This window comes from Halostella sp. PRR32 (assembly GCF_034808085.1).
Taxonomy (GTDB): domain Archaea; phylum Halobacteriota; class Halobacteria; order Halobacteriales; family Natronoarchaeaceae; genus Halostella; species Halostella pelagica.
Window position 1 is genome coordinate 56,894 of record NZ_JAXHGL010000004.1, and the last position, 57,671, is coordinate 114,564.

A 57,671-nucleotide genomic window follows, 5' to 3' on the forward strand; every position below is an offset into this window, starting at 1 on the left:
CCTGGACGGTGAGCGACGACCTGTTCGGTGACTTAGAGGGGATCCATATTCTGCACGGCCCCGGGGAGTCGTACGCGCATCTGGAACACCTGGAACGGGCGGATGCGGTCGTTCGGACTGGGACCGAATATCGACTGGCAGACGGAATTGGCGAGCAGGTAGAGGAAGCGGACGAGGAGCGGTGGAAACTGGCGTACTGACTCGCCTGCTTTCGGTCCCAGCTAACGGCGACGGTGAGCGTCGGCGTGAGCCAGGCGGACACCGACGTTGAAACCCCAGTTCTTTCGATCTCTAAACGGGACGCAGTACGTGATGGAGCGCGACGTTACCGACCTCACACCGTTGCTTTCTTTACTGCCGGAGGAATCTTTTGGCCTGCCTAAATCAAAACAATTTTGTATATTTAGGTAAGCCTAAAAATCATGGGTCGAGATTCCATAGGATCGACGACACCGACACGGCGAGACTGCCTCAAATACACAGGAACAGCCGTCGGCTGCGGTTTGCTCGCCGGGTGTACAAGCACCGGTAGCTCCCAATCAGCAGAGGCAGACGACGACTCGTCGTATTCTGTCACGATAGAGCCGACCGGTGAAGTGACGTTCAACTCGGTTCCTGAGACGTGGGTCGCTGAGAACGCGAGTTGGGCCGACATGGGCGTCGCTCTCGGGATGGACAAGCCCAGTGCTGTCGTTCTTACTGACGAGTACCGAACCTGGCACTACGATGATATCCCAGGACTGTCGACGAGCAAGGACGACATGGTTTCTCTCTGGCAAGACGGAGTCGACAACGAACTCTTCATAGAGCTAGACGCCGGGGTCCACTTCATCGATCCGAACTACATGATCAACCTCATCCCGAACTGGGAGGAATCCGACGTCGAAGAGGTGAGCGAGCAGGTCGCTCCGTTCTGCGGCAATACGAGCTTCTCTACCTATCCCTGGCACGAGGACTATCCGTATTACGACCTGTACGAAGCCACCGAGAAGGTCGCAGAGGTATTCCAGCGAACGGATCGATATGAGGCGCTCGAAGACCTCCATAGCGAATTTCTCGACCGGGTTCAACAGCGGCTCCCGCCGGAGAGCGAACGACCAGAGATCGCGCTCCTCTCTCCGGCCTCCAGGGAACCCGAGAAGTTCTATCTGTATCGGCTCGGCAACAGAACCGCGTACAAGCATTGGCACGATCTCGGTATAAGCGACGCGCTCGACGATACAGATATACCGAGCTTTACCTCCGATCGCGGCACGATCGATTACGAGCCGCTGTTAGAGTACGATCCTGAGATACTGATGTTCTACACCGACAAACACTGGACGCGTTCGGACTTCCAGGACACGTTCCACACGTTTTTGGAGGATCACAGCGCGGCCAGTCGACTCACCGCGGTCCAGAACGGCGATGTGTATCCGGCCGGAGGGATGTATCAAGGGCCGATCATCAATCTCTCGAAGACCGAGCGCGCTGCGAAGCAACTGTTCCCCGACGAGTTTTCGCGGGACGAACAGCTCTACGACCGGCAACGCATCGCGGATATTCGAAGCGGAGATATCTAATATGGAGTACACCTCGCTCGGAGATACCGGGCTTTCCGTGAGCCGGATCTGTCTTGGGTGTCTCGGGTTCGGCGACGGCAAGGAGTGGATGCTCGACGCTGACGAGAGCCAGGCGCTCATCGACAGGGCGATCGATCTCGGGATCAACTTCTTCGACACTGCGAACGTCTACTCTGACGGCCGGAGCGAGGAGATATTGGGCGAGGCGATCAGCGGCTACAACCGCGATAGCCTCGTGCTCGCGACGAAAGTGTTCGGCGAGATGGACGAGTCGAACCCGAACGCCTGCGGGCTCTCTCGAAAAGCCATCGAACAGGAACTCGAACACAGTTTGGACCGGCTCGGCGTCGACACTATCGACCTGTACCAGACCCACCGCTGGGACGACGAGACGCCGGTCGAGGAGACGCTCCGAACGCTTGACGACGCCGTCCGTCGCGGGTCCGTCCGGTACGTCGGCGCTAGCACGACGCTTGCCTACCAACTCGCAGAAGCCCGTCGGGTGAGCGATGACCGCAGGCTTCAGCCGTTCGTCTCGATGCAGAACCATTACAACCTGCTGTATCGGGAAGAGGAGCGGGAGATGCTCCCCTACTGTCGCGAGAACGGCGTGGGAGTACTGCCGTGGAGCCCGCTAGCGAAGGGCTATCTCGCGCGACCGCATGAGGCGTTGGACGACACCGCGAGAGGGAAGCGCAACGATTACACGGACCTGTACCCGTACCTCGAGGGCAACGGCCGCGAAATCAACGAACGGGTCGAGGAGGTGGCGGCCGAGAAGGGCGTGACGATGGCACAGATCGCACTCGCGTGGCTACTGGAGAAAGACGTCGTCGACGCGCCGGTCGTCGGCATCACCAGCGTCGAGCACTTAGAGGAGGCCGTCGAGGCCGTGGATATCTCGCTCTCGGACTCGAAGGTCGAATACCTCGAAGAACCGTACGAAGCGGTCCGGCATACGCTCTGACGCCGAACCGGGGACTGTCTTTTACACCCAGTCAGAGACACAGGGTCCGGAGACCCCGCAGTCGTGTCAGTCGTCCGGGGTCGGATGCCCGGGCCTATCCGACTCCGCCACCGCTCCGCCAGGTGCGTCTCGAACGAACGCCGCCGGCGAGAAGTCCTGATAAACCGTGTCTTCGTCGACCGGATACGGCGAATCATCCAGTATCCGGTTCAGGATGACGGCGTTTCGGTGCGTGCCGAGGCCGAGGTCGGGCGTTCCGACCCCGTGGGTGTGGATCTCGGCGTTCTGGACAAACACGTCCCCGTCGAGATCTGTGTCGAGCGCGTACTCCCGGGTTATCTCCAGTCGGCCGCGGTCGTCGCGTTCGATGTCGTCTTCGATACCCGAGAGAAAGGCCGGTGTCGGCCGGTGATACCCCGTCCCGAGAACGACGGCGGACGACTCGAAACTGAAGACGGTCTCCTCCTGCCACTGCCGGCAGTCGAGCCGATACCGGCCGCCGTCGGTCCGTTCGATGCCCTCCACTTCGGTCATGGCGATCAGGCTCACGTCGGGGTCGGTAGTTCCGATCGAGTGCTCGTACAGCGTGTCGTAGATCGCGTCGCTCGTATCGGGATCGATCCCCCTGTACAGCAGGTCCTGCTCCGGGAGCAGGTCGTCGCGGACAGGCTGTGGAAGGTCGTACACGTAGTCGACGTACTCCGGCGTGAAGTGCTGGAGTCCCAGCTTGGAGTACTCCATCGGGAAGAACCCGTCCGAGCGCGTCACCCAGTCGAGGCGGTAGTCCGCCTCGGGCTGGCGGTCGAGCAGGTCCTGAAACACCTCGGCCGCGCTCTGCCCGGATCCGACCACCGCGATTGAATCGGCCGCCAGTACAGCCTCCCGGTTGAACCGGTAGCTGGCGGTGTGGAACACCTCGTCGTCCGGGAAGTCCCGAAACTCCTCGGGGACGTAAGGTCTGGAGCCGACACCGACGACCAGGTCCCGCGCGAGATACGTGAACCGATCCCCGCCGTCGGTTCCGGCCGTCGCGTCGCTCGCTTGTTCGTCGCTGTCGCCGGGGCGGACCGCGGTCACTCGGAAGTTCGCAGTCGGGTGGTCGACGGGTTCGACGGAGACCACGCGGCGCGAGAAGCGGGTGATATCGAGCCGTTCGGCCACCCACCGGCAGTACTCGTCGTACTCCCGGCGAGGGATCTGGAACGTCTCGTAGAAGTAGAACTCGTAGATCCGGTCCGTCTCGCGAAGGTAGTTCAGGTAACTGTAGGGGTTGGTCGGATCCGCGAGGGTCACAACGTCCGCGAGGAACGGGACTTCCAGCGTCGTTCCTTCGATGAGCATCCCCTCGTGCCAGGAGAACTCGGACCGCTGTTCGAGCACGACAGCGTCGAGGTCGATATCGTCGCTACCGTCCACGAGCGCACCGAATCCGAGATTAAACGGCCCGAGACCGATCCCGACAACGTCGTGGACTGACTCGGGTTCGGGGTTCCGTCCCGCGGCGGCGTCTGTCGCGTCCGCGTCCCGTTCGCCGGTCGGGAACTCGTCAGCGTCGGCCGTCACGAGTTGGTCACCTCGGTCGCGTCGGTAGTCCGTCCGGGCGCGTACGCCCGCTCGAATCGCTCGCGCTCGCACACCATCAGCGCCGCCTCCTTCCCCTCGGCGGGGAAGTAGAACGTGTCGCGGCGCTCGAAGCCGGCCGACTGGAAGGTCGCGAGCGCAGCGTCGTTATGCACGTCAGGCTCCGCGACGACGCGGTCGGTCTCGTCGTGACGGAACGCCATATCGACGATCCCCCGGAGGAGAGCGCTGGCATAGCCGTTCCCGAGATACTCGTCCGGGCCGATCAGCAAGTGGATCCCCTGGTCGCTTTCACTGGCCTCGTACTGGTCCGCGAGCGGGTCGTCTGCCGGCCAGTAGCGTTCCCAGTAACTCATCGGGACGCCGTCGAGGCGGCCGACGTAGGGGGTCATGTGCTCGTCCGCCAACTTCTCTACGAGCGTCCGCCGAAACACAGGGAGCGGAGCGGCGAGTTCCCAGTATGGCTGCACGTGGTCGCTTCCGAGCCACGCGTGTAGCCGTTCTAGATCCCGGCCAATCTCGACGGGCCGGAACGAGACTGTCCGGTCGATGCTCTCGACGCGGCGTCTGTACGAGCAGTCGTCGGCGACGATGCTGAGCGCGTCAGTCATGTTCTGGTCACTATCGGGTTCTCGATCTCGACGTAGACGGACTGGTTCTCGAGCGACCCCTCCAGTTCGTCTAACCCCTCGAAACGGGTCAGCAGGTTCCCCTTACAGGGGATTCGCTCGTCTGTCAGGAGAGCAGAGACGAGCTCCGAGGCGGGCGATTCGAACTCCCGAAGCGCTTCGAGTTCCGACCGGAGATCGGCGAGGAGCGCCGACTCGTCGACGAGCCCGGCGACGCCCAGCGCGTTCACGACCCCGAAGGCGTTGTTACAGACGGTGTAGTACCGGAGTCGCTCGTCGGCGACGGGATCGGGACAGATCGTGTCCGCCCGCTCGCCGACACCGGGGAGCCACTCGTCGACCGCATCGTAGCGCGACTCGGGGAAGTAGTAGCCCTGGTTGTCGCGGTAGTACCCCTCGGCGGGCCAGCCATGGTCGTCGAGTCCCACGAGCGTGTTCTGCTGGTGGGCCTCGACGCCGACGCCGAGTTCGAAGTACGTCCACAGAACCGGCCGGAGCGTGACGGCGAGGTACTCGCGGAACCACTCGCGGGCGACCTCTTTCTCGGGGTGGTCTCTCTGCTGTGCGAGATTCCGGACGACGCGGGCGAGTCGGGACGGACCGTCGACCCCGTCCTGACAGAGCGCAACGACCGGCGAGACGTTCTCGGCGTCCGCGCCGCGGAAGGGGTTCTCGCGGAGGACCGTCTCGAACCCGGACTCCGGACCGTCACCGATGTCCACAGTCAGTGCGGCCGGATCCTCTACGATGCTGAACCGGGGGAACTCCCCGCGCAATCGGTCCCCGAACTCCGTCCCGAGCAACTCCGAGATGGCGACGCCGCGGGCTAGCTCCGGGCGCTTGTTCGTCCGCTCGGCGTTCGTGATTTCGACGGCGAGTGACCCCTTGACCATGAACGGGGCGTCCGGGCTCCACAGCGTGCGGACGGACGATGTCGGATAGAACGTCGGGCCGAACGCGCCGAGGTCGGTCAGGTCGCCTCGCGCCAGCGCCGCAGCGACGTGGTCCTGTGAACTCAGATAGTCGGCCTGCCACGGATGGGTCGGAACGAGAACCTTACCGTCGTCGATAGCCGCTGCGGCGTCCGCTGGACAGTCCCCTGCCAGCGTCTCCGAAACCCACTCGGCCGCAGTGCCGTCACGGGCCGACCAGTCCGAAACCACGTCCGGCTCCGCCGCGAAGTATCGCAGTTGGAACTCGCCGCGGAGCTCCGGAGCGTACGTCGGTGAGTCGTGCGGGGTCACGCCTTCGCGACTCTTCGGCGTCGGATGGAGGAGATGGCCGTACAGTAGCGACTGTTCGGCGTCTCGGAACGTCGTCTCGGTGCCGTACAGTCCGTCGGTGTCGTCGCGCTGTCGGACGAACTGTTCGATCGCCGCGCGAGACGCCAGGACGCGACGGAAGAGGTCCGTTCCGGCCGAGACGGGCATACCGGTCGCCGACAGCGCGAGTTCGCGGCGCGCGAGTGCGGCGAGCGTCCCGGCGTCTATCTCCACGACGCCCCCGTCGCCGCAGTGGGTGTACCCTGGGAGGTCGAACAGATGCCGCCCCGTGGCTGACTCGTACCGAAGCGGGACGTACGCCGTCGTCCACTGCCGTTCGAAGGGGACCCGGACGACGCGACCGTCGGCGTCGACCGCCGTCTCGGCCGCAGAGACTATCTCGCCGTCGCCGGTCTCCCTGAGATAACAGTTGAGGAACGCGTGGAATGTGGCCGACTCCGCGTGCTCGTCGGGCGTCGAACAGCCCGCACCCACGGTCGTCATTGGTCCACCTCCCGAACCGAGGCATCATCGACTCGCGTGCTGTCCGTCGACGAATCCGCTCGTTCCGACTCGCCGGCCTCGACGGACGCGGCTAGCTGCTTCCCCTCCTTGAGGAGTTTCCGGACGTCCGCTTCCGTCGTGCGTGGATTCAACAACGTGAGTTTGAGATGCGTCCGCCCGTCGACCGCGGTCCGTGCGACGACAGCCTCGCCCGCGTCGAACATTGATTCGCGGATCTCGGCGTTCACGCGGTCGGACCACTCCTCCGCGGACAGATCAGGATGTTGCCGTTCGGGTTCGTATCTGAACGTGACCACGTTAAGCGTCGGGTCGCAAGCGAGTTCGTAGGCGGGAGCGGCCCGAACCATCTCGGCCGCCCGGTCTGCGGTTTCCAGGGTCCGGTCGACGAGTGCCGCCATTCCCTTGCGGCCGAGCGTACGGAAGGCGACGTACGGTTTGAGCGCGTCGAAGCGTCGCGTCGTCAGGACGGACTTCTCGACGCGGTGAGGAACGTCGTCGTCCTCCGGATTGAGGTACGCCGCGTTGCGCGACATCAGGTCGAAGTCGCCGCCGTCCCCGAGCAGGAACGCGCCGCAGGAGATCGGTTGGAAGAACAGTTTATGGAAGTCGACGGCAAGCGAGTCGGCCTGTTCGATGCCGGCGATCGACTCCCGATGGTCGTCGCTGACGGCGACCGCACCGCCGTAAGCCGCGTCAACGTGGTACCAGAGGTCGTGTTCGGCGGCGATGTCCGCGAGTTCCGCGAGCGGGTCGATGCTTCCGAAGTCCGTCGTCCCAGCGGTGCAAAACAGGGCGAACGGACGTTTCCCGTCGGATTCCAGCCGCTCTATCGTCGATCGCAGCGACCGAGTGTCCATCCTGTACTCGTCGTCGCTCGGGACGGTGACCACAGCGTCCTCCCCCAGTCCGAGCTCCGCTGCCGCCTGGGCCGCGGTGAAGTGGGCCTGGTCGGAACAGAGCACGCGCATGTCGGCCGCCTCGGGGGGGAGCCCGCACTCCCGAACCGAACGGTCGAGACGGTCGGCGACGTACCGGTCGCGGGCAAGCAACAGGCCCTGATAGTTCGACTGCGTGCCACCGGTCGTGACGACCCCGTCAGCGTCCTTCCCGAGGTCGAACAGGGCTGTGAGGTCGTCGATCAACCGCTCTTCGACCACCGTCGCGGCCGGGGCCTGGTCGAAGGAGTCCATCGACTGGTTGATAGCCGTGAGCATCGCCTCTGCGACCAGTCCAGGGATCATCGGCGGGCACTGGAGATGCGCCACACAGGCCTCGTCGTTCGGATAAACGGAGTTTTCAAGAACCTCCTCGGCGACCTCTTCGAGAACCTCAAGTAACGGGGACCCCGAGTCGGGTATCGTGTCGCAGTCGAGACTCGAACTGAGCGCCTCGTACTGACGACCTGAGTACGGACGGTCAGTGTCGCCGACGGCGTCTGCAACCGCGTCGGTCGTCCACTGCATCGCGTCGAGATACTTCCTGTTCCCCGTCGGACTGCCGAGGAAGAGCCCGTCCGCGAGTGTTCGCCCGTCCGGATGCCCGCCGTCTCCGTCGAGCGACTTCCGAGACTTCATTCCGAAACCGCCCTCCGGTTCGACACCGTCGATTCGACAGCTTCGGTGAAACGAGCCGCGACCTCGTCGATCTGCCGGGCGGAGACGACAAGCGGCGGCAGGAACCGCGCGACCGCGGAATCGCGCCCCCCTGTCTCGATGATCAGGCCGCGGTCGAAACAGGCCGACGACACGGCCGATGCGAGGTCGCCGTCGGGCGGGGGAACCTCGCCGTCGACGACGGCCTCGGGATCAACGAACTCGACTCCGAGCATCAGCCCTCGGCCCCGTACGTCGCCGACGGCGTCAAACCGGTCGGCCAGCGTTTCGAGGGACCGCCTGAGTCGCGCGCCCATCTCGGCCGCGTGCTCGTCGAGGTTCTCCTCCATGATGTGACGCATCGTAACGCGGCCGGCCGCCATCGCGAGTTGATGGCCGCGGAACGTCCCGGCGTGGGCGCCGGGTTCCCACTCGTCGAGGGATTCGTCGTAGACGACGACTGCGAGCGGAAGCCCGCCCCCGACGGCCTTCGAGCAGGTGATAACGTCCGGAACGATGTCGGCGCGTTCGAACGCCCACGTCTCGCCGGTTCTCCCCATACCGGTCTGGATCTCGTCGACGATCAGCGGGACATCCGCCTCGCGGGTGAGCCGTCTCACCTCCCGGACCCAGTCGTCCGGCGCGGGATTGACGCCGCCCTCGCCCTGAACGAGTTCGAGGATCATCCCTGCCGGATCGGTGACGCCGCTCTCGCCGTCGTTGATCACTCGATCAACGAAGTGGCTAATCGACTCGTGGTCGCCGTCGGGCCCGAACGGGTGCCGGTAGCGGTCCGGATACGGGAGATGATGGACGTCACTCATCAGTCCCGGGACCGCTTCTTTCGCGTCCGTATCGCCCATGAGACTGAGAGATCCGCTGGTCATCCCGTGATAGCCGCCCTGGAACCCGAGGACGGAGCGGTTCCCGGTGGCGGTTTTGACGAGTTTGAGCGCCGCTTCCACGGCGTCGGTACCCGCCGGTGAACAGAACTGGACCTTCGCGCTTTCGGTGAATTCGTCGGGGAGGCTCTCGAACAGCGTGTCCACGAACGCCTCCTTCTCGGGCGTCGTGATGTCGAGGGTGTGAAGCGGCCGCTCCTCCGCGAGGAGTCGCTCAAGTTCGCGCGTCACCTTCGGGTGGTTGTGCCCGAGAGCGAGCGTGCCCGCACCGGCAAGGCAGTCGAGATACTCGTTTCCGTCAGCGTCTACGATTTCCAGGCCTCGAGCGCGGGAGATCGCGAACGGTAACGACCGAGGATACGTTCGGGCGCTTGATTCGCGGTTGCGCTGACTCTCACGCAGTCGGGCGTTCGACTGTTCGGTTCTCATTGCTCACCCTCCGCTGTATCGCTGATGCGTCCGGAACGAATCTGTGTCAGTAGCACATTTTTTAGGTTGACCTAAAACTTGAAAAGCGTGTTGGATTAGGTCAGACAAAAAATAGCCCGGGTAGTTCTGAGTCGACCCCGCTGTCTCGATGTCCCCGGAAACGGTCGGTGGGTGCCCTCAGCCGCTGGTTACGCTCGGTATTTCGTCGTAGGTAGTGTAGAGACAGCCTATGACCACCACGGCGGCGGAGATGGGGACGAGTGCCGTGAGCCGATACAGCGACGGGAACCCGATCGCATTCCCGAGCGGGAGCGACACGAGCAACCCGACCGTCGCGCCCAGATCCCCCAGCGCATTGTACGTCCCCGTCGCACTCCCCATTTCGGCGCTCGCGGTTAAGTCGCCGAGCAGCGAGACGAGCGGACCGCCCACGCCACCTTGCCCGGCACCCAAAAGCAGGACAGACGCGAGGAGTATCGGGAACGTCGTCCCGATCGCCAGCAGTACCATGCCGGCCGACAGGCAGACGAAACAGGTGAGGATCACGGGAACGCGGCGACCCATGATGTCGCTCGCTTTTCCGCCAGCCACCGAGAAGACCGAGCCTGTGAGGACGCTAGCACCGATGAGTACGCCGGAGGTACCCTGTGCACCGACCGCGACACCACCTGCCTCCACGGTGTCGAGGAACGACACGAGCGTCGCGAACACGACGCCGTTGTAAGTGAAAAGCAGGGCGAAGTTCGCCCCGCCAGTGATCAGCGCTGGCGAACTGAGATCGATGTTACGGAGGGCAACGCCGCCGGTGCCGTCTACCGCGTGGGTCTCGGGGATCGCGACGTAGGTGACGAGACAGGCCAGCACGGAGAGACCGGTCGCGACGGCGAACGCGGCGCTGGCTCCGTACACCTCGCCGACTATCCCGCCCAGAGACATCCCCGCGGGAAACCCCAACGACGTGCCGCCGCGGACGATACTCATCGTCCGGCCCCTTGACTCAGGATCGCAGACGTCAGCCGCGATCGTGTACGCGGTCGCGAGCACGAAGGCGCTCCCGAGGCCCCACAGTACACGCGCGCCGAGGAACCACACGGCAGGCATGGAACTGCGCAAAGCGAGCAGATAGCCCGCGGTCGCCACCGTTTCGAGGATCACGCCGGCGACGAACGGCGTTCGCGTCCCGACGCGATCGACGACGGCCCCGACCGGGGCGTTCGCCAGAAGCCTGACGATGCGGTTCGCGCTCAAAATTACGCCGACGACGACCGGAGCGATACCGACGACCGCCCCGAGGTTCGGGAGTATCGGGAAGACGACACCGCCGCCGAACCCCAGGAAAAACGTGCTGACGAGGACCGCTACGACGGCGTGAGGGAGCCCGAACACGCCGAGTCGCCGCGTCGCCATTAGTAGACGCTCCGGAGCCGCTCGCGCTCCCAGGAGACCGCGCTATCGGTGAACTGCTCCCAGTGGCTCCGTTTGACGTCGAGATAGGTCTCGAACAGTGTCGTACCCAGCGTCTCACGCATGACTGGGTCGTCCTCGAACGCGTCGAGTGCCTCGCCCAGGGTCCGGGGGAGCCGTGTCACGTCGTGTGCGTCGCGCTCTGCCGCCGTGAGCGTCGCCGGGTCGACGGAGACGGACTCGGGCACGTCGAGTCCGCGTTCGATGCCGTCGTAGCCCGCGGCCAGGAGACCCAGCAGAGCGAGGTACGGGTTAGCCGTGCAATCAGCCGCCCGGAACTCGATCCGGGTCGCGGCCGCCGGGTCGGACTGTCCGACCGCCGGCACTCGAACCAGGGCTTCGCGGTTCCCGTGTCCCCAGCAGCGAAACGCCGTCGCGCCGAGTTGCGGGCGTAGTCGGGTGTATGAGTTCGCTGTCGGCGCGGTCAGCGCGACGAGCGCGTCTGCATGCGCTAAAACGCCCCCGATGAACTGTCGACCCGTCTGACTCACCCCGCCGCGATCAGCGTCGTAGAACCGGTTCGTGTCGTCCCACAGCGACAGGTGGATGTGACACCCGTTCGTCGAGTGTTCGAACGGCTTCGGCAGAAACGTCGCGTTGTACCCGTGGTCGTGTGCGACGCTGTTGACCGTCTCCCGGAAGAGGACGTGCTCGTCGGCCGCCTGTACGCCCGGAGCGTGGCCGGTTACGATCTCGTGTTTCCCGGCCGCGTACTCCGGGTAGTACTTCTCCACCGGGATGTCCTGGGCCTTCAGGGCGTCCGTCATTGCCAGGATCGTCTCGTGGGTCTCCCGCGTGCTCTCTGTGACGTAGGCTCCGCGCTCGTCGACCCTGCTAACGGACCCGTCGTCGGCGCTCTCGAAGAGATGGAACTCGCTTTCGAAAGCCACCTGGGGAGCGAGTCCCGCGTCCCGTAGATCGTCCACGAACGACTGCAACGAAGACCGCGGGTCGACAGCCCACGGCTCCCCGTCGACCGTTTCGACGTCACAGAGCATCGCACCGGTACGCTCTGCGTAGGGCAGCGCCCGGAACGTCTCCGGGTCGGGACAGAGCCTGACCTCGCCGGCGGCGTCGAACCCGCCGTTCTTATCTCGGACCCCGAGAGCGTTGTACGTCTGGACGAGTTGTGAGAGCATCACGCCGTCCGCGACGGCCGACCGGACCTTCGACGCGTCGACCGTATGGGTCCGTACGGCCCCGCTCTGTGTCGCGAACAACAGCCGAACGAGATCACAGTTGCCGTCTCGACATCGTTCGACCACCGTTTGTTCCTTTGGCATCGATGATTCCGTACCACCAGTTATTTTAGGTACACCTAAAAATTAACGGAGCGTGGGTCGGCACCCGAACAGAACCATTGGCGTGGTATGATATCGGCATCCGATAGCCCAACCGGTAGGTCCGACAAATGAACGGAAACGTTTATAAATTTTTAGGCTAGCCTAAAAGTATGCGTAGACGGGCCGACCCATCGATCAGACAGAGGCGGAACCGAGACCCCCTAAGCAGGGAGGAACAGCTATGAACGGCGTCGAGGCGCTCGAATCGTCTCTCCGGGAAGACGTCTGGACAACAGTCAACCGAGAGCTGTTCCGTAAGGTCCTCGCGGAGTTCATGTACGAAGAGATCATCACGCCCGCGCCGACGGCAACCATTCGAGAGCCCGCCTCCGGAAACCCCGGAACCAACGGAGACGGCGACGAGACGTGGACGCGATACACGCTCTCTCTGACCGACGGCGTCGAGTATCGCTTCGACGCACAGGAGCGCCCGCTCGACAGCTATCGGATCAGGCCCGGCTCGATAGAGCGCAGGGAACGCGGGAGCGAGTGGCAGTCGGCGACCGATCCCCTCTCTTTCATCCTCGACGCGCGCGACTACATCGGGATCGATCCACCCACGGCGGCACACCTCGTCCGGGAGTACAACAACACACTGGTAGCGGACGCGCACATCCGAGCGAGGAAGGCCGACCGGACAGAGAACTCACTGCTGGACCTGCCGTACGCCGAAATCGAGGGCGAGATGGAGGGCCACCCGTGGTTCACGTACAACAAGGGGCGCGTCGGCTTCGGATATGACGACTATCTCAAATACGCGCCCGAGTCCAAACAGCGCCAGCGCCTCTCGTGGATCGCCGCGAGTCGAGACCGAGCGACGTTCACCGGGGTCGACGGCCTCGATCACGCTGGGCTCATCGACGACGAACTCGGATCCATGGCCGACGAATTCCGGGCGACGTTGGCCGAGGACGGACTCGATCCGGCGAACTACTACTTCCTGCCGGTCCACGACTGGCAGTGGTCGGATAGCATCGTCCAGTTGTTCGCAGACGACATCGCCACCGACGCTATCGTACCGCTCGGCGAGGGGCCCGATGAATACTTGCCCCAACAGTCGATACGGACGTTTTCGAACGTTTCAGCGCCGGAAAAGCGTCACGTCAAACTCCCCATTCGAGTGTTGAACACGAACGTGTATCGCGGGCTACTCGGTGAGCAGGCGGAGGCCGCTCCCCGCGTTACCGAGTTCATCAAGTCCGTGCGGGACGGCGACTCGTTCCTGCGGGACGAACGCCGCCTGATCCTGCCCGGCGAGGTAGCGAGCGTCAACTACGAACACCCCAAGTTCTCACAGTTCGAGGAGGCACCGTATCAGTTTCACGAACTGCTGGGTTGCGTCTGGCGGGAGAGCGTTCACTCGCTGATCGACGACGGGGAGCGACCGCTCACACTCGCGGCGCTCCTGCACGAGGACTTCGACGGGACGCCGGTGGTCACGACGTTAGCCGACCGCTCGGGGATGACGCTGGAGGCGTGGCTCGACGAGTTGTTCGAAGTTCTGCTGGAACCGCTACTGCACTTTCTCTACAAGTACGGAACTGTGTTCATGCCACACGGTACGAACGTCGTGTTAGTCCTCGAAGACGGAGTCCCGTCTCGCATCGCAGTAAAGGACTTCGTCGACGAGGTCGCGATCACGGACCGGGAACTCCCCGAACTGGACGACGTACTTCCGACCGACCTTCGCGAGGACGAACGGTACAAACACCATATACTACACCAGGTCGCGCCGGAACCGCTGTGCCAGCACATCTTCGGGACGCTGTTTGTCGGCGTGTTTCGGTACGTTTCAGACCTGCTGGCTCGCCATCACGACTACGACGAACGGGCGTTCTGGGAACAGGTCAGGGACGCAGTCGACAGCTATCAGGCGCGGTTTCCGGAACTCGACGACCGCTTCGAGCTATTCGACCTCACCAGACCTCGGTTCACGAAACACTGCCTGAACCGCAACAGGATCGTCGACTACGGCTACGGTGACTTCAGCACTCGGCCGAAGGTAAAGGGTCACGGCACCGTCTCGAATCCCCTGGCCGGAACGGACGCCGAGAGGCGAGGCAGCTTCGGCCGTCCTCGGTGAGTATTGTCCACGCTCGTAAAGCCCGTTCCTGTGGACGACCGTGAGGACGCACACATCGTGAAGTACGATGTCAGCCGTCAGCCGCTTCTCCGTCTCAGACGCATGGCCGAACAGGTCTGGCATCTGCAGGCTTACACCCTGACAGGCAACGAGATGGGGGAAGTGGTTTTACCCAACAAAAGACGCTGACAGCCGTTTACTGGCCGGTACGGGACAGGCCTCTCAGTTTACTGAACGAGGACAGTACGTATCTACAGCGTGCGGTGAACTTACCGTCGAAGGTAACCCGGAAGTGACGCGACAGTGTGGTTTACCGATAGACAACTAGTTCGGCGAATGTATGTTAATTCAAATAGCCAGTACAGCCACCTAGACAGAATATAAGTTATAATATAGGTTACCTTTACCATAGACATTCTGATATCTGTATATCCGGTTCATCACACTGTACAGAGGGAGTTCACACTCGAATCATGAAACTGTACGAAGGTAGCTTAAAGAGCGGTGATTAACTAATCCAGTGTATCGAACGATTTTACTTCCTCTAGTTGGGCTGTAGTCCCATCTATTGTTGAAACCCGTATCCTGTCAACAGCAATGAACGAGGAAGATAGATCGGAGCCGTCAGCAGAACAGTGAGAAAATATAATATATACATAGTACATTAGAGACTGTTATTACAGTTGGTACTGCGGAGCCTATTCGACGTTTGAGTACGGATCAGATTCATTCGAATCTTGGTGTACAGTTGATACCGTTCCGGGAGCGTACTCAGAGAATTCCCCCTTACAGCCGTATGGTTGTAACGCTCTCTCAGTGGAAACTCCGGCCGAGATGGCCACCAATTACAACAATATCACTGTAAGAAAACGGGTACGCCACCCGGCAGCGGAAGAATGTACTACTCCATTAGGACCGTGTAAACTATTACAGCGGTATATCCGTAAAGCAATGAGCAGACCAGAGAGACAGACAGTTGAGTTACTGGTTCGTGCCACGTTGACCGCTTGACAGTTTTCCTTTACGCCAATATGATTGTCTCCAGTGTTTCTCCCTCAACATGCGCCGGGAAACCTGAATTATCTGGAACTGGTACGCCCGCGCTCGAAGGAGTGCTGTTTTCTAATACCAAACGATTGTGCGATGTCTTGTGAACTATTTAATTGAAAGTCGAGATGTCCGAACAGATCGAAATACGAGGGAAAACCGGATAGGTGAGCGCACGTATAGCCTGATAGAAGCAGAGTAGGGACCTGCAGTACTAGTCTATAGGGAATAGCTTTGATGCAACGTTACGGGTTTCGGACTTAAATACGGCAGAGAAGAAATATAATTATCGACGAAGATCGTTTGGCATCACGAAACGCCGACAGGTTACGACTGAGAGTGTTTGATTGTCAGTTGTAGCTCATTGGCCTTCTCTAGGAGTAGTTGGGCGATCTCTTCTGCACGTTGTTCATCGTTGATACGGTTTGCCGGTCCGGCGACGCTCATCGCTCCGAGGGGTTGCCCGCTTTCGTACTGTATTGGAACGCCGATAGCGTACAACCCTTTGAGATGTTCGTCCTTGTCGACTGCGTAACCCCTGTCACGGATCGCTTGAAGCTCAGTTTCGAGAGCCTCCGTGGACGTTATCGTATTCTCAGTCTTGCCGGGTAAACCGTGCTTGTCGACGATTTCTGCCACCCGCTCGTCCGGAGCGTACGCGAGGAACGCCTTACCAGCAGTCACGTGGTTGAGATGAACCCGGTTCCCGATCCGCGTTCGGGTCTCCACTGCTTGTCTACCGGACTCACGAATGAGGAAGACACCGAGCCCGTGTTCTTCGACCATATACTGGCACAGTTCTCCGGTTTCTTCGGCCACTTCTCGGGTTTTCTGCCGAATCAGTTGATATCCGATCTGACGCTGGCGCGCGTATTCGCCGTGGTCAAGAAAACCCAACCCCACGTAATAGTCGTCTCCTTCATGAACGACGTATCCGTGCTGTTCTAACGAAGTGAGGTGGTTGTAAACCGTACTCTTGGTCACATCGAGTTCGTTGGCCAATTCGGTGACACCCGCCCCGTCGAACTGTTGGAGAGTCTCCAGTAACGTTGCCATCCGCCCGATCGATTTTACGGGTGTATCCGTGTGGTCTGCCATATCAACAGATCGTATTTACCCTCCTTTATTGTTTTGTATTACTAAACACGTTGTGCGTTATGTATTAACATGGGCCAGCGAGGCAAAACGCGGTCTTCTGGAGAAAAGGAGAGACAGTCGAGTACCGCCGTTACGTCCAGACACCCGCTTATACCACCACGGCAGGAACGCTGAGGGAAAGCCACAACGACTGCCCCAGCTGACGCTCGGATCTGAGTGTCCATGAGGACTAAATACTAGTATTCCATTGACCGTGACAGAGGATGATCGAGACTGACTCGGCGCGAAAGGTGTACAATGAAGATGTCGTGGCAGTAGGTGACGTGTCCCTTACTGTCGAAGAGGGGGACTTCGTGAGCGTGTTGGGGCCCTCAGGCTGCGGCAAAAGCACGCTCCTGTTCATGCTGGGTGGCTTTATCGAACCCACGTCCGGCACGATCAGAGTAAACGGGGAACAAGTTACGGAACCCGACCCGTCCCGTGGAATGGTGTTCCAAGAGAGCGTGCTGTTCCCCTGGATGACGATCAAGGAAAACATCACGTGGGGCATGAAGGTACTCGGGGTCGACGAAGACGAGCGAGATCGAACCGCCGAAGAGTACATCGAGATGATCGGGCTGGACGGATTCCAGGACGCCTATCCGAACTCGCTTTCGGGCGGCATGAAACAGCGAGCCGCGATGGCACGCGTTCTGGCCGTTAACCCGGCCGTCCTGTTGATGGACGAACCGTTCGGTGCGCTCGATGCGCAGACGCGTGAGAAAATGCAGCACGAACTGCTCGACATCTGGAGTCAGACCGGACAGACTTGCGTTTTCGTCACGCACAGCATCGACGAGGCGCTCTACCTCTCGGATAAGGTGGTCGTCCTCGGTTCACGGCCCAGCAGCGTGGAAGCCGTTATCGACGTGGGCGAGCATTTCGACCGACCCCGGGCCCCTGAGGTCAGAGAGTCCGAGACGTTCACGGACCTCCGTCAGCAGATCTGGGACATGATCGAAGACGAAGTGACTGTTTGAATTACGGTTAGCTCACGGCGCAGTTCGGCCGAAAACAAGCGGCAATTCAGTTGGATGGACTCAGCGCGGTTACTCTTCTTTGAGCTCTTCTGAGTCGTGCCAGACGTTCCAGGTTTCGGGCTCGGTTGGCCAACGGCGAGCTGGGCGGCCGCCCTCCTCGGGAGCGTCCTCCATGTTTGCGGTCAGTTCGATGGGATATCCATCGGGGTCCGGGAAGTACAGGTAAAAGTTGTTCCCGGGGCCGTGTCGACCCGTCCCGCGGTAGACGGGGTGGTCTTGCTCTTGCAGACCGTCTTTGGCCGCTTCGAGCGCTTCGAAGTCAGGGACCTCGAACGCGATGTGGTAGATCGGACCGGTGGTCGGCAGCATCGGCGGCCCGTCTTCGGGGAGATCCTCGGCGAAATCGTGAAGGTCGAGGTCGCGTTCCCCGCGCTCCTCCAGCGCTTCGAGTTCGGCGTCCGACATCTGCGTGATGTTCATTTCGTGATGCTGAGACTCCGCCGCGACGTTCGGCGTCCTGAGGAACGCAACGCGGTCCCCGATGCGGTCTGAAACCTCCATGTTGAGGACGTTTCGGTAGAACGCAACGGACTCCTCGATGTCTCGTACTTTAATGGCAACGTGGTCTAAACCCATGTTCTCAACGACCATACGATTCTCAGGTTCACTTCCACCAATATTTATCTTGTGGTCCTGACTTCCGTTTTGGTCCGGGCCGCGCACGTGAGAGTGAAGGCTCGACCACGACGAGAGTGAATCGTTGAAACAGTATTTGACGGATCGCAACAGTCAGCACTTGTATTCCGGAATGCATCCATAGACTATATGATACGTTCCGTAACAACTTTTAGCGCGCTCTCTGTCTATGCCAATGCGCATGGAAGAAGCAGGCCTACTAGTACCTCTGTTCCGGAGACAGATGGAGCATTGTCAGGTGAACGAATCGGAGACTGTCGCACTAGTCACAGACGCGAAGAGTCGACGCGAATACGTCGGGGCCAGTTTCGCGGCGGCCGAAGACCTCGGTGCCGACGTGTTCGAAGTGAAACTCCCCGAATACGGCCGGAACTCGGTCGGCCCGGAGATCTCGGAAGGACAGGGCGGGACGCTCCGTCTTCCGGAGGGACCCGTCGAAGCGTGCAAGAACGCGGATATGGTGTTCGACTTCACGCTCGAAGGGTTCATTCACGTCCCCGAGCGTGGTGAAATCCGCGACGCCGGTACCCGGATCCTCCGTGTCGGCGCACGAGAACCGTTCTATCTGCGTCGTCTCATGCCGTGGACCGAAGAGGAGGCACAGGAAGTCAAAGAGCGAGTACAGAAACACAGCGAACTCCTCGCCAACAGCGACGAAATGCGGATCACGTCGGAGTACGGGACCGACCTCACGATGGAAGTCGAGTCCGATACCGCGTTCGATTCCTATGGCTTCGTCGACACGCCCGGCAAATGGGACGTATGGGGCCAGAACATGGTCTCGAACTACCCCTCCAACGTCGAAGGGAAGATCGTGATCGCCCCCGGCGACTACAACGTAGTGCCGTTTGCGGACTACGTCGACTCCGCCGTCGAATGCGTCGTCGAGGACAATTATATCGTCGAGATCAACGGCGAAGGCGGGGACGCAGAACTGATGCGCGGCCACATGGAGAGCTTCGACAATCCCGACGTGTTCGCGACGAGCCACTTCGGATGGGGACTGAACCCCAACGGCGAGTTCTACAACATGGCCATCCACGACCGGAAGCCCGACGAAACCGGAGTCAGCGCGAGCGAGGGCCGCGTCTGGTCGGGGAACATGCTGTGGAGCACTGGCCCGAACACGCACGTCGACCGATACGCGCCGTGTCACTACGATATCGCACAGAAGAACTGTTCCGTCTTCGTCGACGGGACGAAGGTAGTCGACGAAGGTGACGTCGTCGAAGACGTCGTCTAACGACGCCCGAATTCGGCCGAAGCGAAGTCTCGCTACGACCCGAAGTGTGAACTCCTTTTTTCGCAACTGCCGCTACGGAGAGGGTGAACTGAGTTCTCATTGCACAGAGAGCGTGTAGCGTCTCGCTGTCTCGGTGAGACAGCAGGAGTCCCGTCGCGACCGGATCAGTCTTGAAATGTCGTCAGTGCCGTCCGGAGAAGTGTATTCACGGCGCAAAACGATGGCAGCGCGGATAGGTATCGTTCGGTCTGTGGACCAGAAGAAAGAAGAAGAAAGGAAGACCGCCAGTGGCTCGCGCCTGAGAGCGATTACATCTCGATGCTAACGTCACCGGCCCAGAAGAGGACCCGTTCTCTGAGCCGTGCGAGAGCCTGGTCGAAGAGGATGCCGATCAAGGAGATGAGAACGACGCCAGCGAACACTGTCTCGTACGCGAACGAGCCCTGAGCGCGGATGATGATGTACCCGATACCCTCACTGGAAGCGACGAGTTCGGTAACGACAGTGACGATGAGCGCGATCGGCATCGCCATTCGTACGCCCGAGAAGATGTACGGGAGACTCGCAGGGAGAACGATGTTCCGGAAGATCTGTAGGCGGGACGCTCCGAAGTTTTTGCCGGACCAGATGTGGAGTTTGTTCACTCCCTGAACACCGTAGTACGCGCCGAGGAGGATGGGGATGAGCGATTCGATGAAGATGATCACGAGTTTCGGTGCGTGACCAAGCCCCATGATAGAGAGCAACAGCGGATAGAACGCGATACGCGGAATCGGGTAGAGGGTGCTGATTAGCGGGTCTAGCACGAATTCGACGCGTTCGTCAGAGCCCATCCACAGGCCCAGCGGAATGCCGACGACGAGTGCGGCAGAGAACCCGACCAGCACCCGGTACAGGGTCGCGAAGATGTCCGAGTACGCCGTGCCCTCCGTGACGAGCATGGAGTACAGTTCGAGGACGACAACTTCCACGTGCGGGATGAGCGGCGGTCCGTAGGCCGGATTCATGAACGTCGCTGCCAGCTCCCAGGCGACCAACAGCGCTAACAGCGAGACGTATCCGATCGGCGCTGTCGTGTCTTCGGCCCATTCGTTCAGGCTGTTGAACCAGTTCCGAGTACTGGATCCGACGCTCATGCGTCATCACCCCCCTGCCACTGAAGCAGTCGACCCCGGATCAACAGCAGCAGGCGGTCGTGGATGACGCCGAACAGCGCGATCATCGTGATGGCGCTGAACATGAGTTCGAAGTTACTGAACTGTCTCGCCTGGAGCGCCATCTGTCCGAGACCCAACTCCGACTGGATGAGTTCCGCGGAGAACACCACGATGAACGAGAGCGCGAGCCCCACGCGGAGTCCGGAGAGGATCTGCGGGAGGCTGTCCGGGATGACGACTTCCGAGAGTATCTGGAATCGGGACGCGTTGAAGTTCTGGGCCGACCAGACGTGTAACTCGGGCACCCCTCGCACGCCGTCGAACGTGTGGATGTACACCGGGTAGAACGCGGCCAGGAACACGACGATGGCCTTCGACATGAAGCCGATACCGAAGATGATCACGAATATCGGGTAGAGCGCGATTTTGGGGATCGGGTAGGTCGCCGAGACGAGCGGGTCGAAGAGCCGGCCGAAAATCGGGGTTCGGCCGGTGATGACGCCGAGGACGATGCCGAGTGCAGCGCCACCGAAGAAGCCGGTGTAGACGAGCTGGAGCGTGGCCCAGGCGTTTTTCACCAGCGTCCCCTCTTCCATCATCTCGATCAGGTTACTGAGGATCGTTGTCGGAGCGGGTAGGTACGGCGGTAACGCCCCGAGAAGCCCGGTTACTTGCCAGATGGCCAGTAGGGCGAGCACCGGGGAACTACGGACGAGCATCCCCCCAGCCGATCGTGCCACGTTCTCGACGGAGCCGAATCCGCCCTCGGTCGTTGATTCAGTACTCATGGAATTTTCCGGTGTACACACCACAGTTGTCTGTACGGTCGAGTCCATTCATCATTCGTGCTATCAAGAGTGACGACAAGCACAAAAAGTGTATCTGTTGATTCCGGTAATTGTTCCGCCGTCATATTCCCCGAGAAACTCGATCTGAGAGTAAGTTTTATCCTCGCACCTGAACGAGTAGTGGGTGATGACAAAAGGAGGAGACTCCGTAGCCCGTGTGCTCGCGGAGAACGGTATTTCGGAGACGTACGTACTACTCGGCAACCAGACCGTCGACATCGCCGACGGCCTTCACGAACGTGACGTAGATGTGATATCCGCACGTCACGAGTACAACGCAGCCGTTATGGCCGACACCAGAGGTCGGCTCACGGGAGAGCCCGGCGTCGCGATCACGGTTGCAGGCCCCGGGGGTACAAATGCGCTGACCGGTGTCGCTCAGGCCTATACGGCCGCCTCACCGATGGTCTTCATCAGTGCAGTACTACCCGAAGACGCCCCGACGGAGTCCCTTCACGGCGTCGACGACCAACATTTCCTCAGGAAGGCGTTCGAGCCGGCAACCAAGTGGAGCACGCAGGTCCACGACCCCGAGCGCGTCCCGGACGCGTTGAACCGGGCGTTCGACGTCGCAACGACCGGTCGCCCCGGACCTGTCTTCGTCGGTATCGACGAAGAGATCCTCACCGAATCCGTCGATATCCCGGAGTCGGCGTTCGACTGGACGCACATCTCCGAGACGCCGCCCGCGGCTGACGCGGTCGTCGATGCGCTCGAACCTATCGAACAGGCGGAGAAGCGCGTTCTCTATCCCGGAAAAGGCGTCCTGCGTGCGTTCGCAACCGATGAACTAGTCGCGGTCGCCGACGCGCTCGACTGCCCGGTCGTCTGCCCGCGGCACTACCCCGACTCGTTCCCGAACGACCACGAGGCGTTCGCCGGCACGGTCGGGATGTCCGACCATCCCGCGGCAGTCACGGCCCTCGCTGACGCGGATGCCGTCCTCTCGGTGGGAGTGCGACCGAGCTCCCACGAAGCGGCGGTGCTCGACGACCGGACGCGGAGCGACGTCGATATCGTCTACTTCGACTCCGGCAACGTCGAGTTCCCCCAGTCGAACGCGGCCGCGTTCGTAAACGGCGACCTCGAAACTGTACTCGGTGCAGCCGCAGACGTCCTCGACGAGACGGCGGGCAACACTGACCCCTCGTACCGGGACGCGGTCCGGGCCGAGAAAACGAGAGTCAGCGAGGAACTGGATGACTATCTCGACGCAGTTCGGGATCAGACGCCGGTCCACCCGCTCGTCATTATGGCCGAGTTGCGGGCGGTTGCGGACGACGACGTCATCGTGACCGGAGACGCAGGTGCTGCAGGTGGCGCTTGGCCGAACGACGCGTTCGAGTACCGCGCGACGAACTCGTTCCAGCATTCGCGACTCTACGACTCGATGGGGTTCCCGGTGCCGGCGGGGAACGCCGCGAAACTCGTTGCCCCTGACCGCCAGGTGGTGAATCTGATCGGCGACGGTGGCTTCCTGATGTGCAACATGGAGTTGGCGACGGCAGTCTCCACGGACACCGATGCGGTCACTATCGTCATGAACGACGCCAAGTACGGCATGATCTGGAACTACCAGCGGTCCGACGACCACGCCGAGATCGCGACTGATATTCCCCAGGCGGATATCGCAGCGATGGCCGAGTCGTTCGGCGTTCGAGGAGTGACGGTCGAGGACCCCGAAGAGGTTCGTCCCGCGCTCGAAACGGCGCTCGGTGCAGATGAGCACGTCGTACTCGACGTGCATATCGACCCGACGGCGGAGTACGTGTCCCGGAAGATCTGGTAGGGGACGTGTCCAGCAACATCAGGTAAACCCGGTTGCGAATTGCGCAAGAATCTTTATCCCAGCACAGAGTCGAACTACGTGTTGCCATGCCAGTAATGGAACCGACTCCGTCCGACATAGACTTGCGCGCGATCAATTACGAAGCGGACGACGGACGCCAGTTCGACGGCTTCGAAATGACGAGCGGGGATACGACTTTCAACGGCGAAGAGACCTGCGTCGTTTTCCTGCACGGCCTCCGTGGGTTCGCGCTCGGTGCAGGCATCTCCCCGGTCGCGTACCCCCTCGCCCGCGCCGGCATCAGATGCGTATCGATCAACAAGCGAAACAGCGGGAAAGGCTACGAGAAATCGGATTTCGCTGAGATCGACCGTGATATCGCTGGAGCCGTCGACTGGGCGACCGAACAGGGCGCGAGCGAAATCGTCATCTGGGGCCGAAGCCTCGGCGCGACGGAAGCGGCGTACTTCCAGGGGAAGCGTAACGACCCGGATGTCGACGCAGTCGTACTCGCCGCTCCGTTCGCCGACATCCGAGAGCGGTCGACGCGGAGTTACTTCGAAGCGGTGTCCGATGACCCGGACGCGGCGTACGAGGACTTCGTCGACGAGGCGCGAGAACTAGTGGACGCCGGACGGGAAAACGAGATCGTTGCGTTGCCGCGTCCAGTGGGTGACGGCATCGAGTACATCCCGATGACTGCGGAATCGTTCCTCTCGTACCGGTCGCCAGAGAGCAAGTGCGCGACGATAGACTGGACGCCCGATATCGAGATCCCGATTCTGCTCGTCCCCCATTCGTCGGACCGAAACGTCACCCCGGCCGAGGCAGAGGAGATAGCGGAGACGGCGACAGCGAGTCCCCTCGTGGAAGTCGAGCCCATCGCTGCGGACCATTTCTTCACCGGGAGCGAGGAGACTGTCGCCGAGATCACAGCCGAGTTCATCGAACGTGCGCGAAAGGCAGAGTAAAACGAATCGCTCAGTGAAACGAGTCGATCGTCTCTAGTGAAACAGCGGGTCGTCGTCGTGGTCGTCGACCGGGCCGAGCGGCGTTTCCAGAAGTTCGGAGAACAGGTCCATCTCCGCCTGGCTCAACGCGACGAGTTCGGCGACGCCCAGGCGGCACGAATATCCGAGCTTATGAGAGCTAACTTCGAGTCGGGGACCGTCGTCGGTCTCGACCACGGCCAGTTGAATCGTCGTGTACTCGTTGCCGACCTGCAGAGCTTCGTCGGTTCGGACCGGATTCCGGCCGGGCGTGTGTTCACACCCGGTCAGTTCGGTGAAGAACTCGTCGTCCTGCCAGGTGAGGCTCTCGAGCGCGAGGGCGTCCAGTCTGGTCGCGCCGTCGTCAGATTCGAGGGTCAACCGCTCGCCGGTCGCCGTGAGTTCACGCCGGACGGAGACCACGGAGTCGTCCGACCGCAATGAGAGAGTCGAGTCGTCCGCGTTCTCCGGGGTCATAGGATTATCGAGAGGGTGTTCGTCGGGATGATCGTGTGGTCGAGCAACACGAGCCGTTCGGCGATTTTGAACCCGTCGTCGGTTCGTCGGAGCGTATCGTGACGCTCCATCGAAAGCAGGTCGGCTTCCGTCTCATCCCCCTGCTGGCGGAAGATGAGGAGGTTGTTCTTGAGTTCGACCTCCGTGCCGTCGTCATCGACGATACGGACGTTACTCACGTTCCGGCGGGTTCGAGACGGCGGGTCTTCGGACCACGCGAAATCGCTGCTCATCCGTTCGGTTCGAACCTTCAGCGTCCCCCAGTCTTCTTTCATGTGAAACGAGGAGTCGCTGAACTCCGTGTCGCTCGACCGTTCGCGCGTGGTTCGGATCGGGACCCGGTAATCGATGTCCTCGGTCACGAGGTCGTGCCAGTCGGACAGTTGCCGGTTGTCCAGCAGTTCCGCGGTATGATAGAGGAACGCTTCGCATTCGTGTCGGAGTTCGTGGCTCGAAGTCGTCTCTCCCTGCATCTACATCCCTCCGTTGTCCGTCATGGTCTCGTACCAGGTCCGGTAGAAGTCCAGTTGGTTCTCGTCGGTCATGCCACCTTCGCGGTAAGCGGTCCCGGGGCCGACCCAATCGTCGACGACGGTCGCTGCGGCGTTGTCGCCCGAACCCATCGTGAACTTCGTGTGAACGTCGTTTTTCCGGGCGAAGACGCTGCCCGCGGCATCGTCGATGCCGTACCAGATGCCGACGTCGTCGACCTCGAAGTTACCGGCCGGGCTGAAACTCGACATCCCGACCTCGTAGACGCGCTCTTTGTACTCGTCCGATGCGTGCTTGGGGGCGAAGACCCAGTTCACGACTTCCATCTTCCCGGCACCCCTCGGCTCCCACTTCCGCAGTAGGAACGTCCCGACGGACTCCTTTTCGGGGTCGTCCCGGCCGCCGAGGAAGATGAACGAGAGGTTCGGGAACATCGTTCCAAGGGTCACGCCCGACTTGCGAGCGACCTCGTGTTGTTCCTCGGTGAGAGCGTCGTGATTGAACGTCTCGACGACTTCCGGCGGGTGTCCCCAGTAGCTCGGTTCGTCGGACTCGATCTGGTAGAAACTGAACGCGTGGCCGTCGCAATCCGCGATGCCGTACAGTTCGCTTTCCTTCTCGCCCGTCGCCGTATCGCTTCCGACGCCGGCTTCGATAGCCGACTTATGCCCCATCGGGATGTGATAGTTATCGCCGTAGAAATTCTCGGTCGGGGTCTTCCAGTCGTTTTCCACTTCCCATCGGTGGGGGTCCCCAATTACCTCCATATCGATGAGGTCGAAGTACATGTCAAGGAACCACGTCGCGCCGCCGAGGTGCTCTTCGAGCGGCGGGGCTTCGGGTGCGATACACGCGAACACGAGACCCTTGTAATCGTCGACGTGGGGTGCCTGGTGGAGCCCGTGGTCGTCCGCATCGAGATGGTCGAAGCCCGCGGACTTCTGCGGTACGCCCACGAGGTCGCCGGAGTTGTCGTACGTCCACCCGTGGTACGGACACCGGAAGTGAGAGGTGTTGCCTTTTTCGGCGCGACAGACGTTCGCTCCGCGGTGCCGACAGCTATTGAACAGGACACGGAACTCGCCGTCCTCGTCCCGGACGAAGATAAACGGGTCCTCGCCGATCGTCCGTTGCCTGTAATCCCCGGGTTCGGGGACTTCGGATTCGTGACCGATGTAAACCCAGGTCTGTCCGAAGATCCGGTCCAGTTCCTCCTCGTACACGGCGTCGTTATTCAGGATCTCCATGGGGACTTCGCCCACGTCGAGGGAGTCGCCCATGTCATCCAGAATCCGCTGAACCCGGTTGAAACCGGATTCCATACTCGAATCTGGTTCGTCAGCTCCTTGTGACATCGTGTTTTGACAGAGTGACCCGCTTGCGCTTAAATTTTGTCCTCAGTCAGTATCTCTCGCACGTCGCGTAACGGACGGATGAATCGGTTTTATCGGCGTCAAAGCGTCGGTCGGGACTGGACCCCGAGTGAATCCTCACCCCACAACGGTTATGTATAGAGAGGAAGTCCTTCCGCGTGGACTGATGGTTGCTACTGCCACACACTACGGGCTGAACGTATCAGATATGGATGACGCACTCGCGTTCTACCGCGATCTGCTCGGCCTCGAGGTCGACCGCGAGTTCCCGATCAGTGAGGTGCAAGGTGACATCGTCGGCGTCGACGGTGTCGAAGGGGACATCACGTTCCTCGATGCCGGAGGATTCTCGATCGAGTTGATCGCCTACGATGCGCCGGCCAACGACAACGTACACGATTCTGCGGACGGTCACGATGTCGGCGTTGGGCACGTTTGCCTCGAAGTCGACGACGTCTGGGCGCTCTACGAGGATCTGCAGTCCGAGGCTGAGTTCGTCAATGAACCGAAAACCGTCGGGAACGGGGCACAGATAACGTACATGCGCGACCCGGACGGCAATTACGTCGAGTTGATGGAGCCGCCGGCGGAGTGATGCAGTCCGATAGAGCCCCCGAAGATGTCGGCATCCGAAACGACGAATAGCATCACGGAGTTACGACCGACTGTGTGAGATTCACCGGCGCAACGGATTTTTCCCCACTGTTGGTGGGTGAATCATTCGTCGTTTTTTAATTCCGCCTTCAATGATCCCGGATTTCACCAACATCTTTATACGCCCCTGTCGTAATTGATTCATTCATGCTTGAGGGAGATACTCATGCAGACAGGCGGAGCGTATTGAAAGCAACCGGTAGCGCAATGGCTGTCGGTGGCCTGGCCGGCTGTCTCAGCAGCATCACCGGGAACGAATCATCCACGCCGTCGATCACTCTGGGTCACGGTATCGCGTCCGAGGAGCCGCTGTGGCTCATGGACGCGAAATCGGATATCCTCGACCACTGGGGCGACGCGTACGAAGCCGAGTTCAAAGCCTTCCCAGCGAACAACCAGCGGCTCCAGGCGTTCCAGGCGGGTGAACTGCAAGCGGGTACGTCAGCAGCGGTCACCGCGATATTCTCGACGGCCAACGAGCTCCCGTTGAGTGTCGTTTCGAACATCGCTCAGGAACGGCGCGACGCGTTCCACGAGAAGTTCCTCGTTCGGCCCGATTCGGATATGAACGGCCTCAACAAGGAATCGCTCGAAGGGAAGAAGATCGGCATCTGTGCGTTCAAGTCGTGGTGTGACCTGTGGGCACAGGCGGCAGTGCGGAAGGTCGGCCTCGAACCCGGAGAAGACGTGGAACTGGTGAAGACCCCGTTCCCGACGATGGGTGAAGCGGTAAGCGATGGCCAGGTCGACACCGCGATGTTCCCGCCCGTCTTCGAGCGGATGGCGAAGGGGAAACACGACCTGAAGGGAATATTCAACGTCATCGATACGACCGGATGGGAACACGACCTGATGGAACTCTGGTTCTCGGACAAGTTCATCAACGAGAACACCGACGCCCTCGAGAAGTTCCTCGAGGACTACTCGACTGCAGTCGACTACTACAGCGAAAACAAAGAGGAGGCCAAAACGGCGATCCACGACGCCGGCTTCGTCGAGACGCCAAAGGATACGTACCTCGATCTCCCCAGTTACGAACACAGCGTGCAACCGATGACGGAGAGTCTGAAGCGGATCAACGATCTCACCGCCGAAATCGGGTGGATAGACGAACCTGTAGACATCAGCAACCTCTACAACCTCAACCACCTCCCCTGATCGACGAGAAACGGCCGCAGCGCGATGGCAGCAAACACCTCTGGGCCAATAGCCCCCTGTTCTACCCCGTTATAAACCGACTGTCCCGGACGGTCACCTGTACCCGAATAGACTTATGCATGGGGTCACCCATTGTGGTGTGTAATGACCTGGCTCGACGAACAAGTAGTACTGATAACCGGCGGAGGATCCGGGCTCGGACGTGCCGTCGTTGATCGGTTCCTCGACGAAGGCGCCAAAGTGGCGGTCCTCGACGTGGACGAAGACGGTCTCGATGCCCTCGAAGCGGAGCGCGACGACGTAGTGACCGTCCACGGGGACGTGACCTCACTCGAAGACAACGAGCGTGCTGTTACGGCGGCTGTCGACGCGTTCGGTCGTCTCGACGTCTTCGTCGGGAACGCCGGCGTTTTCGACGACAACGTCTCGCTCCCCGAACTGGACGCCGACGACGTCGAGGAGAGCTTCGGCGAACTCTTCGAAGTCAACGTGCTCGGCTACATCCTGGGGGCGCGTGCAGCGCTTCCAGAACTCGCGAAGACCGACGGCCAGATGGTGTTTACCGCATCACAGGCGAGTTTCCATCCCGACGGCGGCGGCATCCTCTACGTCCCGTCGAAACACGCCATCGCAGGGATCGTCAAACAGCTCGCGTTCGAACTCGCACCGACGGTTCGCGTCAACGCCGTCGCTCCCGGCTACGTTCCAACGGACCTCAGCGCGACCGATGCGATGGGCGGCGAGCAAGCGATCGTAGCACCCGAGGAGTTCGACAGCTCCAATCATCCACTCGATTTCGTCCCGACGCCGGAAGACTACACAGGCGCATACGTTCTGCTCGCGTCGCCGGAGAACTCGCGGCCGATGACGGGAACCATCATCCGCGCCGACCTGGGACGGTCCGTTCACGGAATCACGTCCGTTGCCGGACGCGCAGCCGAGTTCGTCGCGGACGGGCTCTAGGGAAACTCGGGAAAGCCGCAGCGATAGACGGGTTCTGCCACTCTGGGTGGGAGCGGGACGGGAACTTCGCCGCTCCCCAATGATTTTTGGCCCCGTGTTTCGACTATCCCGATATGACGTTCACAGTCGGTCTTATCGGGTGTGGAACCATCGGTCAAGAAATCGCCCGTGCATTCGCCAACGGGACAATAGACGCTGACCTCGCGCGTATCTACGACCGGAACCCGGAGAAACGCCAAGCCGTCGTCGACTCGTTCGAGGAACGAGACCAGCCGACGGCTGTCGATGAAATCACGGCGCTTTCCCGTGACGTCGATCTCGTCGTCGAAGCCGCCGGTCAATCCGCAGTTGCAGACGTTACCGTCCCGAGCCTCGAAGCGGGATGTGACGTACTGCTGTTAAGTGCCGGCGCACTCGCAGACGCCGACCTTCGGCGTCAGATCCTCCGCGCTGCCGACGAACAGGACCGGATCGTTCATGTCCCGTCCGGAGCCATCGCGGGTCTCGACGCGGTGAAGGCCGCTTCTCTGACCGGCGATCTCGAGGCGGTCTCACTCACGACGACGAAGAATCCGGCAGGGCTGGAAGGCGCACCGTACCTCCTTGAGAACGACATCGACGTTCAGGACTTCGAGACGGCAACGACGGTCTTCGAGGGGCCGGCAACCGAAGCGGCGTCGGCGTTCCCCTCGAACATCAACGTCGCAATGGCGCTAAGTTTGGCGGGGATCGGTCCTGACGAAACCACGGTGCAGATCGTCGCTGACCCGGCGGAGGAGAACAACGTCCACCAGATAGAGGCGACCGGCGAGATGGGTTCCATCGAGACGACCGTTCGGAACGTGCCCTCCCCGACGAACCCGAAAACGAGCTATCTCGCGGCGATTTCCGCTATCGAGAAGCTCCGTGGACTGAGCGCTACGCTGCGCGTCGGGACCTGATGACGGATGGAGACGCTCCTCCCCATCTTCCTTGCGCTTCTCACTGCGTTCGCCTTCGCTGTCTCGACGGTTCTGGTGAGGGTCGGCGTGAAAAATTCCAGCCCGCTGGTCGCACTCGTCGTGACGATGGCCGTCAACGTCGTCGTCCTCTGGATACTGAGTGCCATCCAGTACGAGGTCATCGTCGACCTCTGGGCCTGGAGATGGTTCATCCTCGCAGGGGTGTTCGCCCCCGCGCTCGGCCGCCTCGCCAACTACGTCGGCATCCAGCGAGTCGGTGTGAACCTCGTCTCGCCGATCAGCAACATGAACCCGCTTGTCTCCGTCGTCCTCGCCATCGTTTTGCTGGGTGAACGCCTGTCGTTCGCTGGCTACAGCGGGGTACTGCTCGCCGTCGTCGGTGGCGTTTTACTCGCCACTGTCAAGGGAGACAGTGACTTCCAGATCCGTCGCATCGACCTACTCTACCCCGTTTTCGGGGCGGTCACGTACGGTACAGTCCAGATCTTCCGAAAGCTCGGTACCGGTCTCGTCGCCGCACCGACTATCGGAGCCGCGGTGAATCTGACCACGTCCTTCGTAATCGTGGTAGTCGGACTGGCCCTGACCGGTCGGTTGCGTACGCTCACCGCACCCCGTCAGGAACTGGTGACCTTCGGTGCCGCCGGCGTCGTCTCCAGTATCGGCCTCGCATCGCTGTATGCGGCGATCAGCCTCGGGAAGGTTACGATCGTAACACCGATCTTCAACGCGTCACCCCTGTTCGTCCTGCTGTTGACGGGGCTATTCGTTCGGAGCGACGAAGTGTTCAGCAAGCGAGTGTTCGTCGGGACTGCGACCGTCGTCGCCGGCGTCGTTCTGTTGGCCACCTCGACGTGAACCGTCCGGAGAGATACGGTGTTTCACCACGGCTCGCGCGTTCGGTCGACACAAACACTTTTCTCCGTATATTCGTACTACTACCAACGATGGCAGTACTCGTAGCTGTAAACGACACGGAAGGAGCGGATCGAGTAATCACCGTCGCGAAGGATCTGGCGGATACTCACGACGAGGAGCTGGTCGCACTCCACGTCATCACAGAAGAGTCCTACGAGCGACGTGCGGAGAACGCGGACGACTACTTCCGCGACGACGCCACCCACGACGCGAAACAGGTGGCTGATCGGCTCGTGGGAGACGCGCTCGAACGCGCGGACGATGTCACAGTCGCTGGTCGTGTCGGAACGCCCGCGTCCGTGATTCTCGAAGCGGCCCAGTCGAGGGACGTCTCCTACGTCGTCATCGGGTCGCGAAAACGATCACCAGTCGGGAAGGCTCTACTCGGCAGTACAACGCAGTCCATCCTGTTGCATGCGGATATGCCCGTGGTCGCAGTCCCCGACGAATCCTAGCGTCGAAACACAGACGCTGTGGCTCAGCCGTCCGTTAAGACGGACTGTAAGACGATACCAACGCCGATAGCGGCACCGCCCAGCATCTTCGGAACGGTCAACACTTCGTCGAGGAGGGCGACAGACAGGAGCGTCGAGACGAGCGGGATCACGAGCAAGCGGAGCGCGGCAACGGGCGCAGTTGCCTGTTCGAGGCCTGCGTTGAGAAGCAGTAACCCCCCGCCAGTCACGACGATAGCCAGATAACACAGTACGAGTACGGACGACAGACTCGGAGTCGGCCGAACGAATTCCTCTCTCGTGAGGAAGAATACGACCAGCGGCGGAATCGAGAGGAAGTGAGCGAAGAAAGTCACGGAAAGATAGTCGAGGTCAAAGCGCCCGTTCCAGTAGCGAGTCAACAACAGATAACACATGAACGACAGCGACCCGGCGAGTGCGAGTAGGTCACCGACGAAAGTCGGCGAACTGAAGAGGTCGATGATACGTCCGTTGCCAACGATAACGTAGACGCCGGTGAGTGCGAGAGTCAACCCGATACCGTCGGCGAGGCGAAGGCGAGTTGCCAGGAGAAGTGGGGCAACGACAGAGACGAAAATCGGATACGTCGAAATTATGAATGAGACGTTCACCGGTGTAGAGTGCTGAACCGCGACGGTCTGCAAGAGATAGAACAACGCGACGCTCGTCCACCCGAGAACCGTGAGTGGGAGGAGATGTGCCCTCTCGACTATGAACGGTTCGCGGCCGTAGATCACGGCCAAAACCCCGCCGAGGAATAGTGTTCCCAGAACGACCCGAAAGAGGACGACCTCCGCTGGTGTGAACGGACCCAGCAGCACCTGGAGCGACGGATACGCCGTCCCCCACAAAACACCCGCTACGATCGGGTAATACTGCCGATAGGACATCTCGATACCGCGTTCCTGAACGCGAGTACTTAAATCCCTTTCGCTTATAATGCACAGAGAACAGATGGCTGACAAAACGTTTTTGTAGCAGCATACGTCAGAGATAGATATGGCTACTGGAGAGACTGCATTCCCTGAATGTTGTGGCTTCTGCCCACATCGGCAGAAGTTCTCGGCCGGCTGTGACCACGACCTCCGTCAGTCGCTCGTTTCCGAACTGGCGACGGAATCCGAGCAGACCTGCCCAGTGTTCAACGACTGGCGGACCCAGGAGATGAAACGTCTCGCTGACAACCTCCCGTCGTCTATCGAGTAAGGACATCAGCAGTACGGCGATTTGATCGACGTACAACGGATGTAAGATATGTATCGTTCGCCGCTGCGGTAGGCTTCCATCCCCGGTTACGTGGATGTTCACGCAGAAACTCGCACAGAGACAGCCGTTTCGTCCGATGTCCGCAGTCGCCGGTCAACGATGCCTCTTCTCGAACAGTCTCACTGGACCAGTACTGTGCATCTCGCTGACACCCGGAGGTTCCGTAGATGCCTTTCGAAGATAGAAGGAATTATCAGATCTTCTCTCCGTCTTCGACCTATGGTAGTACCAGCCCACCTCGGATTCGCTCACCCCAACCTGCTGTGGATAGTTGGAGCCGGGATTCTCGCATTCGCGGCCGGACTCGGAGTCAACCTGTATAGATCGAACTCCAATAGTAGTACTCCTGACCCTGCTGCCAGCGACGAGGAAGCGAAGTGAAAGCCGAGAGTTGTTAATTGCATATAGCAATATTTGGTTTACAGAGAGTCCCTAGCCGTAGAAGGAGACAGTACTTTTGGCTACAGTATTGAAGCGTGGATTACGCAATCGAAGCACGCAGAACAGTTCTCGACGCAGTTTCTCGTCGTTAAGCCGATCCCTCCGATACAAGTACTGAAACACCAAAAGCGAGTATCTACCTCCGGGTATTAGCATAGCATTCACTCGTTGCCCGGGGGGTTCGCCACTGTACAGATGACCTATGAGTTCTCCCCGTGGGCTCTGTTGAAACCCTGGTAGAGAACGTGTAGTCACCACACCGTCGGGCGCTGACTACGTTAAAGAGAGCGCCCGGATTCAGGGTACGGTGCCAGTTCCAGAACGTTCTTGATGCTGCCAACGAACCGACAGGTATGCGCCGCCGCGCATTCCTCGCGTCCGCCCTGACCGCCGCCTCCACCATCGTTGCGGGGTGTAGCTCCACCGGATCGCGAACCGAATACACGGACCCGACGGTAAAGGCCGACGACAATCCTCGGGATAACGCGAAGTATCTCGAATTTCGCGGAAACGACGTGGATCTCGCCACCGTGGGTGTCGACCCCAGGTTTGCCCCTTTGCCGAGCACTCTCCGCACGACGATTTCGCACCGTGAGGACACCAAACTGCAGTCGTTCACACAACGGTTCATAGCACCGGACGGTGGCGAGACCCCACCGCAGGTTTCTCTCCGAGGGCCGTTCATGGGTGACCACAGCCCCCACCCATCCGTGTCACTGTTCCGGGACGGGATGGCTGCGGTCGTCAAAGTCCACCGGTTCGGTGAACTTGCCGATGAGACCGCATTCATCGACCTCTCGGTCACCCAATGGCCGGAATCAGCCCGCCAACTCGTCGTTGAGAATACCGTCGAACTCACGGAACCGGGGCTAACTGACCGAACATACGTCCTCGACGGTCAACTCGAATTCGAGTTCACCGCCGAGACCGAAGCCGGCGAGCGGACCGCTGATACTACCGATTCGGTGGAGAAAGGCCGTCGAGCACGGGTATCGGGAAGCTCCGTTAATACCAGATGACTGCCGTGGAACGGGAGTAGCCTCCGAGTCCCAACGTCACCGACGAACGAACGGCATTTGATCGATTCGGGTCATGTAGACATCGCTTCGTCCTGCGAAACACGTACGTGTAGTGGTGCTTGCATGAGAGGTGACATCGAACAAAGCGGTGTCAAGAGAGCATCACCATGGGTTTAGCTCCCCAACGGCTACAGATCAGGCAACACTCCGCCGGCAATACAGTTTGTTCGGCACCCAGGATATATTCGGACTGACAGGTGTGTCGTGTGACTTCCGATTCGATCAATTCAATGGCTAAGTCGCTGAGCGGGGCCCGAAGTGTCGAATGGCGTGTCCCCGGCGCTGACCCGGGAGTAACGTCATTTCAGCTGAGTTTGCACTTGGCGGCTTCCCCGACAGCGTCGCCCCACGGAATTCTACTGCTGTTTTCTGGGCTAAACGTGAGTGGAGTAGTTGCCGCTCATTTTCGACCGAAACCGCAAGAGGGCGCAGGAATTTTCTCGTTTAGGAGAAAGTATAAATCCCATAGTGCGATATAGAATACGAACTATCGCCGGTAGGGGTTACAGTGGGTTTAGCGGGGTCGTACTGGATGATTTAGTCCGAACCCGTGACCGGAAACTGCTTAAACCGGCTCTCGACCGCCATTCCTGCCCGTTATCAACTATTTCGGAGAATTTTCGAGACAGTTACAGTGTTGCCAGTTTGAACCTCGGCGCACACCCGGACTGAGTATGCGTCTACCCAAGTCCCGTCTCCTTCTAACAGCGTGAGCGTATTATCGGCCGTCACAATCGGTACGCTCGTACCCACCAATTAATTCGACCTGCACGAGTAGATCGAAAGCACGTCAAATCGAGTAGAGAAGACACGTGAACGTGAAGTAAAAGAACCGCAGCCCGAGATTCTTCGAGGTCGTCGCAGTCGTGACATCTTCCCCGACGTAAACGGCGGGGTTGTAGCACCTGTTCCGAAGATAAACCGCTTGATCGGCCTGTAGCCGCTCTCGATCTCCCACCGATGTCCGTATTCAGTGAGAAATGCGCTGCCGGTGTTGGTCAGAAACAACGAGTACTGCCGGATGTCATCGTGTTCGGAGTGCTCCTTCTGCTATAGTAGCCACTGAAAGTCATTGCACACCAGATCGCACGGCAGCGATGCGATCTGGGTGTGAATCGTTTCAGAGACTACTATAGTGGTCTCGCATGAACAGCTACGAAGGAACGCAGTCGATTGGACACGGACACCCGCTCGCAGTTAACCGATTCGACTAAACGGAGATTTCGAAATACGTGATGACTCGCGTGTTCAGCGCCAGGGGTCAACTTCATCGAACAGGTCGTTCACGTGACGTTCGGTCTCGTCGCGGATTCGGCCGACCTCAGCAGCCGACTTTCCGTCCGGATCGACGAGATCCCAATCGCGGTTCTCGCCTGCCTATCCCGCGGGACTCATGCCGCATATCTGATTCTCGGCGGGGTCGACATGGCATTGTACTCCCACGACCTATGAGTCAAGCACAACTAATCAAGTACAGAAGCGAGATCAGACGACCGAGTTCACCACTATTTCGACCATGAGTCAGGACCAAGTCACGGTTGAGACGGATGATTCGGGGCCGTTAGACGCATTCCGGCAGTTCTTCGCGCTAGAGCGGGACGTACTGGTACTGTCGCTGGCGATGTTTGCGTTCAGCCTCGGTTTCCAGATGACCAGCCGGTTCCTTCCGGAGTATATGGTCGCGCTCGGAGCCTCGGGGTTCGTCGTCGGCCTTTTCGGGACTGTCGGTAACATTATCTCGGCCGTGTTCCCGTATCCGGGCGGCGCTATCTCGGACCGGATCGGCTCGCGCTATGCACTGACCCTGTTCGGATTGATTTCGACACTCGGGTTCGGAGTCTGGTTGGTCGCGCCGTCCCTCGGGGTGATCACTGTTGCAGGCGTGACGATCCCATCCTGGATCTGGATCTTCGTCGGCCTGTTGCTCGCGCAGGGGTGGAAGTCGTTCGGACTCGGGGCGACGTTCGCAGTCGTCAAGCAGGCGACCGACCCTTCGCGGTTGGCCGCTGGCTTCGCGAGCACCGAGACGTTTCGCCGGACGGCGTTCCTCATCGGGCCGGTACTTGCGGCCGTCCTCATCGGCTTCCATCCAGACTTCTCGGTGAGCTTCCAGTACGTCCTCGCCGTCGCCGTCGTCTTCGGGATCATCGGGACGGTCGCTCAACACGTCCTCTACGACGCCAGTGAGGACTCGATTGGTGACTCCTTCGAGGGGATCGACCAGATCCGACGCGATCTGCGGAATATGCCCGACCCGCTCCGACCGCTGTTGGTCGGCGACACGCTCGTCCGGTTCGCCAACGGGATGGTGTACGTCTTCTTCGTGCTGGTGATCACACAGTTTTACCGAGTGGGCTTCGAGACGACTGTCTCGCTGGCTGGCTTCTCGTATGCGATCGATCTCTCGCCGGAGGCGTTTTTCGGCTACCTGCTTGGCATCGAGATGTTGATCGCCCTCATCTCGATGGCACCAGCGGCGAAAGTCGCCGAGCGGATCGGTCTCAAGCCTGTGGTCGCGTTGGGATTCGCCGTTTACGCGCTGTTCCCTGTTGTCCTTATCGGCGGACCAGAAGTCCTCAGTTCAGTGCTACCGCTCCAGTGGGCGATGGTACTCATCTTCGCGTTCTCGGGGCTTCGGTTCGCAGGGCTCCCCTCTCACAAGGCGCTGATCGTCGGCCCCGCTGAGCAGGGGGCTGGCGGGCGCGTCACGGGAACGTACTACCTCCTTCGAAACACGATCGTTATCCCGAGTGCTGCACTCGGTGGCTATCTGTGGGAGTTCGTGAGCCCAGAAATCGCGTTCACCATTGCAGCCGGGATCGGTGTCGTCGGGACCGGGTATTTTCTGCTGTTCGGCGAGGAGTTCGAGGCTTATGTATGAGCTAGTGAGACCCTAGTGACGTTCTCGATATCACTTGGCGCGGCGAGTGGGATCGTCGGGATTTGATTCCCTCGAGAGGGATATCACCGCCCACTGTACCAAGAACATTATGTTTTAACAACCAGACGTATCTACGTAAATATATATGGACGAACTACTCGATGTCTTGGACCTCCTCGGAGAGTTTGGACTCGAAGGAGTAATGACCTTGGTGCTCCGCATTATCGGTGTACTCGCCATTCTCGGCGGAGTCAGTGTCTGGCTGTTCACCGACCTCTCCCTCTTTATACCAGTTATTCTCATCGTTGGGGGACTCCTCCTCGTTACCATCCCCGGCCTCCTCTTCGAGTTCATTGAACTCGCCGGATAGCCGTTCATCCAGTGGCAGGACATCAGTGACCGCGACGTCCCCAATACCCCAACGACGGTGCCGTCGGCCACGAGGTCACGCGCTTACGTTTCGTCGGAGGTCGTTGGACGCGATAGCCATGCGTACGGTTGCCTCGTTCGACCGAACCGAGGCGATTCATCCGAATGCGTACCACAGTATGCTCGAAGCAGTCGGCCGTCGACCCACGCGAAAACCGTTTTGTCGACTCGGTCGGTAACATCAGTGTTACTTCATTACACCGGCGTCAGCGAGCGTTTATGCGTCCCGTACCCCTACCGATGGGTGCACACAACCGTTCCCCAATCACCATGTCGCAGAAATCAGATTACGTAGACGAGACCGAAATCGACGCATCGCTCGACGACCTTCCCGACGACGACACCATCGACGAGACGGTAGCGAATCTCGAGGCCAACGGTTTCGAAGTCGTTGTGGTCGATAGCCCCGAGGCCGCCCTCGAAACCATTCAGTCGCACATTCCGCCGGCTGCCTCCGTCATGAACGGCCACTCGACGACTCTCGAGGAAGTCGGGTTCATCGAGTACCTGAGCGAGGGGGACCACGAGTGGGAGAGCCTCCCGGACCAGGTCTGGAGCATCGACGACGACGACGAGCGACAGACCGCTCGCCGTGAGTCCCAGACGGCCGATTACTTCCTCGGTGGTATCAACGCGATCGCACGGACCGGTGAACTGGTTGCAGCCGACCGCTCGGGGAGCCGTATCGGTGCCTATCCCTTTGCTGCTAGCAACGTCGTCATCGTCAGCGGCGTGAATAAGATCGTTGACGACCTAAACGCTGCACTGGACCGACTCGAATCGGTCGCCTATCCGCTGGAGAACGAGCGCGCAAAGGACGCCTACGGCGTCGAGAGCGCTATCGCCAAACAGCTGATCTTCCGGCAGGAACTCGAAGAGGGTCGGACGACCGTCGTCCTCGTCCGTGATCAGTTGGGTTACTGACACGGCCCGCTGTAACCTCCGAGACGGACCACCGAATTAGCACTGCGATAGGAAATCTCGTATCGTAGACGGCCGCGAGATGGCCCAACACGAATAGCGATAGTAGCGCTTGTAAGTCATCACACACTCGGTCGCACAACTGCGTACGATCGGCTGTACAAACAGTTGCAAGCGCTACTATAATTTCCAAAACACGCCGTCGATCTTTCTGTATCCATACGTCCGTTCCTCGATACGGGAATTGCCGGCTCCGCTTTTTTAAACTGTAGGGTCGAGCGAACGCTCGGCTTGAAACCCCGTAGTGGGATTCCCGAATCGACCAGTACAGATCGTCAGTTGAACGTCACAGAGGTTTAGTAGAATTCCCCACCCTTTTACTCGATCCCTAGTCGTGTGAATGTTTTTAGTGCAGCCGCATCACGGGAATATCATGGATGCTGTCACTGCAAAACAAGTGGTATTTAAACAGACTTCCGGACGCGACCTTTTTGCAAACGTGTTTCTACCGTCTACCGACGACTGGAGACGGACAGTCATCATCCACGTCCATGGCGGCGTCTGGAACCGTGGTGACCGGTCGTTCTTTGATGACCGATGCCGTGCTCTCGCCGAGCAGGCCTTTCCAGCATTAACGATCGACTATCGGCTTTCCGGTGAAGCGACGTATCCGGCTGCGTTAAAGGACATCAAAAGTGCAGTCCGATGGGTTCGGTCTGAGCAGCCGTTCGAAATCTCACCCCACCAAATCGTCCTCTGTGGGCATTCGGCTGGAGCCCACCTCGCTGCCCTGACTGCGGCAACTGCGAGGAGCGGACCGACACCCAATGACGAATACGAAGACACTGCGACGACGGTTGACAGACTCATCGGCTTCGATGGTCCCTACGACTGTCTCGGCGCGGAGGAAGACGGTGAAACGGCTGACTTCCTCGGAGGGTCACCGACAGAGGTTCCTGAGCGATACCGTGAAGCGTCACCGCGAGAGCGCGTCACGTCCGCGCACCCGCCGACGCTACTGTATCACGCCGAAGACGACGAGTGGCTCACGATGCGCGAAACGCGGGCGTACCGGGACGTCCTCAATATTGCTGGTGTGGATGTCGAACTGCACACACCCCCAGGTGACCACTTCTTTTTCACCGAGGAGCCATGGTTCGAGCGAACTGTGAATCAAACTGTGGACTTCATAGATCGAGTTGAGTCCTGATACGCACACACTGAACGTCTGATCTGCTCTTCTCGGACTGAAAACAACACCATGTAAAGAGATACACAACACCCGTTCTGCTTCGTGAGATATTACCGACAATTGCCGGAGACTCGATTTCTCGAACGGTGATTCACTAGCTGGGATCAGCAACTCCTCTCGGCCTCGGACCCGCTCAACCAACTTTCCTTTCAGATGCTGTCTCGCCGTCGTTTGAGTACCCAGAGATCCCCGGCTGTAGCCGAACCGATCTGTGGGCTTGGGACACGAAAACGCCTTCAGGCGGTACGTAGCGAAAGAAACACCGGTACCGTTCTGCCTCTATCGAGACTATTTTCAGCGGAGGTATCGGTCTCGAACCACGAGGAGAGATGGTAACACCGTGACACAGCTAACGAAGGCAAAGATGATACTCAACCCAGTCACGAGGCCGAATCGGTGAAGCGGGGGGGAGAGTGCGAGTGCGAGGACGCCAAATCCCGCTGCCGTCGTCGCTGCACTCCCGAGCAGCGCACCGCCAGTCCCAGTAACTGCAGCGACAAGCGACTCGTCAAGCGACGCTCGGCGCTTCCGCTCGTCGACAAATCGTTCCCCGAGGTGGATGCTGTAGTCGACGCCGAGTCCGATCGCCAAACTGGTGATGACGACGGTCTCGCTGTTGAACGGGATGTCGAGTAGCGCCATGGTGCCGAGCAACCACGCGAGCGCGAGGAGGACGGGGACAAGTACAACGACCGCGAGCCCTGGCGCTCGGTACCGCCACCAGTATAGGCCAAGAAGGAATGTCAAGATGACACCCAGCGTCACGGCAAACCCCTCGACGAGCGTCTCGAACAGGGCACTTTGGACGACAGCGGTAATGACCGGCCCACCTGTCGCAACAGTTGTCACCGGTGCGTTCGCTTCGATACCTGTCGCGACCTGCCGCACGTCGCTGGCAATCGATTGGGCGGTCGCGTCGGTCTGAACACCGACGATCAACCTGGCTGTCGCATACGACCCGTTCTCAGTGCGATAGAGGACTGTTGACGCCTGACCGGGAGCGGCGGAGTACACGAGATCGTAGACTTGTGCGACGTCCTTGTCCGGGAGGCCATCACCATCCAAGTCTCGCGCGTTAATCGCGTTGGCGACGGTCTGATTCTCGGCTGCGACAGACCGGAGGACAGTGGCCGGACTCTCGACGGCGGCCGTGCCGTCCGATTGCGTGGCGATCGTTCCATCCCGGCTTGTATACTGCGAGGTATCGTCGGTCGCAGTGAGCAGTGCCGGCGCGGTCACGTTCCCGCGGATCAGTATCTGGGCCTCCGATCCCGGCCCGCGCTGACGGAAGTTGTCGCTCAGGTACTCGAGGTTCTCTCGAACGTCGTACTCGGCTGGCGCGAACGGTTCCGGAAGCGACTCCATCCACTCTGGAGCGTCCTCCGGCAGGAAGTCCGCCTGGTTAAACTCCGTATCCAAGCCAGTCGCACCGTAGGCACCTGCAGAAGCCACCACCAGTGAGACGACGAGAACGGCGATCGGTGCCCGTCGTGAGAGGGCCGCAGTACCAGAGAGCACACGGCGAATCGGCCCTGAACCGACCCCGAACGCCGGCTGCTGGCGGTCACGCCCGAGTCGAGTGAGGAGTCGTTCGACTTCGAGTTTGACGGCTGGAACGAGTGCTACGAAGACGACGAACATCGCGACGATACCGGCCGCACTCAGGAGCGCGAAGTCCCGTATCGATCCGAGTGGGCTAGCGTAGTTCGAGAAGAATCCAATGCCGGTCGAGAACGCAGCAGCGGCCAGCGCAACGACAACACCGGCGATTCCTACCCGCATTGCAGTGGCCGGGTTCCGTCGGCCATCGGACTCGGTATCGGTGTCGAGTTCTCCTGTTCGCGCCTCGCGGTAGCGCATGACGACGTGGAGCGAGTAGTCGATACTCAGTCCGATGAGCAGGAACGGGACGGCGATGAGTATCGAACTGGACGGGATCCCGAGCCAGCCCTGGATACCCTGGAGCCACACCATTACCACGCCGATCCCGAACAGACTGATAAGCACGTCGACCACGTCGCGATACGCGATACTGAGGACGGCAAGCAGGAGGACGAGAGCAACGGGGGTGATGATGAGGAAGCTATCGCCGATAGCCTGTGAGGACGCCTCGTCGATGATACCCTGTCCGAAGACGAACGCGCCGTCGAAGCGTTCGTCTACCAGGGAGGCGATAGCCACTTGCGCATCGTACGCCTCCTGGGTTTCGCTAGCACCGCCGCGTTCGTTAGATTGAAAGACGAGTGTAAGTCTCGCGTCGGCGCTCGTTGCGCCGGGTTCGTAGTCCGACGGCAGGAACGCAGTCGGGTCACGGTCAGGAGAGGTCGAATTCGAATCGAGTACTCGCGCGAGTAGTGAATCAACCTCCTCGTCTGAGCGCGACTCAAGCGCCTCGATCTGCTGATCGAGTGTCGGCGCTGGTGGCTGTCCGTTCTGACTGGTGGTAGCTGTGTCGTGTGAGCCGTTCCCCGTCGTTTGGGCGTCGAAGTATGCCCTCGTCGCCACGATATTCTCAAGGCCGCGAAGCCCCGCCTCCGTTCGGAGCGTCGTGTTGATGGCTTCGGTTTCCCGTATCCCCTGCTGAAGTCGGAGACTCTGCAGAAGTGACTCGCGGGAGAGGACATCTCCACCTTCCGCTTTGACGACTATCTGTGTAACCACCGCATCGTCCGTTTCGTACGTCGATTCGATCTCCTCGAGTGCGAGCTGTTCCTCTGAGTCGATGCCCGCCTGACCGCCTGCGCCGTCTTCACTGGTGCCGACCACCGCGCCAGCGCCGACGATCGCCGTGAGGACGAGCAACAGGACGATAATGGGTTTGCTCCGCGAGATGAGCGCGTCCGCGTATCGGGACGGGAAACTCCGTTTCATTGCTCACCGACACCGCTTCGTATTCGGGTGATCTGTGACGTCGAGGTGGGCTGACAGACAGGTGAATTCGACTCGCTCATTGTCACACTCTCCGTGCGTGCCTCATAAGGAACGATGGAGGCCTCCCACAACGTGGGACAACCGCAAAGTTCGGCTGACCGCTGGAAGCGGTTTCGTAACTAGACAACTGAACAGGCCACTCTGAATGAAACAGATGACGTAGGTGGGCTGTATGGGATGCTATCTGAGCAGTTCTGACCGAACGAGTAGCAGCGGCTACTGTCCGTAGAGCCCGTATATCATGACGAGGAAGCCGCCACAAGCGATGAGGCTCTCGAAGAGCATTCCTTGAACACTCGGAATGCCGAAGATGTGGTGGAGAATCCCGACCAGAAACGTCCCGATAGTGATGACCATGAGACCTACTGCGAAGTACTGGAGTCCCTCGATCTGCGTTCGTTGATAGGCTCGATACGCTAATAGGGAGACGACACCCCCGAGGACTAACGCGGCGATTTTGACGATTCCGAGTAGGATGATAATACTGTCAGTCATGATTCTTTCTTCATCTCGGACCAGAACGTCGCCATACGGTCCTCTGCATCCTCGTCCGGTCGTTCGACGGAGACGGTGAATTCGTCGTCGTCGATGCTGATCGAGATATCCGTGAAATCCCGTTCGTACAACGTGGCGTTCGGTCCGTCACGGCGGACTTCAGTGTACTCTTTGACGAGAGCGGCCTCACGGAGTCGCTCAAGTTTGCGATACACTGTCGAACTCGGCAACCCGCATTCGTTGCAAAGTGTGGTTGCGGATTTCGGCTCGGTCAATGTCGTGAGTATCGCTCTGCATTTACTGTCTTCGAGCGATTGGAGGACTACTGAAACGGGCGGATCGGCGTCATCCGTCGAGGGACCTTGAACCATGTCGGTTGCTGTCCGAGTCGCGTTCGACCGTGACGGGATGAGCGAGAGCCGGTTTGGGTCGATGAATTCCTCAGTCATTCGGATATCGCGTTCTCCAATTCATCTCGATTCGGAGACGGGTACTCTATCAGTTAGCTTTGTCTTGTGACTATGGGAGTATAGGGGTATCGGGTGTTCCCAGATCGTTGGACTAGCGGGATAGCCGATACGGTAGCCGTTGCGTCCCCTACTCTCAGTCGTGACTTTCTGATTCCGTCGGGGAGTCGACACTGATATCGAATTCTTCCGGGTCGATATCGTTCATCGCTGGAAGGCGACGTAACCGCGGCCGTGCTGCATAGAAGAGGCTCACAAACCCGAGCAGCAACCCGGCTACCGCCATCGTGTTCAGCGTCCCGATCACGCTCCCTACCACACCGCCAAGCAAGGCACCTATCGGTAACGTGAGCGTCGATGCGCTACCGGTGAGTGAAGCGACACGACCGAGCAGATGGTCCGGTGTGACCGTCTGTTCGAGCGTTCCCCCCATCACGGCAGATATCCCGGCAGGGAGCCAGGCGAGGGTGAACAGTCCGACGGCAAGAGACGGCCACGGAGCGTACACTGCTCCGAGCCAGAGGAGGCAACCGACGGCAGAGCCGATGACCTTTACGTGACCGAACTTCACGGTCTCCAGTCTCGACGCGATAGCGGCGCCCAGTGCCCGTCCGACGCCAAGCGCTCCGAGCATCGCTCCGAACAGGGCCGGTCCGCCCCGGATGTCTGCGAAGCTAGGCAGGACTGCGAGCGTCATCCCGGTTCCGAAGTTCACGACCATCGTCGCGAGCGTCATTTCGACGAACACCGTCCCGCGCAGACATCTGAAGCCATCGGCCATGTCGGAGAGATATCCGGACACGTCGATTTCGCCGGCGTCTTCGACCTGGTTTTCGGTCGGTGGAACCCGGACGCCGACGAACAAAAGCGCCGCAACGACGAACGTAACCGAATCCAGCACGAAGATCGATGCTGCCCCGATGAAGGCGATGAGTAGCCCACCGACTGCCTCGAACAGCATATCTAACCCGTTGAGGGTGAACGAGAACGCTGAATTGGCACGTGTCAACTGGTCGTCGGAGACGATCCGGGGGAGCACTGCACTCTGTGCCGGATAGACGAACTGGTTCAACAGAGCGAGCGGCGGAATCGTAACCAGGAGAAGTTCCACCGTAAGGTGTCCCGTGTACGCCGCAACGGGAAGCGAGAGGATCGCAATCGCCTGGACGATCTGTATCGACACGAGCGCGCGAATGACGGGCCACCGATCGACGAGAGGCCCGGAGAGGAACTGCAACACGAGCGGGAGGAGCAACAGCGACTCGGCGATGCCGGTGTACACAGTCGATCCTGTAAGGTCGTACACTAGCCACATCGCTGCGACGGCGTAGAGACTATCGCCGGCGTTCGTCACCAGTCGCCCGAACAGGAGCCGCAGGAAATCCCGGTTTTTCCGGAGCGACGGATAGCTTCGGTCCTCCGCCTGCGCTGACTCGACGTGGTCACTCATCCTCGTGACCCCTGTGAATGTCTGGTCGGGTGCTCGTCCCGCCGGTCGGTGTAGGAGTCCGGCCACTCCGTCTCCCGTCGAGCGCGACAATCGGGTGGTCGAACGTGGTTACCGCTGGCTGTACGTCAACTGGAGTCGGAGCGGACTGCAGACCGATCGCGTCTCCAGCGTCGTCCTGACCACGGAGGACCAGGAACTCGGTAGGTGTCGGCATATGCGTGCGTGTGTTCTACTGAAGGAGTTGCGACTACGGAACACGTAGTGAAGCGACCCGGGTGCTGCTGCTATCCGACCTATTGCGCGGCGGGGCGCGGGTGGGGATCAAAAACCGGCCGAAGGTCGAGCCAGTGGGTCATATGCCGCTACTCTCTGGATATGAATCGTTTTAGTACTTATATCTCCCGGTCAAATGAGGCGAGTAGCCGGCCACCGATACTCAGTAACAAGACGTACCCGCCAGAACGAACGGGGAGTTGGTCGTGAACGCTCTCCAATGTGGCCATCACAGACACCTCCCCGATGAGACAACCGCTACGCAACGAGCGGCCGCAGTTTTCGGGGCGGGTTCTCAGAACACCTCTAACACGTCCTCGATCGAGAATAGTTGGAGATCATCCCTGTCAGCGGCCGCCTCCAGCAGGCTCTGGCGGAACCCGCTCCGCGAGAACAGACAGTACTCGTGGTCGATGTCGTTTCCGCGCGGCGACCAGCGGATCGCCTCGACATCGTCCTCTAGGTCACTCAACACGTCGTACCCCATTGGACTGCCCGTGAATTTGCACTCGCCGACGACCATCGTCGAGTCCGTGGTGAGACCGACAACGTCGACCTCTCGTTCCTGATACCACCAACGTCCGACGCGGTCGAACGTGTATTCGTCGTACAGGTCATACGTCGCCGTCCGGCACAGTTCCTCGAACTTCGGACTGACGAAGTTGGGGAGTTGCGGCGCGATCAGTTCCTCGTAGGCGTCGTCACCCGCGCGGTCGTACTTGTCGCCCTGCCCGTAGACGAACCGAAACCAGAACCTAAACAGCGCGTCTTTCAGTTTGTACTGTCCGCGACGGGATTTCGCCGGGTTCTCCGTCACGGGCACCGCGCGACGGACGATCTCCAGGTCCTGCAGGTTCTTCAGATAATTGCTGATCTGGTCGGAGTCCACGCCGGCGGCCTGTGCGATCTCGTTGGACGACTCCTTGCCGGCGGCGATCGCCTTCAATATCGCGAAATACCGGTTGGGTTCCTCTAACTCGGTTCGAAGGACGTACTCAGGTTCGTCGTGGAGGAATCCCCGTCTGGACAGAACGGCGTCGTGGATGGTGTGTCGCAGCGGTTGGTCGTCGTCGACCGCCTGCAGGTAGTGCGGCGTCCCGCCGAACACACCCCACGCGAGCACCCGTTCTTTCGGGTCGTAAGCGGGGAAAAACTCCATCGCGGCGTCGAACCCTAACTCCTGCAACTGGAGTCGCATATCGAACCGACCGTGGAGCGGGCTTCCACCCGACATCACTGTCTCTTTCATCATGCTGATCGAGGAGCCGATCACGACCAGCGTGACGGCTGTATCGTCGAACTCGTGGTCCCACAGGCGCTGCACGACCGAGGGTAAACTCTCGTCGCCTTCGATCAGGAACGGGAACTCGTCCAGTACGACCACGGCGTCTCGTTCCCCGAGGTATCCGAGGAGGTCCTCCCACTCGCGGCGAATTCGCTCGACGCCCGGAAAGACATCTCTGGCCTCGTCGACGAAGTCGGCGAGTTGCACCTGTCTGGTCGTCTCCGTCGCCTGATAGTGGACGACGTCGTCGCGCCCGCGGATCGACTGTTCGACCAGTTCCGTCTTTCCGACCCGCCGCCGTCCCCAGACCGCGATCAGTGACGGCTCGTCCCCGTCGTACCGCGATCGGAGCGCTTCGAGTTCCGCCTCCCTGTCGATGAATTCGGTCATTGTCTCTCACGTCACTCCGCCTCGGTATAATCGTTGGGTAATTCAGAATAGGGTATTTTTGAATACCCTAATTATCCCTATGCCGTCCGCGTCAGTGGTGAAACCCAAAGAGGAAGATTAACCGACTCTCGGCACATCTGTACCGTACTCTCGGAGGCGAGTGATGAATACGAAGCAGGCATGGAGGAAACTGTCAAGAGTGACGACCAGAACCATCCCGATGCCCGGCTAGCCGAGATCAGAACGAAGCAATGGCATCGATAGGCACAGTCAAAGAGAAGATCGGCTACGGAAAGGACACGTACGTCGAGTATCGGAACGAGACTTACCTGATGCAATACGCCGAGTCACCGTGTTGAGGATCGCTTCCGTCTCCGGGACAGTCGCCGTAACTCCGAGAACGGTGATTCGGGTCGCCGAACCCGGTGATTTCCGCTGCTAACAGGCGGACATCTACCTGTCTTCCGGTCGCTCTATCACCAGTGAAACCGAGATAGGCTTGGTCACGTTAGAGAGCAGGGCGTCTTCGATCTTCTGTTCGTCTATCTCTCGGACGACCCCTTTTACCAAGAACCGGACCTGTCGCGCCCCTTCGCTCTCCCGTTCGAGTTCGAAGTCCTGTATCTCGGAGTTTCGAAGGTCGATAGTCACTTTCTCCGTTTCCATAGGTGTTCCTCAACGTGAAACACCATAGATAGTAGACCCAATCTTTGCGGTATACTCCGTACTGCAGTTTCAATTAGATGAGCGTTCGAACCCCTACCGGGTCCGAACCGCCCAGCGGCAGTGAGATAGCGTTTTTATCCCAAGTAATTAAGTACGGACATGTTGTTATCATAATATCGGAGTGCAAATACTATGTACGATCTAACCGGGTTCCAACGCGATCTGCTGTACACGGTCGCAGGACTGGACGAACCGCACGGACTCGCTATCAAAGAGGAGATGGAAGATTACTACGAAAAAGAGGTTCATCACGGACGACTGTATCCGAATCTCGACACGATAGTGGAGAAAGGACTGGTCAACAAGAGTGAAAAAGACCGGCGGACGAACGAGTACCAGTTGACGAACCGCGGCCGGCGGGAGATCGAGGACCGACAGAAATGGGAGCGACAGTACCTCTCCGAGGAGGAATACACGGACGCCGTCGTCTCCGAGTAGTGCGGACAACGGGGTTACGATAGTCGCCCTGAAAGTCCAGTATCCCACCCGGACCGGGTAGAATGGACACGGTCGAACGGATCGAATACCGCAGTAGGTAGTTTCGGGGGATGCCGTCTATCGCCTGTTTTCAGTGTACACCGACCGTGTTACCCCCCGGCGTCAGACGTTTATGGATTCATTTCGTTACTTGGCTCCATGGGATCCCCAGGATCTACTCCGGATATAACACAGGGAGACGTTCGGGATATTTTCGTCCGGATGAGTCCACCGTCTACGCCTATAACTGCCGCTGAAACCGCCGAGAAGTTAGAATGCTCTCGTCAGACCGCACGACAAATTTTAGCAGAACTCGCCGAAACCGACGAGCTAGAGACGAAACTGATAGCGGGGGAAACTCGGGTCTGGTGGCTGTCTGAATCTCCGGGGTCTGCGAGCCGACAATCGGAGTTAGAAGAGTTCGGAGCGTTCGTAAGCGCCGTCAGGGAGTACGCCATCTACATGCTCGATGCCGACGGCGTCGTCGTCGACTGGAACGAAGGGGCCGAGCGGATCAAAGGGTACGACGAAGACGAGATCGTTGGGGAACACGTTTCGACATTCTACACTGACGCCGATATTGACGACGGAGTGCCAGAAGAGAACATCGAAGCCGCGGCGGCGAACGGCCGTGTCGAAACCGAAGGGTGGCGCGTCCGTAAGGACGGGTCGCGGTTCTGGGCGAACGATGTCATCACCGCCATTCGAGACGACGACGGGTCGCTTCAGGGGTACACGAAAGTGACCCGCGACTTGACCGAACAGCGGGAGTACGAGCAGCGACTTCGCCAGGAACGCGATCTCACCGAGCGGATCCTCGAAACCGTCCCGGTTAGTATCTGCTCTGTCACGTCCGACGGCGAATTCGTCCGAGCGAACCAGCGAATGCTCGACCGGATCGGCGTCGAAGAGTCAGAGATCGAGGACTCCAGTTTCGAATCGTGGGACATCTACGACGCGGACGGAGAGCCGATTCCGAGCGACGAATTACCGTGGACGCGAGTTCTGGAAACAGGGGAGCCCGTCTTCGAGTACGAGTGTCAGATCGACTACCCCGGCGCCGGACGCCGGTGGCTCTCGCTCAACGCCGCTCCGATAACGGACGGGCGGCACGAAGGCGAGAGAGTCGTGGTTTCCGTCGACGACGTGACCGACCGGAAAGAGCGCGAACAGCGACTCCGACGCGAATACGACCAGACGGAGCAACTGTTGCGTACTGCGCCCAGCGCGATCGCGGTACAGAACACCGACCGGGAAACGGTGATAGCAAACCGGCGAGCTCAGGAGGCGTTCGGCCTCTCCGAACAGGAGTTCACCGAAGACCCCGTCGATACCGGAGAGTGGGAGATCTACGGCGAGGACGGCGAACAGCTAGCCCCGAACGAGACGCTGTCTGCGCGCGTTCTGGCGACCGGAGAGCCGGTGTTTAACGAGGAGATTATCGTCGAACCACCGGACGGAGAACGGAAGCATTTCCGCGCGAACGCGGCTCCGCTCTTCGGGTCGGACGAGAGCATCCAACGGATCGTGATCGCCGGCGAGGACATTACCGAACTGAAAAAGCGTGAAAAACAGCTCGAACAGCGAAAGACGGCGCTCGAAACGGAGTTGAGTGAGGTCTTCGGACGGATCACTGACGCCTTCTACGCGCTCGACGACGACTGGCAGTTCACTCACGTCAACGATCAAGCCGAAGAATGGCTCGATTTTCGGGACCAGGGACTGGTGGGAAAGCACATCTGGGAGGTGTTCGACTGGGTCGACAAAACCCGACTCCGAGACGAGTACGAGCGAGCGATGGAGACACAGGAACCGACCTCGTTCGAGTTTCACTATCCCGAACCGCTTGACGCGTGGTACGAAATCAACGCCTATCCGTCTGAGACGGGCCTCTCAGTCTACTTCCGTGACGTCACCGAACGCAAAGACCGTCAACAGGAACTCCGTCGGAAAGAGCGCCGATACGAAGCGATCTTCCAGGACCCGAACATCCTCGTCGGCTTGCTAGAACCCGACGGGACGGTACTCGACATCAACCAGACGGCAATGGAGTACGTCGACGCCACTCTTGACGATGTGACCGGCCAGGCGTTCTGGGAGACGCCCTGGTGGGGAGAGGGAGACGGTATCCAGCACAAGGTCAGAGAGTGGACCGAGCGCGCAGCGACGGGCGAGTACGTCGAGTTCGAAGCCGACCTCACACGTCCGGACGGAGAGCAGTACACCCTCAACGGCGTATTCAGACCGGTCACTAACGAGAGCGGTGACGTGGTGTCGCTGATCGTCTCTGACCGAGACATCACGGAGCGAAAGAGGCGAGAGCGCCAGCTAGAGGAGTCCGAGCGGCGCTACAGAACGCTCATCGAGTATTTCCCGAACGGCGCCGTCGCCCTCGTCAACGATAGCCTCCGGTATCAGACCATCGGTGGCAATCCCAACGACGTGACCGGCAGCACGGTTAATGAGATAGAGGGAAAACCGGTTCGGGAGGCGCTGCCGCCGAAGTTGGCCGACGAACTCGCCCCGCGCTACGAGGCCGCGCTCGACGGCGAGTCCCGCTCGTTCGAGATCGGACTCGGCGATCGAGTGTACCAGTTCCAGGTCGTGCCGATCCGGGACGACGACGGCGACGTCTTCGCCGCCCTGGGAATGTCCCAGAACATCACCGAGCGCCGGGAGTACGAACGCAAACTGGAGGAGTCCAACGAGCGACTAGAGCAGTTCGCGTACGCCGCTTCTCACGACCTCCAGGAGCCGTTACGGATGGTCACGAGTTACCTGCAACTTCTCGAAAACCGCTACGCCGACGAACTGGACGGAGACGCGCGGGAGTTCATCGGGTTCGCTGTCGACGGTGCCGAGCGGATGCGAGAGATGATCGACGGCTTACTCAAATACTCGCGGGTCGAAACAAAGGGAGATCCGTTCGAGCCCGTCGAACTGGAGGAAGTCCTGTCGGACGTTCGTGACGATCTCCAGATACAGATCGAGGAAAGCGACGCCGAGATCACGAGCGGAGCGCTCCCCCGCGTCGAGGGGGACCCCGGTCAGTTACGCCAGGTGTTTCAGAACCTGTTGGAAAACGCCATCGAGTACAGCGGTGACGGGCCGCCGCGCGTACACGTCGATGCCGATCGGGACGGTTCGAAGTGGCGCCTCTCCGTCAGCGACGAGGGGATCGGTATCGATCCCGACGACGAAGAGCGCATCTTCGAAGTGTTCCAGCGCCTCCACAGTCGCGAAGAACACGCCGGAACTGGCATCGGTCTCGCGCTGTGCAAGCGGATCGTCGAGCGCCACGACGGGGATATCTGGGTCGACACGGAATGCGGCGAGGGAACGACGTTTTCGTTCACGCTGCCCGCGGCGGAGGAGCCTGCCCGGTGAGTCCGCTCGCCGCAGTCCTCGTGGAGACTCGCCGTCCTGCCGGAGGCGACCCGTTACGACTCTGCGGAGTCCGGCATCCGGACGGTCATGACGGGTGCCGAAGACGTTCGGACGAGTTTCTCGGTGACGCTGCCGAGCAGATACCGCTCGATGCTGTCTCGACCGTGCGTACCCATCACGACGAGGTCGATGTCGTGTTCCGTCACGTACGACCGGATCTCCCGGAACGGGTTCCCGTACTCGACGGTAGTTTCGACCGCTGAAACCGATGACCCGATCGCCCGTTCTTCGACAGCATCGAGTGCTGACCGGGCAGAGTCTTCGAGGGCCTCCATGATGGCTTCGGACCGGACATCAACGCCCATCGCCATCTGGTCGACGACGGAGAGAGCGTGTAGACGAGCGCCGTACCTGTGTGCGATATCGACGGCCGGGTCGACCGCTGCCGCGGCGGCCTCGCTTCCGTCCGTCGGCACCAGAACGTCATCGTACGGGTACCGGGCGTCGTCACCGTCCGCTTCCCGGACCGTTAGAACCGGAACATCGGAGAGACGAACGACCTTCTCCGTGACGCTCCCGAGCAGGTACCGCTCGACGCCGGTCCGACCGTGTGTACCCATCACGACGAGGTCGATGTCGTGGTCCGCAACGTACTCCAGGATAGCTCTGTGAGGGAGATCGGTTCGGACGGCCTTCTCTACCTGAAGACCCTCCGTAGAGAGGTAATCACACACTTCGCCGGCGGTTTCCTCACACCGCTCTCGGAGGCGGTCGGAGTGGGGGCCCGTCTCGATCAGACGGGAGTCGGCGACGGAGAGCGCGTGGACGGTCGCTCCGTAGCGCGTCGCCAGGTCGTTTGCGTACCCGACCGCGACCTCCGCACAGTCGCTTCCGTCCGTCGGTACGAGGACGTTGTCGAACATTGTTCGAACGTCCGTTCCCGAGGACAATCAATACTTGTGAGGGCACGCGGTCTGACTTCGAACGGCTGGTGGTCGCAGTACGGCCCGGAAACGACTTCACAGCGGCGACTGCCCGCCGTCGAACTGAATAGCTTCGACGAGGCACGCTCCGAGAGCGCTTCTCGGGTACGGGTCGTCAGTACAGTCCCCACGACTAGAGAGTGTAGGTTTCGGGAAAGCATACAAGACTGCGCAGAGTGGACTCTACCGTTCGAGAGTCGGCTTCCTGGTCGTGTTGTTGCGACACTGTTGAGTCGACATCGGCGCTGAGGCGAAGCAAGCAAGGAAACGCCGGTCGCAGACGAACTCTCACAGGGATCGTTGTAACTGTGTCCCGGTGTTCGCCGACACGGGTCGGCCAAATACCGAATGACGTACAGCAGTGGCTATTAGCTCTCGACCGACGGCGTCGACGCGTCGTTTTGCTCGTATTTGGTCTCGAACTCCTGGATGAGTTGGCCCATCTTCGCGTACCAGTCGTTGAGCATTCGCTGCATGTCGTCGGATATCTTCGACGGGTCGGTCGGCGAGTAGACGTGGTAGTACCCACCCTGCTCGTAGTTGACCTGTTCTTTCTGGATGAATCCGTTCTGGAGGAGGCGCTGAATGGCGCGGTACGCTGTCGATCGCTCGCGGTCAACGCCCTCGGCGATCTCGTCTACCGTGAGCGGTTCCTCGGCGTTCACCAGCGCCTGAAAGCACTCCCGGTCGAGCTGTTTAAGGCCGTGGAAGCACTCGAGAAGCCCCTCACACTCCATATCCTGCTGGAGTTGCTCGGACATCGAATCGGGCATTGGTATCACCGATAGGTAGTCGATACGCGGTTAAAAGATTTGTGCATGGATTACACAATCCCGATACAACCTCGTCGAAAAGCAGTGACGGCGCAGCCGGCTCAGTTCGCTGAAACGACCTCGACACCGCTGGCGGACCGCTCCGGCACCCGGTCGAATCGGACGAGCCATACGCGCTTGGCTTCGTCATCCGTCATGCGGATCCCCCGGCAGTCAGTGTGATCGCAACGGCATCAGTGAGACCACTCCTGTTCGAGTCCGTCGAGTAAGCGGTCGACATCAGCCTCCGTATTGACCGCGTGGACCGAAGCCCGGATCGCGTCCGGCACCGGGACCGATCGAACGACGATACCGTCGGACGCGAGACGTTCGACCGTCGCGTCCGGGTCGGCGACGTCGATCGTCACCAGCCCGGACTCCGGCGTCGCAGGGCTGCAGAGTCGTTCGTCCGGAACGCCGTCGGCGAGGCGGCCGGAGAGTCGCGTGATTCGGTCTTCGATACTGTCGACGCCCACCTCGTCGATAACGTGGATCGCCTCCCGGAGCGCGACGTGCGACGCCGGGTTCGTCGTCCCGACCTCAAAGCGACGAGCCCCTGCCGCGAACTCGAAGGAGTCCGCGGTCGACGCCTGCACGCTCCGGTAGCCGACCGACCGCGGCTGGAGTTCCTCGGCGGCGTCGCGGTCGACGTAGAGGAACCCGCCGCCCCAGAGGCTCAGGAGCCACTTGTGGCCTGCAGCCGCGACGGCGTCAGCGCCCCACGATTTGACATCCATGGCCGTCTGACCCGGAACTTGGACTGCGTCGACGAGTGCGAACGCACCGGCGTCGTGCGCGATGTCGACGAGGTCCGCCACCGGAAGTTCGGTTCCGTGAGTCCAGGTGATCGCGCTGAAACAGACGAGAGTCGCGTCTTCGACGGCGTCTGCAAACGCATCCCGGTCGATACGGCCGTCCGCAGTTTCGACGACACGCACCTCGACTCCCGCCCGTTCGAGGCGCTGCCAGGGGAGTATTCCGGCGGGATGCTCCAGGTCGGTGCGTACGACGACATCGCCGGGCTGCCAGTCTATGGCGCTCGCGACCGCGTTGATACCGTCAGTCGTACTCTCGGTGAACGCGATCTCGTCGGGGTCGGCACCGACGAACGACGCCACCGTCTCGCGCGTCCGTTCGAACGCTTGAGAGGCCGTCTCGTACGGGTCGCTCTCGACAGCGTCGTACTCGTGTGTCCGGGTGAACTCGTCAGCCGCGTCGACGACGTACTGCGGACTGGGGCCGTGGGCACCGAAGTTCAGATAGACATCCTCTCGTAGCGCCGGAATATCCTCTCGGAGTTCTGTCGGAGTCATTGCTAGTGACTGTGAGCCGACGGTTAGTTATACTGTCGACTGTCCCTGTTTGTGCATGGTCCGCCGGCCGGTCCAGCGAGTCCGTACACCGGGACTGACGGACATCCGTCAGTGACAATTTTTGTGGAATCCATCCGGGCGGGGAGTTCCCGTAACGTTCACCCCGTCCGGGATGGATGAGTACTCATGGGCCACCACACGTTCGATGCGTCGCGCGCGGACAAGTTGGAACGACCCGAGCAGCGGTACCGATTCCTCTCGGCCGAGGAACTGCTCTGGGCGCTCGATATCTCGTCGGGAGACACCGTCGCTGACCTCGGCAGCGGAACGGGGTTCTACACTGACGTGGTCGCTACTCACGCGGGCGACGTGTACGCTATCGACGTTCAGGAGGAGATGCACGACTACTACAGAGAGAAAGGCGTCCCGCAGAACGTCGAACTGGTGACGAGCGAGGTGGCCGACCTCCCGTTCGACGCGAGCACTGTCGACGTCGCGTTCTCCACGATGACGTACCACGAATTCGCGAGCGCCGATGCGCTCGCCGAGATCCGCCGGACACTCGATACGGAGGGCCGACTCGTCATCGTCGACTGGGCGGCCACTGGCACCGGCGACCACGGGCCGCCGCTCGACGAACGGTTCACGGCCGAGGCGGCGAGCACCGCCCTCCGCGACAGCGGGTTTCGTCTCGAACACGACGCCGTCCGGCCGGAAACGTTCGTACTGATCGGTACGGTCGAGTAGGTTCTCCCGCCCGTTTTCGCCATCGTCTGTAGACGCGATTCTTGCGCTACCAACCCGTATTCGTCCGAGATTCAGTCGGACGCGGTTGCCGTCGACGTCGAACTATACTCGGCGCTGACAGGGGGTGCAAACGTGAATATGAGGACCGCGCCCACGATGAACACCGCTCCGAGGATAGCGACTGCGCCGGAGGTCGAGTACCACGTCGCGAGAATGCCGCTCCCGACGCGGAACGGGATGCCCGCGATAGACCGCAACATCGCGACGGACGAGAGCAGCGTGGCGCGTCCGACCGACTGCACCTGGTCGTTGATGTAGCGCTGATAGATCGGAGAGACGACCGAATTTCCGCCTTTCATCATGAAGAACATCGGGAACGCGAGGAGCGGGACGAACTCCGCGAACACGTACATGACGGCGATGGAGACGGGGATGAGAAACATGGCTCGACTGACGCCGAGGAGATCCTCGATATCGCCGGCGTAGTCGCTCATGACGGCCGAGACGACGGTAAAGGCGGCGTACAGCAGGCCGATTATCGCCGGTTCGGAGAGTCCCCATCCCTCGAGCGTCGGGCCGAAACTGGCTTCGAGGCTACTCTGTGCGATGGGCTGTATCCACATGTCCATCGTCAGGATCGCGCCGCTGAACAGCGCCAGGTAAACGATGAACGACCGCAGACTCGGCGCGGTGAGTTGGTCGCGGATCACGGGGATGGCGTCGACGATGGTCATCGTTTCCGACTCCGTGCTCTCCTCGGCGTCGTACGCGCGGTTCTGCGGGAGGCGAAACACCATCACCAAACTGAGAAGCGCTACCACGAGGCCCGCGTAGAACGGATAGAACCGGTTCATCGAGTAGAGGAAGCCGCCGGCGACGAGGCTCCCGGCGCTCACCCACTGCGCGATGGCCCGACTTCGCCCTTTGATCCGCGTGAACTCGTCCTCGATGTCGTGTTCCTTGAGGGTGTCGTAGAGCCACGCGTTCCCGCTTCCAGAAACGAAGGTCCCGCCGAACGAGAGCATCACGAAGGTGAACGTGAATCCGATGAAATCGGTTGCGACCAGATAGCTCGCGTTCGAGATGAGCATCAGGAACGCTCCGACGACGAGGCTGTTCCGCCGACCGATGCGGTCGCCGACGTACCCCGTCGGTATCTCGGAGGTGACGACGACGATAGATTGGATGGTGGCGATGAGTCCGATCTGGGCGAAGCTGAGCCCGTTCCAGAGCAAAAAGAGGGTGTACACGGGATAGTGAAAGCCGGGACGGGCGGTCGCCTGATAGAGATAGTATCTGAAGACGACAGACGACTTTGAGAGGCGAGACTGGTTCGACATAGTTATGCTGTCTGCTGTTTGTGTCTGCGCCGCTGGAGCAACGTATCGCCGGTCCAACGGAGTTGACGAGACGTGTCACGACGTTCGTTCTCCATCACGCTGTCGCCGAAACTACGGTCAGAGGTATCGATACCCGGGGCGGACAGAGACCGGTCATCCCGGCCACGCCGGGGAAACCAGCAGTCCACCACGCCAGTCGAATAGAGGGAAACGTCGAAGCACGTTCCGAGAAACGAACTAGTCATACCGATACGTTCGTACGGTCCAAATTATATGTTTGCTGAAATTCGTTCCTGTCCTTGGGCTGATATTTGTCGCGCTTTCGTCGGTGGCCTCGTGCCCGGGACGGCGTCTCCGTCTACTGCGTTTCTCCCCCAGCGTAGAAGTGTGGTGCGGACGGTCGAGTATCTCGGGGCTCTTTGAAGAGCCCTGACACCCCGCTATGTGGCCACCGTCGGAGTCGAAAGAGTTCCTCCATCCTTCGGGAAGAACGACCGACAGACAGTTCTACTGGCGGAATTCCCCGGAGTACAGACATCGAGAAAGACAAGGGATGACTCGGGGGCCGATCTGTTCTTTCGGTTTAGTG

Annotated in this window: 48 protein-coding genes and 1 pseudogene (1 of these 49 cut by a window edge); 23 read left to right on the forward strand and 26 right to left on the reverse strand. The window is 60.2% G+C overall.

Translation table 11 applies throughout. The features are described 5' to 3' along the window. The 3 genes from SM753_RS14420 to SM753_RS14430 form a co-directional block, all read left to right on the forward strand. Window positions 1-200, forward strand: the end of a protein-coding gene (locus SM753_RS14420) for an MBL fold metallo-hydrolase (protein ID WP_323192134.1). It extends 793 nt beyond the left edge of the window; the window shows 200 of its 993 coding nt (coding positions 794-993); its start codon lies beyond the left edge, outside the window; the stop codon is at window positions 198-200. 222 nt (window positions 201-422) lie between these two features. Then, window positions 423-1,562 (forward strand): ABC transporter substrate-binding protein, encoded by a 1,140-nt coding sequence (locus SM753_RS14425; protein WP_323192135.1) that lies wholly within the window; start codon window positions 423-425, stop codon window positions 1,560-1,562. A gap of 1 nt (window position 1,563) precedes the next feature. Next, the gene (locus SM753_RS14430; RefSeq protein ID WP_323192136.1) at window positions 1,564-2,529 is read left to right on the forward strand and encodes an aldo/keto reductase; all 966 of its coding nucleotides are present in this window, start codon (window positions 1,564-1,566) and stop codon (window positions 2,527-2,529) included. Window positions 2,530-2,595: 66 nt separating this feature from the next. Here SM753_RS14430 and SM753_RS14435 read toward each other — a convergent pair whose 3' ends face one another. From SM753_RS14435 to glnA2, 7 genes are all read right to left on the reverse strand, one after another. Next, a complete protein-coding gene (locus SM753_RS14435) occupies window positions 2,596-4,092 on the reverse strand; it encodes a lysine N(6)-hydroxylase/L-ornithine N(5)-oxygenase family protein (protein ID WP_323192137.1) in 1,497 nt (498 codons plus the stop codon). Beyond that, window positions 4,089-4,721: a GNAT family N-acetyltransferase gene (locus tag SM753_RS14440; RefSeq protein ID WP_323192138.1), complete on the reverse strand. Its 633-nt coding sequence runs from the start codon at window positions 4,719-4,721 to the stop codon at window positions 4,089-4,091. The genes SM753_RS14435 and SM753_RS14440 overlap by 4 nt, the downstream gene beginning before the upstream one ends. Continuing rightward, window positions 4,718-6,505, reverse strand: a complete 1,788-nt coding sequence (locus SM753_RS14445) for an IucA/IucC family siderophore biosynthesis protein (protein WP_323192139.1) — start codon at window positions 6,503-6,505, stop codon at window positions 4,718-4,720. The genes SM753_RS14440 and SM753_RS14445 overlap by 4 nt, the downstream gene beginning before the upstream one ends. Next, window positions 6,502-8,100: an aspartate aminotransferase family protein gene (locus tag SM753_RS14450; protein ID WP_323192140.1), complete on the reverse strand. Its 1,599-nt coding sequence runs from the start codon at window positions 8,098-8,100 to the stop codon at window positions 6,502-6,504. Before SM753_RS14450 ends, SM753_RS14445 begins: the two co-directional genes overlap by 4 nt. Continuing rightward, window positions 8,097-9,449: a diaminobutyrate--2-oxoglutarate transaminase gene (locus tag SM753_RS14455; RefSeq protein WP_323192141.1), complete on the reverse strand. Its 1,353-nt coding sequence runs from the start codon at window positions 9,447-9,449 to the stop codon at window positions 8,097-8,099. Before SM753_RS14455 ends, SM753_RS14450 begins: the two co-directional genes overlap by 4 nt. A 177-nt stretch (window positions 9,450-9,626) precedes the next feature. Then, window positions 9,627-10,856 (reverse strand): MFS transporter, encoded by a 1,230-nt coding sequence (locus tag SM753_RS14460; RefSeq protein WP_323192142.1) that lies wholly within the window; start codon window positions 10,854-10,856, stop codon window positions 9,627-9,629. Beyond that, window positions 10,856-12,196, reverse strand: coding sequence for a gamma-glutamylputrescine synthetase (glnA2, locus tag SM753_RS14465; protein WP_323192143.1), 1,341 nt, complete (start codon window positions 12,194-12,196; stop codon window positions 10,856-10,858). Before glnA2 ends, SM753_RS14460 begins: the two co-directional genes overlap by 1 nt. A gap of 241 nt (window positions 12,197-12,437) precedes the next feature. On the opposite strand from glnA2, the gene SM753_RS14470 reads away from it, so the two are divergent. Then, on the forward strand, window positions 12,438-14,339 hold the full coding sequence (locus SM753_RS14470) for an IucA/IucC family siderophore biosynthesis protein (RefSeq protein WP_323192144.1): 1,902 nt from the start codon (window positions 12,438-12,440) through the stop codon (window positions 14,337-14,339). Between the two features lie 1,374 nt (window positions 14,340-15,713). On the opposite strand, the gene SM753_RS14475 is transcribed toward SM753_RS14470, so the two are convergent. Beyond that, window positions 15,714-16,484 carry an IclR family transcriptional regulator gene (locus SM753_RS14475; protein WP_323192145.1) on the reverse strand — a complete coding sequence of 257 codons (771 nt, stop codon included), beginning with the start codon at window positions 16,482-16,484 and terminating at the stop codon, window positions 15,714-15,716. 263 nt (window positions 16,485-16,747) lie between these two features. Here SM753_RS14475 and SM753_RS14480 point away from each other — a divergent pair, with 263 nt between their 5' ends. Further along, complete coding sequence (locus SM753_RS14480; protein ID WP_323192146.1) at window positions 16,748-17,503, forward strand: ABC transporter ATP-binding protein; 756 nt, start codon at window positions 16,748-16,750, stop codon at window positions 17,501-17,503. Between the two features lie 69 nt (window positions 17,504-17,572). Here SM753_RS14480 and SM753_RS14485 read toward each other — a convergent pair whose 3' ends face one another. Continuing rightward, window positions 17,573-18,154 (reverse strand): VOC family protein, encoded by a 582-nt coding sequence (locus SM753_RS14485; protein ID WP_135536041.1) that lies wholly within the window; start codon window positions 18,152-18,154, stop codon window positions 17,573-17,575. 283 nt (window positions 18,155-18,437) lie between these two features. Between SM753_RS14485 and SM753_RS14490 the strand changes: the two genes are divergently transcribed. Continuing rightward, window positions 18,438-19,442, forward strand: a complete 1,005-nt coding sequence (locus SM753_RS14490) for a hypothetical protein (RefSeq protein ID WP_323192147.1) — start codon at window positions 18,438-18,440, stop codon at window positions 19,440-19,442. Between the two features lie 308 nt (window positions 19,443-19,750). Here SM753_RS14490 and SM753_RS14495 read toward each other — a convergent pair whose 3' ends face one another. Together SM753_RS14495 and SM753_RS14500 are read right to left on the reverse strand one after the other, a co-directional pair. Beyond that, window positions 19,751-20,578, reverse strand: coding sequence for an ABC transporter permease (locus SM753_RS14495; RefSeq protein ID WP_135536039.1), 828 nt, complete (start codon window positions 20,576-20,578; stop codon window positions 19,751-19,753). After that, window positions 20,575-21,387 carry an ABC transporter permease gene (locus SM753_RS14500; RefSeq protein WP_168193015.1) on the reverse strand — a complete coding sequence of 271 codons (813 nt, stop codon included), beginning with the start codon at window positions 21,385-21,387 and terminating at the stop codon, window positions 20,575-20,577. The genes SM753_RS14495 and SM753_RS14500 overlap by 4 nt, the downstream gene beginning before the upstream one ends. Window positions 21,388-21,574: 187 nt before the next feature. Between SM753_RS14500 and SM753_RS14505 the strand changes: the two genes are divergently transcribed. Beyond that, window positions 21,575-23,236, forward strand: a complete 1,662-nt coding sequence (locus SM753_RS14505) for a thiamine pyrophosphate-binding protein (protein WP_323192148.1) — start codon at window positions 21,575-21,577, stop codon at window positions 23,234-23,236. Window positions 23,237-23,331: 95 nt separating this feature from the next. After that, a complete protein-coding gene (locus tag SM753_RS14510) occupies window positions 23,332-24,207 on the forward strand; it encodes an alpha/beta fold hydrolase (RefSeq protein ID WP_323192149.1) in 876 nt (291 codons plus the stop codon). 33 nt (window positions 24,208-24,240) lie between these two features. Here the strand turns inward: SM753_RS14510 and SM753_RS14515 are convergent, their stop codons facing one another. Genes SM753_RS14515 through SM753_RS14525 form a run of 3 tightly spaced genes read right to left on the reverse strand, consistent with a single transcriptional unit; the run spans window position 24,241 to window position 26,588 of the window. Further along, window positions 24,241-24,702: a hypothetical protein gene (locus SM753_RS14515; protein ID WP_323192150.1), complete on the reverse strand. Its 462-nt coding sequence runs from the start codon at window positions 24,700-24,702 to the stop codon at window positions 24,241-24,243. Further along, the gene (locus SM753_RS14520) at window positions 24,699-25,214 is read right to left on the reverse strand and encodes a 3-phenylpropionate/cinnamic acid dioxygenase subunit beta (protein ID WP_135536034.1); all 516 of its coding nucleotides are present in this window, start codon (window positions 25,212-25,214) and stop codon (window positions 24,699-24,701) included. Before SM753_RS14520 ends, SM753_RS14515 begins: the two co-directional genes overlap by 4 nt. Beyond that, window positions 25,215-26,588, reverse strand: a complete 1,374-nt coding sequence (locus SM753_RS14525) for a Rieske 2Fe-2S domain-containing protein (RefSeq protein WP_323192151.1) — start codon at window positions 26,586-26,588, stop codon at window positions 25,215-25,217. Between the two features lie 184 nt (window positions 26,589-26,772). On the opposite strand from SM753_RS14525, the gene SM753_RS14530 reads away from it, so the two are divergent. From SM753_RS14530 to SM753_RS14555, 6 genes are all read left to right on the forward strand, one after another. Further along, window positions 26,773-27,201 carry a VOC family protein gene (locus tag SM753_RS14530; protein WP_323192152.1) on the forward strand — a complete coding sequence of 143 codons (429 nt, stop codon included), beginning with the start codon at window positions 26,773-26,775 and terminating at the stop codon, window positions 27,199-27,201. A gap of 206 nt (window positions 27,202-27,407) precedes the next feature. Beyond that, a complete protein-coding gene (locus tag SM753_RS14535) occupies window positions 27,408-28,418 on the forward strand; it encodes an ABC transporter substrate-binding protein (protein ID WP_323192153.1) in 1,011 nt (336 codons plus the stop codon). Window positions 28,419-28,562: 144 nt separating this feature from the next. Beyond that, on the forward strand, window positions 28,563-29,381 hold the full coding sequence (hcaB, locus tag SM753_RS14540; protein WP_323192154.1) for a 3-(cis-5,6-dihydroxycyclohexa-1,3-dien-1-yl)propanoate dehydrogenase: 819 nt from the start codon (window positions 28,563-28,565) through the stop codon (window positions 29,379-29,381). 113 nt (window positions 29,382-29,494) lie between these two features. Next, window positions 29,495-30,322 carry an aspartate dehydrogenase gene (locus tag SM753_RS14545; RefSeq protein WP_138798729.1) on the forward strand — a complete coding sequence of 276 codons (828 nt, stop codon included), beginning with the start codon at window positions 29,495-29,497 and terminating at the stop codon, window positions 30,320-30,322. Window positions 30,323-30,328: 6 nt separating this feature from the next. Beyond that, window positions 30,329-31,201 carry a DMT family transporter gene (locus tag SM753_RS14550; RefSeq protein WP_135536028.1) on the forward strand — a complete coding sequence of 291 codons (873 nt, stop codon included), beginning with the start codon at window positions 30,329-30,331 and terminating at the stop codon, window positions 31,199-31,201. An 89-nt stretch (window positions 31,202-31,290) separates the two neighbouring features. Continuing rightward, on the forward strand, window positions 31,291-31,716 hold the full coding sequence (locus SM753_RS14555) for a universal stress protein (protein ID WP_323192155.1): 426 nt from the start codon (window positions 31,291-31,293) through the stop codon (window positions 31,714-31,716). Between the two features lie 23 nt (window positions 31,717-31,739). Here the strand turns inward: SM753_RS14555 and SM753_RS14560 are convergent, their stop codons facing one another. Beyond that, a complete protein-coding gene (locus tag SM753_RS14560; RefSeq protein WP_323192156.1) occupies window positions 31,740-32,627 on the reverse strand; it encodes a DMT family transporter in 888 nt (295 codons plus the stop codon). Window positions 32,628-32,736: 109 nt separating this feature from the next. Here SM753_RS14560 and SM753_RS14565 point away from each other — a divergent pair, with 109 nt between their 5' ends. Next, window positions 32,737-32,943 carry a hypothetical protein gene (locus SM753_RS14565; RefSeq protein WP_135536025.1) on the forward strand — a complete coding sequence of 69 codons (207 nt, stop codon included), beginning with the start codon at window positions 32,737-32,739 and terminating at the stop codon, window positions 32,941-32,943. 854 nt (window positions 32,944-33,797) lie between these two features. Further along, window positions 33,798-34,463, forward strand: coding sequence for a hypothetical protein (locus SM753_RS14570; protein WP_369335364.1), 666 nt, complete (start codon window positions 33,798-33,800; stop codon window positions 34,461-34,463). 740 nt (window positions 34,464-35,203) lie between these two features. Here the strand turns inward: SM753_RS14570 and SM753_RS14575 are convergent. After that, a pseudogene (locus tag SM753_RS14575) lies at window positions 35,204-35,573 on the reverse strand (hypothetical protein); the annotation flags it as partial. A gap of 466 nt (window positions 35,574-36,039) precedes the next feature. Between SM753_RS14575 and SM753_RS14580 the strand changes: the two are divergent. The 4 genes from SM753_RS14580 (at window position 36,040) to SM753_RS14595 (ending at window position 39,964) form a co-directional block, all read left to right on the forward strand. Next, window positions 36,040-37,404, forward strand: coding sequence for an MFS transporter (locus SM753_RS14580; protein ID WP_323192158.1), 1,365 nt, complete (start codon window positions 36,040-36,042; stop codon window positions 37,402-37,404). A gap of 145 nt (window positions 37,405-37,549) precedes the next feature. Next, on the forward strand, window positions 37,550-37,774 hold the full coding sequence (locus SM753_RS14585) for a hypothetical protein (RefSeq protein WP_323192159.1): 225 nt from the start codon (window positions 37,550-37,552) through the stop codon (window positions 37,772-37,774). 329 nt (window positions 37,775-38,103) lie between these two features. Beyond that, the gene (locus tag SM753_RS14590) at window positions 38,104-38,757 is read left to right on the forward strand and encodes a lactate utilization protein (protein ID WP_323192160.1); all 654 of its coding nucleotides are present in this window, start codon (window positions 38,104-38,106) and stop codon (window positions 38,755-38,757) included. Between the two features lie 430 nt (window positions 38,758-39,187). Further along, entirely contained in the window at window positions 39,188-39,964 is a 777-nt protein-coding gene (locus SM753_RS14595; protein WP_323192161.1) for an alpha/beta hydrolase, read from the forward strand. A gap of 336 nt (window positions 39,965-40,300) precedes the next feature. Here the strand turns inward: SM753_RS14595 and SM753_RS14600 are convergent, their stop codons facing one another. The 6 genes from SM753_RS14600 to SM753_RS14625 all read right to left on the reverse strand — a co-directional run bounded on the left by SM753_RS14600 (window position 40,301) and on the right by SM753_RS14625 (window position 47,963). After that, on the reverse strand, window positions 40,301-42,877 hold the full coding sequence (locus SM753_RS14600) for an MMPL family transporter (RefSeq protein WP_323192162.1): 2,577 nt from the start codon (window positions 42,875-42,877) through the stop codon (window positions 40,301-40,303). A gap of 276 nt (window positions 42,878-43,153) precedes the next feature. Further along, window positions 43,154-43,432, reverse strand: a complete 279-nt coding sequence (locus SM753_RS14605; protein WP_135536018.1) for a hypothetical protein — start codon at window positions 43,430-43,432, stop codon at window positions 43,154-43,156. Continuing rightward, the gene (locus tag SM753_RS14610; protein WP_323192163.1) at window positions 43,429-43,881 is read right to left on the reverse strand and encodes a helix-turn-helix domain-containing protein; all 453 of its coding nucleotides are present in this window, start codon (window positions 43,879-43,881) and stop codon (window positions 43,429-43,431) included. The genes SM753_RS14605 and SM753_RS14610 overlap by 4 nt, the downstream gene beginning before the upstream one ends. Window positions 43,882-44,035: 154 nt before the next feature. Next, window positions 44,036-45,349: an MFS transporter gene (locus tag SM753_RS14615; RefSeq protein ID WP_323192164.1), complete on the reverse strand. Its 1,314-nt coding sequence runs from the start codon at window positions 45,347-45,349 to the stop codon at window positions 44,036-44,038. Between the two features lie 568 nt (window positions 45,350-45,917). Next, complete coding sequence (locus SM753_RS14620; RefSeq protein ID WP_323192165.1) at window positions 45,918-47,297, reverse strand: ATP-binding protein; 1,380 nt, start codon at window positions 47,295-47,297, stop codon at window positions 45,918-45,920. Window positions 47,298-47,750: 453 nt separating this feature from the next. Next, window positions 47,751-47,963, reverse strand: a complete 213-nt coding sequence (locus tag SM753_RS14625; protein ID WP_135536014.1) for a hypothetical protein — start codon at window positions 47,961-47,963, stop codon at window positions 47,751-47,753. 192 nt (window positions 47,964-48,155) lie between these two features. Here SM753_RS14625 and SM753_RS14630 point away from each other — a divergent pair, with 192 nt between their 5' ends. Both SM753_RS14630 and SM753_RS14635 read left to right on the forward strand, forming a co-directional pair. After that, the gene (locus SM753_RS14630; protein ID WP_138798746.1) at window positions 48,156-48,461 is read left to right on the forward strand and encodes a helix-turn-helix transcriptional regulator; all 306 of its coding nucleotides are present in this window, start codon (window positions 48,156-48,158) and stop codon (window positions 48,459-48,461) included. 501 nt (window positions 48,462-48,962) lie between these two features. After that, window positions 48,963-51,887, forward strand: a complete 2,925-nt coding sequence (locus SM753_RS14635) for a PAS domain-containing protein (protein WP_323192166.1) — start codon at window positions 48,963-48,965, stop codon at window positions 51,885-51,887. 53 nt (window positions 51,888-51,940) lie between these two features. Here the strand turns inward: SM753_RS14635 and SM753_RS14640 are convergent, their stop codons facing one another. From SM753_RS14640 to SM753_RS14650, 3 genes are all read right to left on the reverse strand, one after another. After that, window positions 51,941-52,810, reverse strand: a complete 870-nt coding sequence (locus tag SM753_RS14640; protein ID WP_323192167.1) for a universal stress protein — start codon at window positions 52,808-52,810, stop codon at window positions 51,941-51,943. Between the two features lie 428 nt (window positions 52,811-53,238). Further along, window positions 53,239-53,643, reverse strand: coding sequence for a helix-turn-helix domain-containing protein (locus SM753_RS14645; protein WP_135536010.1), 405 nt, complete (start codon window positions 53,641-53,643; stop codon window positions 53,239-53,241). 233 nt (window positions 53,644-53,876) lie between these two features. Beyond that, window positions 53,877-54,995 carry an aminotransferase class V-fold PLP-dependent enzyme gene (locus SM753_RS14650; protein ID WP_323192168.1) on the reverse strand — a complete coding sequence of 373 codons (1,119 nt, stop codon included), beginning with the start codon at window positions 54,993-54,995 and terminating at the stop codon, window positions 53,877-53,879. 186 nt (window positions 54,996-55,181) lie between these two features. On the opposite strand from SM753_RS14650, the gene SM753_RS14655 reads away from it, so the two are divergent. Continuing rightward, window positions 55,182-55,742: a class I SAM-dependent methyltransferase gene (locus SM753_RS14655; protein WP_323192169.1), complete on the forward strand. Its 561-nt coding sequence runs from the start codon at window positions 55,182-55,184 to the stop codon at window positions 55,740-55,742. 71 nt (window positions 55,743-55,813) lie between these two features. Here SM753_RS14655 and SM753_RS14660 read toward each other — a convergent pair whose 3' ends face one another. Beyond that, window positions 55,814-57,082 carry an MFS transporter gene (locus SM753_RS14660; RefSeq protein WP_138798750.1) on the reverse strand — a complete coding sequence of 423 codons (1,269 nt, stop codon included), beginning with the start codon at window positions 57,080-57,082 and terminating at the stop codon, window positions 55,814-55,816. Between the last annotated feature and the right edge of the window lie 589 nt (window positions 57,083-57,671).

Excerpts from the sequence above, each read along its gene's own strand:
- SM753_RS14525 (WP_323192151.1), bottom strand. The coding sequence starts at position 26,588 with ATGTCACAAGGAGCTGACGAACCAGATTCGAGTATGGAATCCGGTTTC.
- SM753_RS14620 (WP_323192165.1), bottom strand. The coding sequence starts at position 47,297 with ATGACCGAATTCATCGACAGGGAGGCGGAACTCGAAGCGCTCCGATCG.
- SM753_RS14585 (WP_323192159.1), top strand. The coding sequence starts at position 37,550 with ATGGACGAACTACTCGATGTCTTGGACCTCCTCGGAGAGTTTGGACTC.
- SM753_RS14650 (WP_323192168.1), bottom strand. The coding sequence starts at position 54,995 with ATGACTCCGACAGAACTCCGAGAGGATATTCCGGCGCTACGAGAGGAT.
- SM753_RS14450 (WP_323192140.1), bottom strand. The coding sequence starts at position 8,100 with ATGAAGTCTCGGAAGTCGCTCGACGGAGACGGCGGGCATCCGGACGGG.
- SM753_RS14550 (WP_135536028.1), top strand. The coding sequence starts at position 30,329 with ATGGAGACGCTCCTCCCCATCTTCCTTGCGCTTCTCACTGCGTTCGCC.
- SM753_RS14600 (WP_323192162.1), bottom strand. The coding sequence starts at position 42,877 with ATGAAACGGAGTTTCCCGTCCCGATACGCGGACGCGCTCATCTCGCGG.
- SM753_RS14475 (WP_323192145.1), bottom strand. The coding sequence starts at position 16,484 with ATGGCAGACCACACGGATACACCCGTAAAATCGATCGGGCGGATGGCA.
- SM753_RS14535 (WP_323192153.1), top strand. The coding sequence starts at position 27,408 with ATGCTTGAGGGAGATACTCATGCAGACAGGCGGAGCGTATTGAAAGCA.
- SM753_RS14440 (WP_323192138.1), bottom strand. The coding sequence starts at position 4,721 with ATGACTGACGCGCTCAGCATCGTCGCCGACGACTGCTCGTACAGACGC.
- SM753_RS14445 (WP_323192139.1), bottom strand. The coding sequence starts at position 6,505 with ATGACGACCGTGGGTGCGGGCTGTTCGACGCCCGACGAGCACGCGGAG.
- SM753_RS14565 (WP_135536025.1), top strand. The coding sequence starts at position 32,737 with ATGGCTACTGGAGAGACTGCATTCCCTGAATGTTGTGGCTTCTGCCCA.
- SM753_RS14470 (WP_323192144.1), top strand. The coding sequence starts at position 12,438 with ATGAACGGCGTCGAGGCGCTCGAATCGTCTCTCCGGGAAGACGTCTGG.
- SM753_RS14555 (WP_323192155.1), top strand. The coding sequence starts at position 31,291 with ATGGCAGTACTCGTAGCTGTAAACGACACGGAAGGAGCGGATCGAGTA.
- SM753_RS14495 (WP_135536039.1), bottom strand. The coding sequence starts at position 20,578 with ATGAGCGTCGGATCCAGTACTCGGAACTGGTTCAACAGCCTGAACGAA.
- SM753_RS14590 (WP_323192160.1), top strand. The coding sequence starts at position 38,104 with ATGTCGCAGAAATCAGATTACGTAGACGAGACCGAAATCGACGCATCG.
- SM753_RS14625 (WP_135536014.1), bottom strand. The coding sequence starts at position 47,963 with ATGGAAACGGAGAAAGTGACTATCGACCTTCGAAACTCCGAGATACAG.
- SM753_RS14430 (WP_323192136.1), top strand. The coding sequence starts at position 1,564 with ATGGAGTACACCTCGCTCGGAGATACCGGGCTTTCCGTGAGCCGGATC.
- SM753_RS14460 (WP_323192142.1), bottom strand. The coding sequence starts at position 10,856 with ATGGCGACGCGGCGACTCGGCGTGTTCGGGCTCCCTCACGCCGTCGTA.
- SM753_RS14655 (WP_323192169.1), top strand. The coding sequence starts at position 55,182 with ATGGGCCACCACACGTTCGATGCGTCGCGCGCGGACAAGTTGGAACGA.
- SM753_RS14425 (WP_323192135.1), top strand. The coding sequence starts at position 423 with ATGGGTCGAGATTCCATAGGATCGACGACACCGACACGGCGAGACTGC.
- SM753_RS14605 (WP_135536018.1), bottom strand. The coding sequence starts at position 43,432 with ATGACTGACAGTATTATCATCCTACTCGGAATCGTCAAAATCGCCGCG.
- SM753_RS14630 (WP_138798746.1), top strand. The coding sequence starts at position 48,156 with ATGTACGATCTAACCGGGTTCCAACGCGATCTGCTGTACACGGTCGCA.
- SM753_RS14645 (WP_135536010.1), bottom strand. The coding sequence starts at position 53,643 with ATGCCCGATTCGATGTCCGAGCAACTCCAGCAGGATATGGAGTGTGAG.
- hcaB (WP_323192154.1), top strand. The coding sequence starts at position 28,563 with ATGACCTGGCTCGACGAACAAGTAGTACTGATAACCGGCGGAGGATCC.
- SM753_RS14455 (WP_323192141.1), bottom strand. The coding sequence starts at position 9,449 with ATGAGAACCGAACAGTCGAACGCCCGACTGCGTGAGAGTCAGCGCAAC.
- SM753_RS14500 (WP_168193015.1), bottom strand. The coding sequence starts at position 21,387 with ATGAGTACTGAATCAACGACCGAGGGCGGATTCGGCTCCGTCGAGAAC.
- SM753_RS14530 (WP_323192152.1), top strand. The coding sequence starts at position 26,773 with ATGGTTGCTACTGCCACACACTACGGGCTGAACGTATCAGATATGGAT.
- SM753_RS14560 (WP_323192156.1), bottom strand. The coding sequence starts at position 32,627 with ATGTCCTATCGGCAGTATTACCCGATCGTAGCGGGTGTTTTGTGGGGG.
- SM753_RS14485 (WP_135536041.1), bottom strand. The coding sequence starts at position 18,154 with ATGGTCGTTGAGAACATGGGTTTAGACCACGTTGCCATTAAAGTACGA.
- SM753_RS14635 (WP_323192166.1), top strand. The coding sequence starts at position 48,963 with ATGCTCGATGCCGACGGCGTCGTCGTCGACTGGAACGAAGGGGCCGAG.
- SM753_RS14660 (WP_138798750.1), bottom strand. The coding sequence starts at position 57,082 with ATGTCGAACCAGTCTCGCCTCTCAAAGTCGTCTGTCGTCTTCAGATAC.
- SM753_RS14640 (WP_323192167.1), bottom strand. The coding sequence starts at position 52,810 with ATGTTCGACAACGTCCTCGTACCGACGGACGGAAGCGACTGTGCGGAG.
- SM753_RS14505 (WP_323192148.1), top strand. The coding sequence starts at position 21,575 with ATGACAAAAGGAGGAGACTCCGTAGCCCGTGTGCTCGCGGAGAACGGT.
- SM753_RS14570 (WP_369335364.1), top strand. The coding sequence starts at position 33,798 with ATGCGCCGCCGCGCATTCCTCGCGTCCGCCCTGACCGCCGCCTCCACC.
- SM753_RS14615 (WP_323192164.1), bottom strand. The coding sequence starts at position 45,349 with ATGAGTGACCACGTCGAGTCAGCGCAGGCGGAGGACCGAAGCTATCCG.
- SM753_RS14520 (WP_135536034.1), bottom strand. The coding sequence starts at position 25,214 with ATGCAGGGAGAGACGACTTCGAGCCACGAACTCCGACACGAATGCGAA.
- SM753_RS14595 (WP_323192161.1), top strand. The coding sequence starts at position 39,188 with ATGGATGCTGTCACTGCAAAACAAGTGGTATTTAAACAGACTTCCGGA.
- SM753_RS14545 (WP_138798729.1), top strand. The coding sequence starts at position 29,495 with ATGACGTTCACAGTCGGTCTTATCGGGTGTGGAACCATCGGTCAAGAA.
- SM753_RS14510 (WP_323192149.1), top strand. The coding sequence starts at position 23,332 with ATGGAACCGACTCCGTCCGACATAGACTTGCGCGCGATCAATTACGAA.
- SM753_RS14515 (WP_323192150.1), bottom strand. The coding sequence starts at position 24,702 with ATGACCCCGGAGAACGCGGACGACTCGACTCTCTCATTGCGGTCGGAC.
- SM753_RS14580 (WP_323192158.1), top strand. The coding sequence starts at position 36,040 with ATGAGTCAGGACCAAGTCACGGTTGAGACGGATGATTCGGGGCCGTTA.
- SM753_RS14480 (WP_323192146.1), top strand. The coding sequence starts at position 16,748 with ATGATCGAGACTGACTCGGCGCGAAAGGTGTACAATGAAGATGTCGTG.
- glnA2 (WP_323192143.1), bottom strand. The coding sequence starts at position 12,196 with ATGCCAAAGGAACAAACGGTGGTCGAACGATGTCGAGACGGCAACTGT.
- SM753_RS14610 (WP_323192163.1), bottom strand. The coding sequence starts at position 43,881 with ATGACTGAGGAATTCATCGACCCAAACCGGCTCTCGCTCATCCCGTCA.